The organism is Streptomyces sp. NPDC051207, assembly GCF_040682395.1.
Classification (GTDB): domain Bacteria; phylum Actinomycetota; class Actinomycetes; order Streptomycetales; family Streptomycetaceae; genus Streptomyces.
In genome coordinates this window covers 1-47,611 of sequence record NZ_JBFBAX010000037.1, presented here as the reverse complement: position 1 = coordinate 47,611, position 47,611 = coordinate 1, and the positions used below count along the sequence as shown (strand labels likewise).

At 69.5% G+C, this 47,611-nt stretch carries 50 protein-coding genes and 16 pseudogenes; 39 read left to right on the top strand and 27 right to left on the bottom strand.

What is annotated here, in order from left to right; translation table 11 throughout:
* Positions 1 to 101 precede the first annotated feature (101 nt).
* Both AB0M97_RS27310 and AB0M97_RS27305 read left to right on the top strand, forming a co-directional pair.
* A pseudogene (locus AB0M97_RS27310) lies at positions 102 to 272 on the top strand (HD domain-containing protein); the annotation flags it as partial.
* Between the two features lie 75 nt (positions 273 to 347).
* Positions 348 to 866 (top strand): adenylate kinase, encoded by a 519-nt coding sequence (locus AB0M97_RS27305; protein ID WP_365963624.1) that lies wholly within the window; start codon positions 348 to 350, stop codon positions 864 to 866.
* Between the two features lie 73 nt (positions 867 to 939).
* Here AB0M97_RS27305 and AB0M97_RS27300 read toward each other — a convergent pair.
* Both AB0M97_RS27300 and AB0M97_RS27295 read right to left on the bottom strand, forming a co-directional pair.
* A pseudogene (locus AB0M97_RS27300) lies at positions 940 to 1,136 on the bottom strand (IS5/IS1182 family transposase); the annotation flags it as partial.
* Between the two features lie 336 nt (positions 1,137 to 1,472).
* Entirely contained in the window at positions 1,473 to 2,279 is an 807-nt protein-coding gene (locus tag AB0M97_RS27295) for a transposase (RefSeq protein WP_365963623.1), read from the bottom strand.
* Positions 2,280 to 2,567: 288 nt separating this feature from the next.
* Here AB0M97_RS27295 and casA point away from each other — a divergent pair.
* From casA to AB0M97_RS27250, 9 genes and pseudogenes are all read left to right on the top strand, one after another.
* Positions 2,568 to 3,113: pseudogene (gene casA, locus AB0M97_RS27290) on the top strand (type I-E CRISPR-associated protein Cse1/CasA); the annotation flags it as partial.
* Positions 3,114 to 3,121: 8 nt separating this feature from the next.
* Positions 3,122 to 3,466 (top strand): hypothetical protein, encoded by a 345-nt coding sequence (locus tag AB0M97_RS27285; protein ID WP_365963622.1) that lies wholly within the window; start codon positions 3,122 to 3,124, stop codon positions 3,464 to 3,466.
* The gene (gene cas6e / locus AB0M97_RS27280; protein WP_365963621.1) at positions 3,466 to 4,242 is read left to right on the top strand and encodes a type I-E CRISPR-associated protein Cas6/Cse3/CasE; all 777 of its coding nucleotides are present in this window, start codon (positions 3,466 to 3,468) and stop codon (positions 4,240 to 4,242) included. The genes AB0M97_RS27285 and cas6e overlap by 1 nt, the downstream gene beginning before the upstream one ends.
* The gene (gene cas1e / locus AB0M97_RS27275; protein ID WP_365963620.1) at positions 4,239 to 5,207 is read left to right on the top strand and encodes a type I-E CRISPR-associated endonuclease Cas1e; all 969 of its coding nucleotides are present in this window, start codon (positions 4,239 to 4,241) and stop codon (positions 5,205 to 5,207) included. Before cas6e ends, cas1e begins: the two co-directional genes overlap by 4 nt.
* The gene (cas2e, locus tag AB0M97_RS27270) at positions 5,204 to 5,590 is read left to right on the top strand and encodes a type I-E CRISPR-associated endoribonuclease Cas2e (RefSeq protein WP_365963619.1); all 387 of its coding nucleotides are present in this window, start codon (positions 5,204 to 5,206) and stop codon (positions 5,588 to 5,590) included. Before cas1e ends, cas2e begins: the two co-directional genes overlap by 4 nt.
* Before the next feature lie 88 nt (positions 5,591 to 5,678).
* A complete protein-coding gene (locus AB0M97_RS27265; protein ID WP_365963618.1) occupies positions 5,679 to 6,683 on the top strand; it encodes a pectate lyase in 1,005 nt (334 codons plus the stop codon).
* 11 nt (positions 6,684 to 6,694) lie between these two features.
* Complete coding sequence (locus AB0M97_RS27260; RefSeq protein ID WP_365963617.1) at positions 6,695 to 7,693, top strand: right-handed parallel beta-helix repeat-containing protein; 999 nt, start codon at positions 6,695 to 6,697, stop codon at positions 7,691 to 7,693.
* Between the two features lie 13 nt (positions 7,694 to 7,706).
* On the top strand, positions 7,707 to 8,735 hold the full coding sequence (locus tag AB0M97_RS27255; protein WP_365963616.1) for a pectate lyase: 1,029 nt from the start codon (positions 7,707 to 7,709) through the stop codon (positions 8,733 to 8,735).
* Between the two features lie 25 nt (positions 8,736 to 8,760).
* Positions 8,761 to 9,777: a pectate lyase gene (locus tag AB0M97_RS27250; RefSeq protein ID WP_365963615.1), complete on the top strand. Its 1,017-nt coding sequence runs from the start codon at positions 8,761 to 8,763 to the stop codon at positions 9,775 to 9,777.
* Between the two features lie 213 nt (positions 9,778 to 9,990).
* Here AB0M97_RS27250 and AB0M97_RS27245 read toward each other — a convergent pair.
* Positions 9,991 to 10,125 (bottom strand): annotated as a pseudogene (locus tag AB0M97_RS27245) (IS5/IS1182 family transposase); the annotation flags it as partial.
* On the opposite strand from AB0M97_RS27245, the pseudogene AB0M97_RS27240 reads away from it, so the two are divergent.
* Positions 10,103 to 10,514: pseudogene (locus tag AB0M97_RS27240) on the top strand (ankyrin repeat domain-containing protein). The pseudogenes AB0M97_RS27245 and AB0M97_RS27240 sit on opposite strands and share 23 nt — an antisense overlap.
* Before the next feature lie 412 nt (positions 10,515 to 10,926).
* Here the strand turns inward: AB0M97_RS27240 and AB0M97_RS27235 are convergent.
* Positions 10,927 to 11,916: an anti-sigma factor antagonist gene (locus AB0M97_RS27235; RefSeq protein WP_365963614.1), complete on the bottom strand. Its 990-nt coding sequence runs from the start codon at positions 11,914 to 11,916 to the stop codon at positions 10,927 to 10,929.
* A gap of 206 nt (positions 11,917 to 12,122) precedes the next feature.
* Here AB0M97_RS27235 and AB0M97_RS27230 point away from each other — a divergent pair, with 206 nt between their 5' ends.
* On the top strand, positions 12,123 to 12,458 hold the full coding sequence (locus AB0M97_RS27230; RefSeq protein WP_365963613.1) for a winged helix-turn-helix domain-containing protein: 336 nt from the start codon (positions 12,123 to 12,125) through the stop codon (positions 12,456 to 12,458).
* Between the two features lie 58 nt (positions 12,459 to 12,516).
* Positions 12,517 to 12,813 (top strand): hypothetical protein, encoded by a 297-nt coding sequence (locus AB0M97_RS27225; RefSeq protein WP_365963612.1) that lies wholly within the window; start codon positions 12,517 to 12,519, stop codon positions 12,811 to 12,813.
* Positions 12,814 to 12,960: 147 nt separating this feature from the next.
* On the opposite strand, the gene AB0M97_RS27220 is transcribed toward AB0M97_RS27225, so the two are convergent.
* Positions 12,961 to 13,560, bottom strand: a complete 600-nt coding sequence (locus AB0M97_RS27220; protein ID WP_365963611.1) for a TetR family transcriptional regulator — start codon at positions 13,558 to 13,560, stop codon at positions 12,961 to 12,963.
* 169 nt (positions 13,561 to 13,729) lie between these two features.
* Here AB0M97_RS27220 and AB0M97_RS27215 point away from each other — a divergent pair, with 169 nt between their 5' ends.
* From AB0M97_RS27215 to AB0M97_RS27200, 4 genes and pseudogenes are all read left to right on the top strand, one after another.
* Positions 13,730 to 15,193: an FAD-dependent monooxygenase gene (locus AB0M97_RS27215; RefSeq protein WP_365963610.1), complete on the top strand. Its 1,464-nt coding sequence runs from the start codon at positions 13,730 to 13,732 to the stop codon at positions 15,191 to 15,193.
* Positions 15,194 to 15,265: 72 nt separating this feature from the next.
* A pseudogene (locus AB0M97_RS27210) lies at positions 15,266 to 15,604 on the top strand (transposase); the annotation flags it as partial.
* Between the two features lie 74 nt (positions 15,605 to 15,678).
* Positions 15,679 to 15,843 (top strand): annotated as a pseudogene (locus tag AB0M97_RS27205) (pentapeptide repeat-containing protein); the annotation flags it as partial.
* A 492-nt stretch (positions 15,844 to 16,335) separates the two neighbouring features.
* A pseudogene (locus AB0M97_RS27200) lies at positions 16,336 to 16,662 on the top strand (XRE family transcriptional regulator); the annotation flags it as partial.
* A 201-nt stretch (positions 16,663 to 16,863) separates the two neighbouring features.
* Here AB0M97_RS27200 and AB0M97_RS27195 read toward each other — a convergent pair.
* Positions 16,864 to 17,547, bottom strand: a complete 684-nt coding sequence (locus tag AB0M97_RS27195) for a TetR/AcrR family transcriptional regulator C-terminal domain-containing protein (protein WP_365963609.1) — start codon at positions 17,545 to 17,547, stop codon at positions 16,864 to 16,866.
* Between the two features lie 119 nt (positions 17,548 to 17,666).
* On the opposite strand from AB0M97_RS27195, the gene AB0M97_RS27190 reads away from it, so the two are divergent.
* On the top strand, positions 17,667 to 18,377 hold the full coding sequence (locus AB0M97_RS27190) for a DUF4386 domain-containing protein (RefSeq protein ID WP_365963608.1): 711 nt from the start codon (positions 17,667 to 17,669) through the stop codon (positions 18,375 to 18,377).
* Between the two features lie 181 nt (positions 18,378 to 18,558).
* Here AB0M97_RS27190 and AB0M97_RS27185 read toward each other — a convergent pair.
* The 3 genes and pseudogenes from AB0M97_RS27185 to AB0M97_RS27175 all read right to left on the bottom strand — a co-directional run.
* Positions 18,559 to 18,931: pseudogene (locus AB0M97_RS27185) on the bottom strand (helix-turn-helix domain-containing protein); the annotation flags it as partial.
* 36 nt (positions 18,932 to 18,967) lie between these two features.
* The gene (locus AB0M97_RS27180; protein ID WP_365963607.1) at positions 18,968 to 19,300 is read right to left on the bottom strand and encodes a glyoxalase superfamily protein; all 333 of its coding nucleotides are present in this window, start codon (positions 19,298 to 19,300) and stop codon (positions 18,968 to 18,970) included.
* A gap of 48 nt (positions 19,301 to 19,348) precedes the next feature.
* Positions 19,349 to 19,486 (bottom strand): annotated as a pseudogene (locus AB0M97_RS27175) (aminopeptidase); the annotation flags it as partial.
* 279 nt (positions 19,487 to 19,765) lie between these two features.
* Between AB0M97_RS27175 and AB0M97_RS27170 the strand changes: the two are divergent.
* A complete protein-coding gene (locus tag AB0M97_RS27170; protein WP_365963606.1) occupies positions 19,766 to 20,017 on the top strand; it encodes a hypothetical protein in 252 nt (83 codons plus the stop codon).
* An 11-nt stretch (positions 20,018 to 20,028) separates the two neighbouring features.
* Here AB0M97_RS27170 and AB0M97_RS27165 read toward each other — a convergent pair whose 3' ends face one another.
* The 4 genes from AB0M97_RS27165 to AB0M97_RS27150 all read right to left on the bottom strand — a co-directional run bounded on the left by AB0M97_RS27165 (position 20,029) and on the right by AB0M97_RS27150 (position 24,291).
* The gene (locus AB0M97_RS27165) at positions 20,029 to 20,352 is read right to left on the bottom strand and encodes a hypothetical protein (protein WP_365963628.1); all 324 of its coding nucleotides are present in this window, start codon (positions 20,350 to 20,352) and stop codon (positions 20,029 to 20,031) included.
* A complete protein-coding gene (locus tag AB0M97_RS27160; RefSeq protein WP_365963605.1) occupies positions 20,255 to 22,396 on the bottom strand; it encodes a CHAT domain-containing protein in 2,142 nt (713 codons plus the stop codon). Before AB0M97_RS27160 ends, AB0M97_RS27165 begins: the two co-directional genes overlap by 98 nt.
* Positions 22,397 to 22,472: 76 nt before the next feature.
* Entirely contained in the window at positions 22,473 to 23,963 is a 1,491-nt protein-coding gene (locus AB0M97_RS27155) for a CATRA conflict system CASPASE/TPR repeat-associated protein (protein WP_365963604.1), read from the bottom strand.
* Positions 23,956 to 24,291 (bottom strand): CATRA system-associated protein, encoded by a 336-nt coding sequence (locus AB0M97_RS27150; protein WP_365963603.1) that lies wholly within the window; start codon positions 24,289 to 24,291, stop codon positions 23,956 to 23,958. Before AB0M97_RS27150 ends, AB0M97_RS27155 begins: the two co-directional genes overlap by 8 nt.
* A 51-nt stretch (positions 24,292 to 24,342) precedes the next feature.
* Here AB0M97_RS27150 and AB0M97_RS27145 point away from each other — a divergent pair, with 51 nt between their 5' ends.
* The 4 genes from AB0M97_RS27145 (at position 24,343) to AB0M97_RS27130 (ending at position 26,860) form a co-directional block, all read left to right on the top strand.
* Positions 24,343 to 24,696, top strand: a complete 354-nt coding sequence (locus AB0M97_RS27145; protein WP_365963602.1) for an abortive infection family protein — start codon at positions 24,343 to 24,345, stop codon at positions 24,694 to 24,696.
* A gap of 561 nt (positions 24,697 to 25,257) precedes the next feature.
* Positions 25,258 to 26,067 carry a molybdopterin cofactor-binding domain-containing protein gene (locus AB0M97_RS27140; RefSeq protein WP_365963601.1) on the top strand — a complete coding sequence of 270 codons (810 nt, stop codon included), beginning with the start codon at positions 25,258 to 25,260 and terminating at the stop codon, positions 26,065 to 26,067.
* A complete protein-coding gene (locus AB0M97_RS27135) occupies positions 25,976 to 26,518 on the top strand; it encodes a molybdopterin cofactor-binding domain-containing protein (protein ID WP_365963600.1) in 543 nt (180 codons plus the stop codon). Before AB0M97_RS27140 ends, AB0M97_RS27135 begins: the two co-directional genes overlap by 92 nt.
* Positions 26,519 to 26,623: 105 nt before the next feature.
* Complete coding sequence (locus AB0M97_RS27130) at positions 26,624 to 26,860, top strand: hypothetical protein (RefSeq protein WP_365963599.1); 237 nt, start codon at positions 26,624 to 26,626, stop codon at positions 26,858 to 26,860.
* On the opposite strand, the gene AB0M97_RS27125 is transcribed toward AB0M97_RS27130, so the two are convergent.
* A complete protein-coding gene (locus AB0M97_RS27125; protein WP_365963598.1) occupies positions 26,782 to 27,255 on the bottom strand; it encodes a transposase in 474 nt (157 codons plus the stop codon). The genes AB0M97_RS27130 and AB0M97_RS27125 overlap by 79 nt on opposite strands.
* A gap of 377 nt (positions 27,256 to 27,632) precedes the next feature.
* Between AB0M97_RS27125 and AB0M97_RS27120 the strand changes: the two genes are divergently transcribed.
* The 3 genes and pseudogenes from AB0M97_RS27120 to AB0M97_RS27110 all read left to right on the top strand — a co-directional run.
* Positions 27,633 to 28,610 (top strand): cytochrome P450, encoded by a 978-nt coding sequence (locus tag AB0M97_RS27120; RefSeq protein WP_365963627.1) that lies wholly within the window; start codon positions 27,633 to 27,635, stop codon positions 28,608 to 28,610.
* 146 nt (positions 28,611 to 28,756) lie between these two features.
* Positions 28,757 to 29,251, top strand: a pseudogene (locus AB0M97_RS27115) (conjugal transfer protein TraA); the annotation flags it as partial.
* A 10-nt stretch (positions 29,252 to 29,261) separates the two neighbouring features.
* Positions 29,262 to 29,483: pseudogene (locus AB0M97_RS27110) on the top strand (hemolysin III family protein); the annotation flags it as partial.
* 150 nt (positions 29,484 to 29,633) lie between these two features.
* Here the strand turns inward: AB0M97_RS27110 and AB0M97_RS27105 are convergent.
* The 7 genes and pseudogenes from AB0M97_RS27105 to AB0M97_RS27075 all read right to left on the bottom strand — a co-directional run.
* Positions 29,634 to 29,798: pseudogene (locus AB0M97_RS27105) on the bottom strand (SCO5918 family protein); the annotation flags it as partial.
* A gap of 18 nt (positions 29,799 to 29,816) precedes the next feature.
* Entirely contained in the window at positions 29,817 to 30,152 is a 336-nt protein-coding gene (locus AB0M97_RS27100; protein WP_365963597.1) for a CBS domain-containing protein, read from the bottom strand.
* A 110-nt stretch (positions 30,153 to 30,262) separates the two neighbouring features.
* Entirely contained in the window at positions 30,263 to 31,759 is a 1,497-nt protein-coding gene (locus tag AB0M97_RS27095; protein WP_365963596.1) for a DEAD/DEAH box helicase, read from the bottom strand.
* A 346-nt stretch (positions 31,760 to 32,105) separates the two neighbouring features.
* On the bottom strand, positions 32,106 to 32,309 hold the full coding sequence (locus AB0M97_RS27090) for a cold-shock protein (protein WP_365963595.1): 204 nt from the start codon (positions 32,307 to 32,309) through the stop codon (positions 32,106 to 32,108).
* A 1,207-nt stretch (positions 32,310 to 33,516) separates the two neighbouring features.
* A pseudogene (locus tag AB0M97_RS27085) lies at positions 33,517 to 33,884 on the bottom strand (hypothetical protein).
* 8 nt (positions 33,885 to 33,892) lie between these two features.
* A pseudogene (locus tag AB0M97_RS27080) lies at positions 33,893 to 34,156 on the bottom strand (hypothetical protein).
* 438 nt (positions 34,157 to 34,594) lie between these two features.
* On the bottom strand, positions 34,595 to 34,972 hold the full coding sequence (locus tag AB0M97_RS27075; RefSeq protein ID WP_365963594.1) for an STAS domain-containing protein: 378 nt from the start codon (positions 34,970 to 34,972) through the stop codon (positions 34,595 to 34,597).
* A gap of 163 nt (positions 34,973 to 35,135) precedes the next feature.
* On the opposite strand from AB0M97_RS27075, the gene AB0M97_RS27070 reads away from it, so the two are divergent.
* From AB0M97_RS27070 to AB0M97_RS27045, 6 genes and pseudogenes are all read left to right on the top strand, one after another.
* On the top strand, positions 35,136 to 35,615 hold the full coding sequence (locus tag AB0M97_RS27070; RefSeq protein WP_365963593.1) for an ATP-binding protein: 480 nt from the start codon (positions 35,136 to 35,138) through the stop codon (positions 35,613 to 35,615).
* A gap of 321 nt (positions 35,616 to 35,936) precedes the next feature.
* Positions 35,937 to 36,140: a cold-shock protein gene (locus AB0M97_RS27065; RefSeq protein WP_365963592.1), complete on the top strand. Its 204-nt coding sequence runs from the start codon at positions 35,937 to 35,939 to the stop codon at positions 36,138 to 36,140.
* Positions 36,141 to 36,429: 289 nt separating this feature from the next.
* Positions 36,430 to 36,888, top strand: a complete 459-nt coding sequence (locus AB0M97_RS27060; RefSeq protein WP_365963591.1) for a MarR family winged helix-turn-helix transcriptional regulator — start codon at positions 36,430 to 36,432, stop codon at positions 36,886 to 36,888.
* 35 nt (positions 36,889 to 36,923) lie between these two features.
* Positions 36,924 to 37,187 (top strand): annotated as a pseudogene (locus AB0M97_RS27055) (IS701 family transposase); the annotation flags it as partial.
* A 604-nt stretch (positions 37,188 to 37,791) separates the two neighbouring features.
* Complete coding sequence (locus AB0M97_RS27050) at positions 37,792 to 38,286, top strand: hypothetical protein (protein ID WP_365963590.1); 495 nt, start codon at positions 37,792 to 37,794, stop codon at positions 38,284 to 38,286.
* Between the two features lie 354 nt (positions 38,287 to 38,640).
* Positions 38,641 to 38,967, top strand: a complete 327-nt coding sequence (locus AB0M97_RS27045; protein ID WP_365963626.1) for a WhiB family transcriptional regulator — start codon at positions 38,641 to 38,643, stop codon at positions 38,965 to 38,967.
* 385 nt (positions 38,968 to 39,352) lie between these two features.
* Here AB0M97_RS27045 and AB0M97_RS27040 read toward each other — a convergent pair whose 3' ends face one another.
* Positions 39,353 to 39,712 (bottom strand): transposase family protein, encoded by a 360-nt coding sequence (locus AB0M97_RS27040; protein ID WP_365963625.1) that lies wholly within the window; start codon positions 39,710 to 39,712, stop codon positions 39,353 to 39,355.
* Positions 39,713 to 39,933: 221 nt separating this feature from the next.
* Positions 39,934 to 40,359 carry a hypothetical protein gene (locus tag AB0M97_RS27035; protein WP_365963589.1) on the bottom strand — a complete coding sequence of 142 codons (426 nt, stop codon included), beginning with the start codon at positions 40,357 to 40,359 and terminating at the stop codon, positions 39,934 to 39,936.
* Between AB0M97_RS27035 and AB0M97_RS27030 the strand changes: the two genes are divergently transcribed.
* Positions 40,349 to 40,753, top strand: a complete 405-nt coding sequence (locus AB0M97_RS27030) for a hypothetical protein (protein ID WP_365963588.1) — start codon at positions 40,349 to 40,351, stop codon at positions 40,751 to 40,753. The genes AB0M97_RS27035 and AB0M97_RS27030 overlap by 11 nt on opposite strands.
* Positions 40,754 to 40,787: 34 nt before the next feature.
* Here AB0M97_RS27030 and AB0M97_RS27025 read toward each other — a convergent pair whose 3' ends face one another.
* Together AB0M97_RS27025 and AB0M97_RS27020 are read right to left on the bottom strand one after the other, a co-directional pair.
* Positions 40,788 to 41,273, bottom strand: a complete 486-nt coding sequence (locus tag AB0M97_RS27025; RefSeq protein ID WP_365963587.1) for a hypothetical protein — start codon at positions 41,271 to 41,273, stop codon at positions 40,788 to 40,790.
* Positions 41,274 to 41,465: 192 nt separating this feature from the next.
* Positions 41,466 to 41,654: a hypothetical protein gene (locus AB0M97_RS27020; protein ID WP_365963586.1), complete on the bottom strand. Its 189-nt coding sequence runs from the start codon at positions 41,652 to 41,654 to the stop codon at positions 41,466 to 41,468.
* Positions 41,655 to 42,017: 363 nt separating this feature from the next.
* Between AB0M97_RS27020 and AB0M97_RS27015 the strand changes: the two genes are divergently transcribed.
* From AB0M97_RS27015 to AB0M97_RS26995, 5 genes are all read left to right on the top strand, one after another.
* The gene (locus tag AB0M97_RS27015) at positions 42,018 to 42,188 is read left to right on the top strand and encodes a hypothetical protein (protein ID WP_365963585.1); all 171 of its coding nucleotides are present in this window, start codon (positions 42,018 to 42,020) and stop codon (positions 42,186 to 42,188) included.
* Between the two features lie 54 nt (positions 42,189 to 42,242).
* A complete protein-coding gene (locus AB0M97_RS27010; RefSeq protein ID WP_365963584.1) occupies positions 42,243 to 43,073 on the top strand; it encodes a hypothetical protein in 831 nt (276 codons plus the stop codon).
* A 59-nt stretch (positions 43,074 to 43,132) separates the two neighbouring features.
* Positions 43,133 to 43,822 carry a class F sortase gene (locus AB0M97_RS27005; protein ID WP_365963583.1) on the top strand — a complete coding sequence of 230 codons (690 nt, stop codon included), beginning with the start codon at positions 43,133 to 43,135 and terminating at the stop codon, positions 43,820 to 43,822.
* 396 nt (positions 43,823 to 44,218) lie between these two features.
* The gene (locus tag AB0M97_RS27000; RefSeq protein WP_365963582.1) at positions 44,219 to 44,395 is read left to right on the top strand and encodes a hypothetical protein; all 177 of its coding nucleotides are present in this window, start codon (positions 44,219 to 44,221) and stop codon (positions 44,393 to 44,395) included.
* A 143-nt stretch (positions 44,396 to 44,538) separates the two neighbouring features.
* Positions 44,539 to 44,793 (top strand): EF-hand domain-containing protein, encoded by a 255-nt coding sequence (locus tag AB0M97_RS26995; RefSeq protein WP_365963581.1) that lies wholly within the window; start codon positions 44,539 to 44,541, stop codon positions 44,791 to 44,793.
* A 1,104-nt stretch (positions 44,794 to 45,897) separates the two neighbouring features.
* Here AB0M97_RS26995 and AB0M97_RS26990 read toward each other — a convergent pair.
* Positions 45,898 to 46,392 carry a hypothetical protein gene (locus AB0M97_RS26990; RefSeq protein WP_365963580.1) on the bottom strand — a complete coding sequence of 165 codons (495 nt, stop codon included), beginning with the start codon at positions 46,390 to 46,392 and terminating at the stop codon, positions 45,898 to 45,900.
* A gap of 53 nt (positions 46,393 to 46,445) precedes the next feature.
* A complete protein-coding gene (locus tag AB0M97_RS26985) occupies positions 46,446 to 47,192 on the bottom strand; it encodes a PP2C family protein-serine/threonine phosphatase (protein ID WP_365963579.1) in 747 nt (248 codons plus the stop codon).
* Positions 47,193 to 47,611: the final 419 nt, after the last annotated feature.

Below are 47,611 nucleotides of genomic sequence, written 5' to 3'. Positions count from 1 at the left end.
CCCCACCGACTCCCAGGTGGGGCCAAAACAATCCGTTCCTCACCCTGGTCCAACCGCACCCGTTCCCCCGGGGCCAAACGAGGCCGTCCTAGACAGTCGCGGTGGCCGGCCTGTTGTGGGACCGGTGGCTTCCCGCAGAAGCACGGAAGCTGATGGCCGAGTCACTGCCGCAAAGGGAGTCCGACGCACGCGCTCTCGCTGTATGGCTTGCCGACGTACACGACATCGGCAAGGCCACCCCCGCGTTCGCCTGCCAGACCGACCAGCTCGCCCTGGGTACCCACCGGTGCCGCGCGGGTGAGGAGCGCGGGAGCGTCCCTGCCAGGGCGCCGGGATAGGGTGCCCCCGTGGAACGAATCTTGGTGGTGGGTGTCACCGGTGCAGGCAAAACCACGCTCGCCCGTACCTTGAGCCGTCGTCTGGGCCTGCCCTACCACGAGATGGACGCGCTGTATTTCACCGGCCCCAACTGGGCCATCAATAACAACTTGACCGAAGACGTATCAAGGCTCACCGCCAAGCCTTGCTGGGTCATAGACTCTCCCGGCTATCCGGAAGTCCGTGACCTGCTGTGGGACCGGGCCGACACCGTGATTTGGCTGGACTACCCCAAACGCGTCATCATACCTCGCGTCCTGCGCCGGTCCTTCCGGCGCACCGTCACACGCGAGATCCTCTTCGGCGGCAACAGGGAAACCTGGACGGGCTGGCTGAGCCGGGAACACCCGGCCTGGTGGGCCTGGTCCCAACACGGGACCCGCCGCCACGAAGTCGGGCGCCGTGTCCGCGACCCCCGTTTCGCCCATCTCGACACTCTCCGCTTCGACCACCCCAACGACACCGCGGCCTGGCTGACATCCCTCTGACCGGCGAGCTGCAGCTGGGATCTGCTTCCTCAACGCGCTGAGCATTCCGCCCGAATGGCTCCGATTTCGAGCGTCATCCAGCGAGTCGGCAGTAGCAAATGAAGGTTGCGGCGATGCCAGCGAAGACCAGGAAAAGCTCCGCCTTGCGCTCGTAGCGACGATTCAGACGGCGGCAGCCGGCCAGACCACCGTTCGCTCCACGGTCCATCGATGCCGGCCCAACCGCTGGGAGAACTCGACGCCCTTGCGGGCAATGCACGGGGTGATGCTTGCGGACGGAGCCATCGAGTGCGGATCGTCCTCTACGAGCGCGGCCAGGCGGCGGGGACGCTCGACGGTAGTGGGATTTCGTCCAGCCGCAGCCACCGCTCCCGGCCGGTCTGGTCGGCCAGGAAGAACTTCACGTCCCCGGCCTCGTCGGCCTCGTACGGGGCATCCCCGACAGCGCGCAGCAGAGCACGTAGACGCGCGGGTGGGGGGCCTGCATCGCGCGGCCGCGCACACCCTCGCCACGCAGGGCGACCAAGGTGAAGGAAGCGACGTTCACGCCGGTGCGGTGGTGATCGGCGGCGTGGGCCACCACCTCCGGGTGTTCCACGATGGAAGTCACCGCGTCGGGCCCGGCAATAATGTACACACGCACCAGGTCGCCCGCTGCAGCATCACCTGTGCTCCTGGTTCCACCAGCGAGCCGTTGTCATGGGTCGACAGGGCCACCTTGCCGATCATCGGCCCGGCACCGACCTCGCGGACCTCGTCGAACTGCTCCACGGTGGCATCCACGAACCGTTCGGAGCCGGGCAACACCAGCACGCAGTGCCCGCTCCATGATGTTCCGGTCCAACTCGGGGTGAGTGAGCCGTAGCGGGTGCCGCCACCGTTCTCGTGCTCAACGGCCAGATCGACCGCCAGCAGCTCAGCCTGGACACCGAGCTGGCCGTAGGCGTTGCGCAGCGTCATACACGCGTCCACGCACACGTTCGCCGGGACCCGACCGTCCGCGAGGGCCGCCCACAGCGCGCGAATCGCTTCCACGATCCCGTCCCGGCTCTTCGGAGTTCCGCTCGCGCGACCGGACAGGACCGCGGTGGCCGCCGCATAGGCATCGATCGGATCGGACTTGCCATGGGCCCACCTGGCCTTTCGGTCCGGCCGGTCGACCTCGACGACCGTGATGCCGTTCGCGGTAAGGAACCGGGCGAGTTCGGCGCCGTAGGCTCCAGTGCCCTCCATCCCGACCGCGATGACGTCACGCTGGGCACGCAGCCAGGCCAGCAGCTGTTCGTGGCCGGCCGAGTTCGTTTCGAACGGCTGCATGTCCAGGTGACGGCCGATCGAGTCGATCACTGCGGCTTGATGGATGTCCGTGTGCGTGTCGATTCCGCCGATCACCGCTATCTCGGGCGCCGTCATGCTCGGCTCCGCCGTCCTTCCGTCTGAGGCGTGTGAACACGCGTACTGCCCGGGCCGACGGACAAGACAGTGATGAGGCTGGTGGCCAAGCTCCTATGAGGTCACGGACACCCGCGAGCACACGCGGTGGCATCCCTCGAAGGCCGACGATTCAATCCACGGACAGCCAAAACGTCAGTCAGACCCAGAGTCAGGCCCTCGAGGGATGCCGAGTACATCCTCACTGCCAGACCCGGATGGCAGGATTCGCGCTCCGGTACAGCCCCGAAGACGGCCTTGAGGTGACCCATGACGCAGACAACTGAGTGCCCTGATGCCTGTGCGGGGGAGAGGCCTTCTTTCGATCTGACCAGCCGGCCGTGGATCTCAGTGCTGCGGTGCGACGGCTTGGAGGGTGAGCTGTCGCTCAACCAGGTCTTCGCTCAAGCGCACGGGTTACGGCGCGTCGTGGGTGATCTGGCCACGCAGGAGTTCGCCTTGGTACGTTTCCTGCTGGCCGTCGCGCACGACGCCCTGGAGGGTCCCGCCGGCATCGAGGAGTGGTCGGAGCTGTGGGAGGACCCCGACTGCTTCGCCCCCGTCCAGGGGTACCTGGAGGAGCACCGCGAGCGGTTCGACCTGCTGCATCCGCACACGCCGTTCTTCCAGACTGCCGGGCTCCGCACGGCGAAGGACGAGGTGTTCTCCCTCAATCGGATCGTGGCCGACGTGCCTGCGGGACAGCCGTTCTTCAGCGCACGTATGCCGGACGTGGAGCGGTTGTCGTTCGCCGAGGCTGCCCGATGGGTCGTCCATGTCCACGCCTATGACACCTCCGGCATCAAGACGGGCATGGCCGGCTCATGCCCGCCGTCCCAACCGTCGACCTCGGCCTGTACGAAGACGCCCGCCTGGAAGACGTCCTGCTGACCGTGCCGTGGCAGGCCTCCCCCTGGTACCGCAGGCGCCACCGGACCCCGCAGACCCTGGCCGTGCTGCGCGAGACGGCCGCCGGCGAATCCGCCGAAACGGCGGACGTCCTGCGCGACCAGCCGGTCAGCTTCGACGCCGCACACCGCAGGCACGCGCTGCGCACCGTCGTCACCCTGCCCGTGCCCACTCCGATCCCGGCGTCCGGCGGCGCCGACCCGCCCGACGTGCACGACCCGTTCGCCGCCCTCGATGTCCTTGAGCAGGAGAGCACCTGATGTTCCTGTCCCGCTTCCGGGTCAACACCGCCCGGCCCGGTGCCCGGCGCCTCCTGTCCTCCCCCCAGGCCATGCACGCGGCCGTCATGTCCTCGTTCCCCGACATCCGGCCCTCCGACAGCCCGGCACCGGGCACACCACGAGTGCTGTGGCGACTGGACCAGCACGCCCGCGCCGAGATATTGCTCCACATCGTCAGCCCCGGCCGCCCCGACCTGACACACCTGGTCGAGCAGGCCGGATGGCCCGCCCTCGCCGACCCAGAGAACCCCGGCTGGCTGACCCGGTCCTACACCCCGCTCCTCGACCGACTCACCGCAGGTGACCACTGGGCGTTCCGCCTGACCGCGAACCCCGTGCACACCATCCGCCGCAAGGACGGCGAACCCCGCAAACTCACCGCCCCTCTCACGCCCATTCACCAGATGGACTGGCTGCTCGACGACAAACGCCAAGAACGCCTCGGCTTCCGCATCTGCGAGAAACCGGCCGACCGCCGACTCCTGCCGCATGGCACCACCCACCAGAAACGCCCTCACCCGGGTGACCGCTACGAACTGGCCGTACGCGACACACGGTCCCTGTCCTTCACCAAGTCCCGCGCCGCCAACAGTTGGGACAAACCGGTCACCGTCGTCACCGTCACCTTCGAAGGACGACTGGAAGTCACCGACCCCGACGCCTTGCGCCGCGCCCTCACCCAGGGCATCGGCCGGGCCCGGGCGTACGGATGTGGCCTGCTCACCCTGGCACCCGTCGCGCAACGGACACCATGAGCACGGTCTCCCGGCGTCCGGCACTCACCCCCAGGCAGCTCACCCGCATCGACGAACGCCTCTCCTTCGTCTACCTGGAACGCTGCACGGTCCACCGTGACGCCAACGCCATCACGGCCCAGGACGCGGAAGGCACCACCCACATCCCGTCAGCGACCATCGGCACCCTCCTCCTCGGCCCGGGAACACGCGTCACTCACCAGGCCATGAGTGTGCTGGGCGAGACCGGTGCGGCGTTCTGCTGGGTCGGTGAGCACGGTGTGCGCTACTACGCGTCCGGCCGCGCTCTCAGCCGCTCCTCCGCCCTCATGGAGGCCCAGGCCCGGCAATGGGCCAACCCGCGCAGCCGCCTCGCCGTGGCCCGCACGATGTATCGCCTGCGCTTCTCGGACGAGGACCCCGACGGCTTCACCGGGCACGAACTCCTGGGCCGGGAGGGAAAACGGGTCAAAGACTGCTACCGCGCCCAAGCCGCCCGCACCGGCGTCCCCTGGAAAGGCCGCCGCTACCTTCCCGGCGACTTCACCAGCGGTGACGCCGTCAACCAGGCCATCACCGCCGCCGCGCAATGCATGTACGGCATCGCCCACGCCGTCGTCACCTCCCTGGGATGCAGCCCGGCCCTCGGCTTCGTCCACTCCGGCCACGAGCTGTCCTTCGTGCTGGACATCGCCGACCTCTACAAAAGAGAGATCGGCATTCCCCTCGCCTTCGACGTGGCCGCACAAGACGAGGTGGACGTGAGCCCCCGCACCCGACGCGCACTGCGGGACCGCATCAACGAAACCTCACTACTGAACCGTTGCGTCGACGACATCAAACGCCTCCTCCTCCCGGAGACGGCCGGCTCCACCGACCCCGGCAGCGACCGCGACGTGGTCACGCTCCAAAGCGACGGCAACCGCCAGGTCGCCTCCGGCATCAACTACGACGGGCCCGACGACTACGGGGACATGCTCTGGTGACCGTCATCGTCCTCACCAACTGCCCTGCCGGCCTGCGCGGCTTCCTCACACGCTGGCTGCTGGAGATCTCCGCAGGTGTGTTCGTGGGCAACCCCTCAGCCCGCATTCGCGACCTGCTCTGGGAAGAAGTCCAGCAGTACGCAGGCCAGGGCCGCGCCCTGCTGGCCCACACCACGAACAACGAACAGGGTTTCACCTTCCGCACGTACGACCACGCCTGGCATCCGATCGACCACGAGGGCGTCACACTGATCCGCCGCCCTCACCTCAACTCGTCCGCTTCCGTCACCGAGCTGCTCCCCGCACCGGCGGGGATGGTCCCGCCCCGAGCCGGGGAGTCCCACAGTTGGCGCTCTGCCTCGCGTCCCCTGGCCGCGTGGTAGGTGGCCAGCAGGACCTTCCCGATGACTTCTTAGCCGCGTTGGTTCGGTCCGGGGCCCCTCAGCCGGCGGGGCCCCGGCGGCAGGACTTTTGGCTCGCCACCAGCCTTGGGACGGTGAGCTGACGCTGGTGGGCCCCGCGCCCACCGCCGCCGCGGCCCCACAGAGCACTGCCGCCACCGCCGACGGCTTCGCCTCCGTCAACACGCTCGGGCAGAACGGCACCACCGGCGGCGCGGGCGGTCCCGTCGTCACCGCCACCACCACGGCCCAGTTCCTGGACTACATCTCCCGCCCCGGACCGCTGACCGTGCAGGTCAGCGGCACGATCACGCTGCCGACCGGCTCCACCGACGGCATGCACCCGGTGGCCTCCGACAAGACGATCGTCGGGCTCGGCGGCAGCGCCCGCATCACCGGCGGTGGACTGCACATCGGCCTCCCGGCGAGCGACTCCGTCACCTCACCGCCCGCGAACGCCGTGCACAACATCATCATCCGCAACCTGCGGTTCGACGGCGCCAGCGACGACCTGATCAACATCCAGATGTTCTCCCACCACATCTGGATCGACCACAACGACTTCTCCAACGGCGACGACGGCGCCGTCGACATCAAGCGCGGCTCCGATTACGTCACCGTCTCCTGGAACCGCTTCCACGACCACGACAAGACGCTGCTGCTCGGCCACGACGACGACAACGCCGCCCAGGACCGGGGCCGGCTGCGCGTCACGTACCACCACAACTACTTCGACGCCTCCGACCAGCGCAATCCGCGCATCCGCTTCGGCGATCCGGTGCACGTCTACAACAACTACTACCGCGACAACAGCTACGGCGTGGCCTCCACCATGGACGCTGGGGTGGTGCTGGAGGGCAACTACTTCTTCAGCGTCAACAACCCCGCGCGGGTGGACTTCAGCGGTGACCTCGGCCGTCTCGTCGCGCGCGACAACATCCTCGTCGACTGCAACCACGCGATCGAGACCAGGGGTTCGGTGACCGAGCCGCGCACGTACTACGCGTACACCCTCCACCGGGCCGCCGAGGTGCCGACCGTCGTCCCGGCCGGCGCCGGCGCCGGAAAGATCTGAGGGGGCCGGCCATGACCTCCCGTCCCCGGCCCACCCGCCGCGCCGTGCTCGCGTCGGCGGGTGCCTCCGCCGCCCTGCTGGCGGGCGGCGCCCCCGCGCGGGCCGCCGCCCGCCCCGGCGGGTACGCCCCGTCCGCCACGCAGCGCGCCGACGGCTTCGCCTCCATCGCCGCGCACGGTCTGTCCGGCACCACCGGCGGCGCGGGCGGCCCGGTGGTCACCGTCACCGACGCCGAGACGTTCCTCGACTACTGCGACCGCGAGGGGCCGTACGTCATCCAGGTCTCCGGCGCCATGGAGATCACCAGCAAGCAGGGACTGCGCTCGAACAAGACGGTCGTCGGCATCGGCGACGACGCGGAGATCACCGGCGGCGGACTCGACATGTACCGCCGCCACAACGTGATCATCCGCAACCTGCGCTTCACGCACGCCGACGACGACTCGCTGAGCATCCAGCAGTCCTCGCACCACATCTGGATCGACCACTGCGACTTCAGCTCCGGCGCCGACGGCCTCATCGACATCGTGCGCGGCGCGGACTGCGTCACCGTCTCCTGGAACCGCTTCCACGACCACAGCAAGACCATGCTGCTCGGCCACTCGGACGCCAACGGCTCCCAGGACCGGGGCCGGCTGCGGGTCAGCATCCACCACAACCTGTTCGACGGCACGGCCCAGCGCCACCCGCGCGTGCGCTTCGGCGAGCCCGTGCACGTCTACAACAACCACTTCCGGAACAACACCCTCTACGGGGTGGCGTCCACCGAGGGCGCGGGCGTGCTGGTGGAGGGCAACCACTTCGAGAACGTGCCCCACCCGATCTACTCGGGCTACGACGAGAGCGGCCCCGGCCGGGTGGTCGAGCGCGCCAACGTCTACGTGAACTGCGGCGCCCCCGAGCGATTCGGCACCGTCACCGAGCCGCGCACCTTCTACGCGTACACCCTCGACGCCCCCGCCACCGTCCCCGCCCTGGTCGCCGCCGGTGCCGGCGTCGGCCGGATCTGAAGGAGACCCGCCCATGCCGGACACACCCCCGCTGTCCCGTCGCGGCCTGCTCGCGACCACCGCCGCCTCCGCCGCCCTGCTGGCCTCGGGCACGGCCGCCACCAGAGCGTTCGCCGCCCCCGCTGCCGCGCCCACCCCGCAGCGGCTCGCCGCCCTGGCCGCGCAGAGCGCCGACGGCTTCGCGAGCGTTCCCGCGCTCGGCCTCACGACCACCACGGGCGGCGTCGCCGGGCCCACCGTCACCGTCACCACCAGCGCCCAGCTCGCCGACTACGTCAACCGCAACTCCCCGTACGTCCTCCTGGTCTCCGGCCGCATCGAGATCGACGGCATGCTCACCGTCGTCGCCCACAAGTCGATCCTGGGCGTCGGCTCCACGGCGGAGATCACCGGCGGCGGGCTCCAGCTCGGCTCCACCACCCGCCCCGGCAACAACGTCATCATCCGCAACATCCGCTTCACCCACGCCTCGGACGACTCCGTCAGCGTCACCAACCGCGCCCACCACGTGTGGATCGACCACTGCGACTTCTCGCAGGGCTACGACGGACTCCTCGACGTCAAGCGCGAGTCTGACTACGTCACGATCTCCTGGAACCGCTTCCACAACCACAGCAAGACCTGCCTGCTCGGCCACAACGACAGCTACACCGCCGACCGGGGCAAGCTGCGCGTCACCTACCACCACAACTTCTTCGACGGCACCGACCAGCGCCACCCCCGTGTCCGCTTCGCCGAGCCCGTGCACGTCTACAACAACCACTACCGCAACAACCGGCTCTACGGAGTGGCCTCCACCGAGAACGCGGGCGTGCTGGTGGAGGGCAACTACTTCGAGAACGTGCCCCACCCCATCTACTCGGGGTACGACGACAGCGGCCCCGGCCGGGTCGTCGAGCGGAACAACGTGTACGTCAACTCCGGCGCGCCCGAGACCCTCGGCACCGTCGTCGAGCCGCGCACCTACTACGCGTACACCCTCGACGCCGCGTCGAGCGTCCCCGGCATCGTCGCCGCCGACGTCGGCACCGGCCGGATCTGAGCCCTCCCACCCGAAGGAGTCGCAAATGCACCGCAAAGGCACCCTGGTCCTCGCGGCGCTGGCCACCCTGGCCGCCACCGCGGCGGCCCCGGCCGCCCCCGAGGCCCCCGCGGCCGCCCTCGCCGAGTCGGCCCCCACCGGCTTCGCGAGCGTCAACGCCTGGGGCCAGAACGGCACCACCGGCGGCGCGGGCGGGCCCACCGTGACCGTCTCCACCGCCGATGCCCTGATCGCCGCCATCAAGACGACCGGGCCCAGGATCGTCCGCGTCAACGGCATGATCACCCTGCCCGACGGGATGTACGACGTCACCTCCGACAAGACGATCGTCGGCGTCGGCGCGAACTCCGGGATCACCGGCGGCGGCCTCAACATCGGCCTCCCCGCGAGCAGCGTCACCTCGCCGCCCGCGAACGCCGTGCACAACGTGATCGTGCGCAACCTGACGTTCCGCGACGCCAGCGACGACTCGATCAACATCCAGATGTTCTCCCACCACGTCTGGATCGACCACAACGACCTGTCCGCCGGATACGACGGACTGCTCGACATCAAGCGCGGCTCCAGCTACATCACGGTCTCCTGGAACCACACCCACCACCACACCAAGAACATGCTGCTGGGCCACTCCGACAGCAACGGCGCCCAGGACACCGGCCGACTGAAGGTGACGTACCACCACAACTGGTACGACCGCACCCCGCAGCGCAACCCGCGCACCCGCTTCGGCGACCCGGTGCACATCTACAACAACTACTTCTTCGACAACAGCGACACCGGCCCGGCCTGCAACGCGGACTCCGGCTGCTTCATCGAGGGCAACTACTTCGAGGACGTCGAGGAGCCCATGACCAACAGCTACTCGGGCCCCGACGGCGCGATCGTCGAGCGCAACAACGTCTTCGTCGGCGACACCGGCGAACCCGTGACCGGCGGAAGCGTCGAGGACCCGGCCGACTACTACGACTACACGGTCGACAACCCGCAGTCGGTCAAGGACGCCGTCATGCGCGGCGCGGGCCCTGGCACCATCGGGCTGTAACCCGGGCCCCACGCCTACGGCCCGGCCTCCCCGGCCGTCACGCCTCGTCCGGCTCCCGCCGACGCTGTTGGCGAATTCGGGGGCGCGCGTGACGTCGGCCTTCAAGACCCGGTTGTGGCCTTGAAGGCCGACTTGTCGTATGGGGTGGGAGCGGGTGTCGATGCAGCCGAGCGGGCCGGGCGAGATCCCGGCGGAGACAGTGAGGCTTTTCCATCATCGGTCCGAGCTGGTCAGATGCAGGGTGAGGACGGCCTGGACGAGGCTGGTGATCCGGGTGGTCGAGCAGCGGAGCTTGCGAAGGAGCCGCCAGGACCTGAGGGTGGCCATGGCCTGCTCGACGAGTGCGCGGAAGGCGGCGACTTTCGGCGACAGCACCTGGATCAACGCTCTGCTGCGAGCCGGGGCCTGCCCGGAGGCCAGCAACACCGAGGGCACCACGCCTTTCTACGCGGCATCAGTCACCGGAGCCGCCGACAACGTCCTGTGTCTGCTGGCAACCGGGGCCTTGCCAGACACCGAGAGCGGAAGCGGTGCGGAACACGCCCCTGTGCGCGGCCGCATCCTGGGGCCATACCGAGACGGTGCGTGCACTCCTCGCCCACGGCGCCGACCCGAATCTCCGCGAAGACCACGGCATGGGCCGTTCACCACTTGAATGGGCGATGACCGGGCCCTGTCCCGAAACGATCGCCATGCTTATCGCCGCAGGCGCCCGACCACACAACCGAGCTACTTGACCCTGTCTGGGAGTACCAAGTCCCGTGATCCACTTTCGATACACGCCTTAGTCCCGGATGGGCGAGCTTGCGCACGTCGTACGGCGTCCCCGGGCGCGAGCACGGCGCCCTTCCGGTTGGGCTGGCGCCAGGCGGAGATGAAGGAGGAGGGCAAGCGCTACGGCAAGGGCGGCGGCCTGTTCGGCGGTACCGGAGGCGTGAGCCTTTTGACGTGACAGGCGCTGATGGCCACCGGGATCGCCGCGCTAGCGACGCCGCTGCCGGTATGGGCGGCGGTTCGTCACCGCGGTGCTGGGTGTGATCGCCGCGGGGATGGCTGGCCCCGGCGAGCCGGCCAAGCAGGGCGCCGCCCACCCCCGAGAAGCCGATTGACAGCGTGAAGCCCACGCGGCCGGGATCAAGGAGGAGGCGATCACCCCGGCCCTGCCGGAAGCTGAGTCTCGCTGCCGGACGATGATGATTGGGGAGCGCTCCGCTGTGCTTCTGCGTCGGTCCTCAGGGAGGCGGTCTCGGCTTGGGCGACGGTGTCGTGGACGTGCAGGACCTGGTCGGCGCCTGTCATCGTGAGGCGTTGGCTGAGGACGGCGGGGACGTGCGCCAGAGCCAGTGCTGTGCCGCGCTCGGCAGCGTCGCGGCTGGTTCGAAGAAGAATGCTGAGGCCCACTGAGTCACAGAACGACACGTCCGTCAGGTCCAGGATGACGGGTCGGTTGCTGTCGGTGATCAGCTGGGAGATGCAATGCACCAGCCAGGTTTGAGACTGGTGATCCATTGCGCCGGTGATGCGGGCCACCACACAGCGGCCCGATCCGTTGATTTGGATGGAGGCACCGCTCGCTGATCCGGCTGACCGGCCGCTGGGCATCAGTGGGCTGGTGAGGTCTGCGAGCCCGGGGGGCGCGGCCTGCCGGCTGTACGTGGGGGCGTGCCGTGCCGGCCTTGAGGTGTCTCCGAGTGTGACGGTGGCGGTGACGTACTTGCCTTTTGCGTTGCGGTGGACGCAGAAGTGCTGGCTGAGGGCCAGGACGAGTTCGAGGCCGTGCTGCCCGGTGCGGCCTGCGTTCGCGGTGTGGATCACCGGCGGCGCCGACTGCTCGTCCCGGACCGCGACCGTCACGTGGCTGTCGGTCGCCTTGAGAGTGAGCAGGCAGGGGCCGGGGGCGTACTTACGGGCGTTGGTGACCAGCTCACTGACGATGAGTTCGACTGTGTCGGAGGCGTCGGCGGTGATGGGCAGCCCGTGATGGGCGGCCAGCCGGTGAAGGAACGTTCGAGCGAGCGTGCGTGCCTGGGCGATCAGCATGGATGAATCGAATGCTGCGCAGATGGCGTGGTGGTTGCCGGTCAGTCCCCGCACGCACCTGTTCGCGTCCGCGGGGTCCGTGTGGTCCGCCTTGTTCACGATGGTGGCTCCTTCTCGGGCGGCGTTCAGCCCTTGGGCGGACAGCGAGATCCCAGAGCCTGTGTCTTGTACCGGCATGCCGACCTGGTCGCCTCGGTCGCCTACCGTCACATGACAGTAATTACCTGACTGACAATACACGACATGAGTTTCCGGTTATGTGAAGCGCGATTCTAGAAACCCGTAAGTCAGGTAGAGTGAGGGACATGCCCGACTGGACGTTCCTCACCAACCACGCGCACGTGCTGCTGTGCGTCGTACGCGATCCCGAGGCCCGGCTGCGGGACGTCGCCGAAAGTGTCGGCATCACCGAGCGGGCAGCGCAGCGCATCATGACCGACCTGGTGGAAGCCGGATATCTCGAGCGCACCCGGCAGGGCCGGCGCAACTCCTACCACTTGCACCCCGACCTGCCACTACGTCACCCCATGGAGCGTGAGACCGTAATCGGCCAGCTCATGGCCGTCCTCGCCAGCCCGACCACCGGACACGCTCCCCGTCCCAGCTCGCAACATGAGGACATGACCACCACCGCCCAGTAGCACCCCTGCCGTCAAACAAGCGGCGCTGCACCGGCCTGCTGCCTCTTTCTGCAGGCCGGTGCGGTCCGCCTCGCCGTACGAGCGGGCCCGCCTCACCGCCGACGCGCTGAGGGTCCGGGTCCACGCGGTGCGCCGTGCGGAGCGACTGGGCTCTCGCACCCGACCGCGCACCGTCTCCGTGCCCGCCGCCTCGAGGTCGCACCCGCGGCCGTTCCACTCCGGCCCGGAGGACGGCCGCCTCCTGGAGCCGGGGACCGGCGTCGACACGGTGGAGCGGACCCGCCGGACCTTCGAAGCCGCCGCCCGGCTGGCCGCCAAGCTCCAGGACGGCAAGCGGGAGCGCGCCGTCGCTTAGGCGTGTCAGGGGCTCGGTGGGTTCTCGGCGCTCGGCCGGCCTCCGGGGCTCCGGATTTCTCGGCGCCCGGCGGGTCTCATGTACTGGGCGGCCTTCCAGCGCCCCACCGGTCACGTGGCCCCGGCGGTTACGAGTGCTCGGCAAGCCTCAGGGAGTCGGCGCGGTCAGGTACCGCTGGATCGTCGGTGCCAGCCATGCCACGATCTCCGCCCGCGCCAGCCCCACCGCCGGCGGCATCCGCAGCACGTACCGCGTGAGCGCCAGCCCCAGCAGCTGCGACGCCATGAGTGCCGCCCGTGCCGGGACCTGCTCGGGGTCGGGGCACACCTGCCGGGCGACCGGCAGCAGCTGGTCCCGCAGGATGCCCTGCATGCGTTCCGCCCCGGCCTGGTTGGTCACGCCGACCCGCAGGAGGGCGGTGAGGACCTCGTTGTTCTCCCACATGTCGAGGAAGTGCTCGACGAGGATCCGCCCCGCGTCCTGCCGGCGGTCCGCCCCGCTCACGTCCGGCAGCCGCAGGTCGATGGCAACGGCCGCCGCGAAGAGGCCCTCCTTGTTGCGGTAGTACCGCATCACCATCGACGGATCGATGTTCGCGTCCTTGGCGATGGCGCGGATGGTGGCTCGCTCGTAGCCGTCGGTCGCGAAACGCTCGCGGGCCGCCGCGAGGATCGCGCCGCGAGTGGCGTCGGAGCGGCGTGGGGCGCCGGAGCCGGGAACCGTGGGGGTGCTGTCGTTGCCGTTCATGCCAACAAATGTAGGCCAACGGGCGTAGGTCAACAAGCGTTCGCCAACAGATGTATGCCAACGACTGTTGCCATCTTCCTCGGTACCTCACTATCTTCGTCAACGATCGTTGGCCAACACTCGTTGGCAACAGGCGATGGCAAGCAAGCGTCGGCAACAGGAGGCCACCATGAACGGCACCGCCACCCACCGCACCGTGATCGTCGTCGGTTCCGGCCCCACCGGCCTCCTCCTCGCCGGTGACCTCGCCACAGCCGGCGTCACCGTGACCCTCATCGAGAAGCGGCCGCGCAAGATCAGCAACCTCTCCCGCGCCTTCGGGGTGCACGCCCGTACCCTGGAGCAGCTCGACGCCCGCGGCCTCGCCGACGAACTCCTCACCACCGGCGACACCATCACCGGCCTGCGGCTCTTCCGCCGCCTCTCCCTCGATCTGAGCAGGCTGCCCTCGCGTTTCCCGTTCCTGCTCATCACCCCGCAGTACGAGGTCGAGCGGCTCCTGGAGCGGCGGGCCCGGGAGGCCGGGGTGGAGTTCGCGTACGAGAGCGAGGTCGTGGGGCTGCGGCAGGACGACGAGGGGGTCGACCTCGACGTGCGCGGCGCGGACGGGGCGGTCGTCACCCGCCGGGCGGCCTATGTCGTCGGCGCCGACGGTCACCGGAGCACCGTGCGGGAGGCGATCGGCCTGGACTTCCCCGGTGTCTCCGTCATCAAGTCGCTGATCCTGGCCGATGTCCGGCTGGCCGAGAAGCCCGAGGGCGTCCTCACCGTCAACGGCCGCGGTGACGCCTTCGCGATGATCGCCTCCTTCGGCGACGGCTGGTACCGGGTCATGGGCTGGAACCGCCGCAACGAGGTCTCCGACGACGCCCCGCTCGACCTCGACGAGGTCAAGGAGATCACCCGCCGTGCCCTGGGCACCGACTACGGCATGCACGACGGCCGCTGGCTCTCCCGTTTCCACAGTGACGAGCGCCAGGCACCGCACTACCGGGTCGGGCGGGTCTTCCTCGCCGGGGACGCCGCGCACATCCACTCCCCGGCCGGCGGGCAGGGCATGAACACCGGCCTCCAGGACGCCGCCAACCTGAGCTGGAAGCTCGCCGCGGCCGTCCAGGGCCGGGCGCCCGAAGGGCTCCTCGACAGCTACGAGGCCGAGCGCCACCCCGTCGGCAGGGCGGTGCTGCGCAGCAGTGGCGGACTGGTCCGGCTAGCCCGCGCGCGGAATCCGCTGCTGCGTGCCGCCCGCGCCCTCGTCTCCGCGTTCGTCGACATGGCCCTGCCCGTCCAGCGCAAGGTCCTGGGTCAGATCACTGGGATCGGTTACGCCTACCCCGCCCCCCGCGGCGCCCACCGCCTCACTGGCACCCGCGTCCCCGACGTCGCCCTGAAGAACGGCCGGCTCTACGAGGCGCTGCGCGGCGGCCGGTTCGTGCTGATCACGCCCGGGACGTACGAGGGCCCCGGTGTCCGTGAGGGGTGGCTGACCGTGGAGCGCTGGGCGGGCGACCGCCGGACCACCCTCCTGGTACGGCCCGACGGATACGTGGCCTGGGCGGCGGAGGGTGCGGACGCGGCGGGGACCGAGGAGGCGGTGGCTCGGTATCTGGGCTGGGCCGTGTCTGATAATTGATCTTGTGGTGGGTCGTGGTGAGGCGCTTCGCCCGATGGGAGGCGGACGGGACCTGGGCCCGCCTGCTTGAGGGATCCGGCACGCGCGGCGGATCGTCAGGCGCTCGGCCGGTCCCGCGGCGGGCTGACCACCAAGGTCCACCTCGCCTGTGACGGCCGGGGCCTGCCCCTGGCTGTCCTCGTCACGCCGGGCAACGCCAACGACTCCACCGCCTTCGACGCGGTCCTGGACGCGGTGAGAGTGCCCCGGACCGGCGTCGGTCGGCCGCGGCGCAGGCCCGGTGCGGTCATCGCCGGCAAGGCGTATTCGCCACGGGCGATCCGCCAGACGCTGCGGCGCCGGGGCATCCGGGCGGTGATCCCGGAGAGAGCGGGCCAGAAAGCCAACCGGATGCGGCGCGGCCGGGCCGGCGCAGGGCGCTCCGGCCACATCAGCGGCTGGCGCGGCGGTTCGGGCGGTGTGTCTGCGCCGTGGCGGATGGCGCACGCTTCGAGAAGGCCCTGAACGTCACGCTCAACTCGGTGGTGTTCCGCTCCTCCGGACAGGACCTGACCACCGCCGGCACCTACATCGAGATGACCTCACGCCTCGTGGAACCCGTCCTCCTCGCCCTCGCCGTCCTCGCCGTCCGCGGACGCATCAAACGCTGACTGCACTACCCCGCCCCGGCGGAGTCCTGTGAACGGTTCAACCGAACCGTTCAGCTACGTGCCCTACTTGCCCCGAAGCGGCGCACCAGGGCGCAGCACCCGAGGCAGGGAGCCGAAAGCCCGGCCGGGCGCGACGGCCCGGCGCACCGGCAGGGAAACCCGCCCCGACATGGAGTGGCGGGCCCGGGCCCGGCCGCCGCGCCGCCAGGACTTGTCTGGGGTGCTGCGCGCCCCAGACCGCGCGCAGCGCGCGCCGCCCTGCCGCCGCCCCGCCGGGCCTACCGAGCTGCTGGCCGCGAACCCCTGGATGGCGGACTGCGCGCAGACACCGGCCGCCGCGTCTCAGAGGCCCTCACTGTTCTGAAGGACCGTTTCCCTGACCGCCCCGAAAACCGCTGTGCGGTGCGTTCCGGCCGGTGCCGGGCAACTTTCCCGGCCCCATCGTGATCGCCGCTCAGCGGCCCGTACAGCCGATCATGAACGGAGAGCCTTGTGGGTATCGTCGGAGACGGCCTGGAACGCGCCGTGCACAGGCGTTCACCCGGCCCATCCTCAAGTCGGCCGGTGCGCAGATGCGTTACCTGGTCAAGCGGTTGAAGACCACTCGTGCCGTGGCCGACGCCTTCGGCATCTCGCAGCGCACGGTGGAGCGGTACGTGCGTGACCAGATCCGCCGGCCGCGCGCCCATTTTGCCGAGCGCCTGGAGGCCGCCGTACGCGAGCGCTGGCAGCCCCGTATCCGGCGAGCGCGCCCGGCGTCAGGCCGCCACCAGCACCGGCCTGGGCATCGACACCCGCGCCCGGTTCGGTTTCGCCGCGCTCACGGCCTGGACGTGGAGTTCATCGACGTGGGGCACCTGGAGTTCGAGCTGTAGCAGCCGCGCCGCACAGTTGCGAGCCCTCTCGTTGTGCGGCTGCCAGCGTGGGCCTGCTCCGCTTCATCCGAGGGATCGCCGTCGAGTTCTGAGCTCGGCTGGGCGCCCTTTACCCCTTCGACGCTAGATCAGCCCTCCGCACCCGCTACGCCTTCCGTGCGGACGTCCAGCCTTGGCGGCGGAGGCTTTCGAAGCCGTCCAGGAGGAGGTCGAGGGCGAATTCGAACTCGAACTGGTCGTCGCAGCCGCCACCGACCGGGGAGCCCCCGTCGTGTGCGGCCGTCGCGGCCAGTTCCGCGATGTGCGGGTAGCGCGCCGCCAGCTCGGGGCTCGGCGGGCCGGAGGGGCGCGAGGTGTCGAACAGTTCCTGGCTGAAGCCGAGCAGGCGGCTGCCCATCGCGTGCATGACGTGGTGCGTAAGGTCGGCGGAGAGGCCGCCGTCCCGGAAGCTCCCGGCCATGGAGTCCAGATACGCCATCACGGCCGGGGTGGGGCCGGTCCGCGACTCGATGACCCGGGCCGCCCAGGGGTGGCGCAGCAGGACCCGCCGGGCCGAGAGGATCCGCCCGCGGACCGCGCTCTGCCAGTCGGGGCCCGCAGCCGGCGGGTCGATCTCGCCGACCACTGTGTCGACCATGCCGTCGAGCAGCTCCTCCTTGTTGGCCACGTGCTTGTAGAGGGCCATCGGTACGACGTCCAGCTCCTGCGCGAGCCTGCGCATGCTGAGCGCGTCGATGCCGATGGCGTCGGCGAGCGCGACGGCGGCACGCAGGACGCGGTCCTTGTTCAGGGGGATCCGATGCGTGTGTGTGGCTTTCTGCCGGGTCATTCCGGTTCGGCCCCTTCCCTCCTCGACAGCGCCCTCTCCTTGACGAGTGTACGACGTACACCTATGCTCACCGCCAGGTGTACGGCATACACCACCACCGAGCGAGAGGTACCGAGAAGATGAGTCCGGACCGAAGAACCGCGGTGGCCACCGGGTCGCTGTTCCTGCTGACCGAGGCCGCCGCGATAGCCGGGGCCGTTCTGTACCGCCCCCTGCTCGGAACGGTGGACGGCCGGCTCGCGCAGGGCGCCGACACGCGGGCGCTGCTCGGGGTGCTCTGCGAGGTGGTGCTGGTGATGGCGGTGGCCGGTACCGGGGCGGCGCTGTTCCCCGTCCTGCGGCGCCACGGCGAGGGGCTCGCGCTCGGGTACGCCTTCGGGCGGCTGCTGGAGGCGGCCGTCATCGCCCTCGGGATCGTCGCCGTCCTGGCGCTCGTCACCCTGCGGCGGGACACGGAGGCGGCGGCAGGCGCCGACGTCGCGCTGGTGGCCGTGCACGACTGGACGTTCCTGCTCGGACCCAACATTGCCCTCGGCCTGAACAGCGTCCTGCTCGCCTACCTTGCGTACCGCACACGGCTCGTGCCGCGCTTCATCGCCGTGCTCGGCCTGGTTGGCGGGCCGCTGATCTGCGCCTCGGCCGTCGCCGTGATGTTCGGGACCTACGCGCAGCTCTCCGCGGCGGGGGCGGCCGCCGCACTCCCGGTGTTCGCGTGGGAGCTGGGGCTGGCCGGGTGGCTGATCGTCAAGGGGTTCGGGCCCGGCTCAGGCGCCGCGTCCCGGGCAGACAGAAAGGTGGCTGATCCGGCAGGTGTCTCGGCCCGAGCTTGACGACAGAGCCGTCCGGTGGACGCGCCGGCGCTGCCCGGCGGGGACCGTCATGATCTGCGGGAAGCAACGACCGACGCGCGCTCGAACGGCATCAGCGGCCGCTGACGGTGGTCAGCGCCGGAGGCATGACGGACAAGAACGATCTGCCCGGGTTGCGCCTCGGACTCGTCCGCCGGGACGGTGCGACCAGGGAGTCGGCCAGCCTGGCCAGGTTCCAGGTCGAGAATGGGAGACCGTGCTCGGCCGGCCCGGACTTGGCGATCTTCTTGATCTCGTGCCGCTCGGGCAGGGTGGACGTCCTGGGCCGGCCGTCCTTGTACTTCGGGTAGAGGGAGTCGAAGCCGTCGGCGTTGAAGTTGTGGATCACATCCCGGACCCGGTCCGCGCTGGTGAACGTCACCTCGGCGATCTTCGCCACGGGCATGCCCTGCGCGGACAGCAGCACCGTCTGCGCCCGCCGCCAGGTGACCACGACCCGCTGTCCCGGCGGATGTCCGCAGCAGGCGCTGCCCCTCGTCGTCATCGATCCCGCAGACGCGTACTCGCTCAGCCACCGGCACAGCTTCCCTGCCGCCTGCTGCCGGCGATGGTCATTCCGTCGGCGTGCCGATCCGCAGCCGGTTGCCGTCAGGGTCGCGCAGCTCAATCTCACGCGCCCACGGAGCGTCCTTCGCCTGCACACCGAACTCGGAGGCGATCGCCTCGACATCACGAACGCGAAGGTAGACCAACGTGTCGGGACGGGCATCGCCCTTGTGCTCCGACAAGAACAACCGCACCCCGCCCCGGGCGACCTCGACGAACGCGGGAAGTCCCGGTTCGAAGCGGTGTTCCCACTGCTTGGCGAAGCCCAGCCGCTCGTACCAAGCGACCGCCGCCGCAGCGTCCTCGACGCGAAGAATGGGAATGGCTCCTTCGTCCATGGAGTCATCGTCGGAGACCGCCCAGGGCGAACGTTGCCTGATGCGGCACTAGCCAGGTTTGATGGTGGCGAGCTGCGCAAGTAGCAGGACCAGCCGATAGGCGTCGGCAAAGTCGGCGGCGGTGAAGGTGACTGTCCGGCCACCTGCACCGCGTGAGACCCTTGGCGCGAGGGTCGCCAGGTCAACCATGAACTGCCGAAGCCCTCAGCGACGCGATCACGGCCTGCCTGTCCAAGCCGGCCTACCGCCGCCGCGCGGCCGAACTCGCCCGGGGAATCGCCGCAGAGGACGGCACCCCTTCGCTGCTCGCCCACCTCGGCTCACAAAGCGCTGAGTGAAACCGCATCACCGTGCTGCTGCGCCAGGCCGCCCCCGAGGCGCTCCGCCGCATCCGGTGCTGCCGAAACGCACGGACAAATCGCACGCCACCGTGCCCTGGCTTCCTCCCGAAGCCGTGAGTAACACATGGCCCCCTCGCTGATGGATGCGGTGAGCGAGGATCTCAGGCTGGAGGAGCAGCACGACGAGTACACCCGGGCCCTGCAGCAGGTCGCCGAAATCGTGAACTGGATGCCGCTGGCCGTCTCGACCAGTTTCCGCGGTTCAGCGACGATCTCCGCAGAGCGGTTCGCGCTGACGCTGCCGACCTTGTCGGCGGTCTCCAGTCGAAGAGCCGGACGAGTGGCCATGTTCGGCGGTGTGGGCCGCGAACGTTGAGCCGCGGCATCTCAGACGCCGTAGTGCACGAACGACACCCAGGCGCTCGGGTGGTCGGGGAGGCGATCCCGTTCGCGCAGCAGGGCCCGGTGCAGGGCGTGTGCGCTGTCGAAGGCGTTGAGGTCGACGGTCCTGGACGACCAGGGAGGTTTCGGCGCCGCCGACCGGCGTGCAGTGAACGGAAGGAGGCGGTGCAGGAACCGCCTGCACTTCGACGACGTGGCGTCGCTGTGCTCGCTACTCTGTGGCTCTTCGGCGGGCGGGATCAGTGCGGCGTAGACGTCTCGTGCGATACGAGCGGTGGGTCCGTCGGGCACCGGCCACAGCGTTCCGATGACGGCCTGGTACTCGGCATACATCAGGGCGGCGGCCAGGCTGACCCACTCGTCGCGGACGAGGCTGCCCCCCCGCCGCCGTGGTGCAGGCCGCGAGCAATGCGAACTCCGTTGCACCATCCGGCAGTTCGGTGAGATCCGCGACGGTCAGATCACGGTCGTGCAGCGAGAGACGGCTCGTGAGGGGCTCATCGAAGTTCTGTACGGCGTGACAGTCGAAGTGCGCCCAGGCGTGCCGGGGCAGCTCCTCGTGGACCTTTGCCCAGGTCGCCTCGGAGCCCACCAGGCTGGTGCGTTGCCTGCGGGGCAGCAGCGTGGCGAGCCCGGCCAACGTCCGTTTGGTCGCCGGGAGCTCGCCGGCGGCGGGCGCGACGAGCAGATGACGCCGGGTGGGGCGCCGGTCGAGGTCCGACGCGCGCCGCACCGTGCGGGCCCGCGTCAGCGCACTCACCGTAGGAGTGTAGGAGGACGTCACCCGGTCGAGGACCGAGCGACCGTCGGCGGACAGAGCCGCGTGCAGGGGGAGGGTCGTCAGCGGCCCGGTGGGGATCCACCACACATGCGGCTGCGCCGTGGCCCACGCGAGTTCGGGAAGCCGTGCCACAGCGGCCAGCACGGGCGAGGCCACCGTGTGCCACAGCCAGTGCAGCACGTCCCGGACGACGTCCTCCCGCCCGTCACCGTCGCTCATCATGGCGGCCAAATACCGCTGCGCCTGCTGCTCGGCGTCGGCAGCGGTCAGATCCGGCAGAGGGACGAGGGTGGGGCGCTCGCCGCTCCGGGTGACGATCATGGCGTCGCAGCGCCACGGACTCACGTTGAGGTAGACGACAGGTCCGTCGGACGCCGCCGGCCGGATGTCGCGCTGATAGTCCGGGAGCTGGAAGCTGACGTACGGCAGCCCACGCCGCGCCGTACGGCTCAGCGACTCCCATTCCCGCACGGCGTCGGACAGTTCGGCCAGGCCCGACACCCCGGTCCGCCACGGGAATCCCCATCGGTCGAAGTCCAACCGCGGATCGCCCTTGTCCGGTGACGCGTCCGCCCCGGGCGCGAGGCGGGTGAGTGCGGCGTAGGCGCGGTCCATCCGTTCCACGAGATCCGACGGCAGCGACGGCGCCTGGCGATCGGCTGCCCCGCCCGAACGGCTCCTTCCCGCCTTCGTGTGCGTCTTTGAGCGGGAGGCCTTGTCGGTCTGCTCGTGCGGCCGGGGCCCCTGCGCGACGAGTTGCCTCAGCAGTTCCTCGCGAGGCGTGCGGTTCGCGAGATCCTGCTGCCACACCACGGCACGGCCCTGCTCCAGCACGCGCACCGCGAGGGCGACATCACCCGCCGCTACGGCACTCGACGCCGCTTCGGACGCCAACCCCCGGTAGTCCGCGAGGAATTCGCGTACGTCGTCGCGGCCGCCCCAGACGACCAGCGGGAGGAGCCTCACGGCATAGGTCAGATCCGGGCAGCCCTGCGCCAGACCCTGCTCGGCCACCGCCGTGTGGCCGCTCTCGCGCGCGGCGCCCAGCCGTTCGATCGCGGTGAGCCCCGGTGTACGGCTCTTCTCCCGGCGCAGCGACTCCAGGGAGGGAAGCCGGGCGCGCCGGTCGTCAGTCAGCGGGGCGTCGGCCAGCGACAGCCGCAGCTCCAGGGCGTCGAACAGGTTGCGCAGCACTCGGGCGCGGCCCATCGTCTGCGGGGCGGAGGCGTCGAAGGCGGCGACCAGGTGGTCGAGGGCCTCGTCGTGATCACCGACGTCTCCGGTGAGCCGATGGCGGTCGAGCAGGGCGACACCGAGACCGTTGGCGTACTTGCCCCGGTGCGGGTCGTCACCGGCCGCCGCGACGACGGCGCGCCGGAAGTGGGTGATCGCCATGTCGAGCCGGCCCCGGTCCCGGCCGGCCAGCGCGGCGACCTGCGCCGCGAGGCCCAGTTTGAATGCCTCCGCGATCTGGGAGTACCCGACGACGATCTTGTGGGCGCCCACCTTGCGCGACTGCTGGGGCCGTTCGTTTCCCCACCCCGAACCACGCCACGAACTGCTGTAGGCCATGGCAGCAACACCGCCTCTCCCGAGGATGATCTCGACCAGGCGGACCGTGCCGCCGACGTCCCCCGGTCCGGTCCGGTCAGTGCCCCCTGTCGCGTCCGAAGGATCCGAAGGAGACGAGCACTCCCCAGGCCGCGCCCACCGCGGCCCCGGCCCAGGTCGTCCCCGCCCCGGCACCCCGGCCCCAGAACGCCGCCACACCGATCCATGCCAGGGCCGCGCCGACCGTTCCCGCCCCCAGCCGAACGAGGACCAGTGACCAGCGCCGCTCCGGCGCTACGACCCGCAGCACGACGAGCGACGCGAGGAGGGCGAGTGTGCCCAGAGCCGTGACGACGGCCGGCTTCACCGGGCCGGGCAGCGGCACGGTGTACTGCAGTGCCTGGATGGCGCCGAGACTCATCACGATGGCTCCGATCGCGCCGGTCAGGCCGAGGTTGACCGTCTCCTGGCGACGCTGTCGGCTCCGCTGCACCAACTGGTCGGCAAGCGAGCCGACTTGTTCGCATCGGCGCACCGCGGCCTCCATATACGTGGCTTCGTCGTCGAGGCGCTGGACCAGCCAGTCCGCCAGCGCCCGATCGTCGGCGAACGGCCCGCCGAGTGACTCGTCACCGGCGAAGAGGGCGAGGTTGGCAGCGGCGATGTCGACGGTCCGGGCCATTTCGCGGCTGAGTGTCGAACGGTCGACGAGGCCACGCTCACGGGCCTGCAGAGCCACCAGGGCATGGCTGGCTCTGATGATTTCCGTTTGCCGGCTCGGCCCTGCCGGTACAGCGGTCCGTTCCAACAAGGCCTTGATCGCGGCGTCCGTGGCGGCACGGAGCGTGGCGATGTCCTCGGCGGCTCGCCACACGCGCAGTTCGTAACGGAGCTTGGCGGCGTTCAGCAGATATTTCGCCAGCGGCGGCAGATTCAGGTTCCGGTCGGTCCATGCCCAGGCCGTCAGCTCGGGGTCCTGCTCGTGCCCGGCCACGACGACCAAGCGACGTACGATCCGCGTATCGGCGGTTGGCGAGAGTTCCCAGACGGCGAATTCCTGGGGGGTCACCACTCCGTCCGGTACCCGATCCGGTGCGCCAGGCGCGCGTGACCGTACCGTCGCCGTCAATGCGCCGGTCGGCTCGGCAGCGGGCTGGGCGCCAGGGTCGACCAGCCTGGCCAGATACAGCCGGGCTTCCCCCAACGTTCCGGAGTTGGGCGCCGCTGCCCCCGGTCCAGCGGCTCGGACGACACCGGACCACTGCGCGTCCAGCTCCGCCCACCCCAAGTTCTCGGCGGCATCTGGGGCGAGCATGACCGAGAGGCAGAGGACGTCGTGGTCCCGTCGCAGCACGGCCTGCCGCACACCGGAACCGGTATTGCTCCTGACCGCAAGCAGCCCTTTCGTGTGCGCGGCCCAGCCGCCTCGCGGCTCCATACCCACACCCACCCCTGGCACCGGCTCCGTCATGCCGAGTCTCGCGCCGCACTGGACCCACAGGGCCCGGACGAAGGAGAGCGCGGCCGCGCGGTGCTCGCCGCCCGTGACGACGAACACGTGCACCCCAAGGGCCTCGCCCTCAATCACGCGGACCCGGCCCGCTCGCGTTCGCGGCCTCAGACGACGGCCACTCGTCCCGGGTCGCGTGCAAACAGTGGATCAGTTCATTGACCCGCTCCCGGTACACCTCGGGGAACGGCAGGGAAGACGCCTCCTCCACTCCCGAGATGCGATGGGGCCCCGCCATTTCGACATCTGCGACGGCCCGCCGGAATCCCGTGACGTCCGAGGCCCGCAGAGTCCGCTCCATGTCCGCGAGCCCTCGGCCGACCCGCTCCCAGCCCGACGATCTGAGCGACCAGTGCGCAATGTCCTCGAGAACCTCCAACGCCATCTGCCGCAGCTCCTCGTCCATACGCGAAGAGCCTAGCGAAACGCCGGTCAAAACGCCTTCAAAGTAAGGGAGTTGATCCCTTCGGTAAAGGGGTGTGGTACATCGTCGGTCACTCCGGGCCCCGACGGCACAGATGGCGTCAAGAAGATCCTCGAAGGCGTCGCCTCGATCGGTGTGGCAGAGCTACGCAACCGCGGATACGGCACTGGGCATGGCCAGGCCGGCGCACCCAGCAACCTCATAGCGGGCACCAGGTCAGTGCTGCGTTGGCGGCGAGGTGCGCGTGCCGTACAACTGGACACGCTTGCCGACCCCGCCGCTCTCTTGCGAAAGCAGCAGCACTCAACGGCCTCGGCCGCAGCAGGATCGCCGCAGAAGGGGCCGAAGCCGACCCGCAACACACCGACACGGAACGTTTTGTCATGACATCCCGCGCCCGCCGCTGCACCGAGGCCCTGCGCGACATCGCCGAGGACTGCACCGTCAGCTCCGAGTACCTGCTCCACAGCGCCTACAGCGTCGCCGCGCCCAACACGGAACTCCTCGAGCGCTTCGTCGCCCTCCGGGATCTGGTGGACGAGGCGATCAGGGTCGTTGTCCGCCAGCGCGCCCAGGGCGAGCCGCTCGCCGACCTGGCCCCGATCGCCAAGCGCACCGAGGACCGGCTGCGCAAGAAGTACGACCCGCTCTCCGTCGACCACGCCCTGGCCACCTGCCGCCGCTCCACCCCCGTCACCTCCTCTCACAACACCGCGGCCACCGCGGACACGCCGACCCTGCGCCACGCCGGGCAGCGCATCGCCGCCGTCGTCGCGGACACTCCTGCCCTCGTCGAGCGGGCCTGTCGGCTGATCCGCGTCAGGTACGAGGTGCTGCCAGCCGTTACCGACCCCGAAGAGGCGCTGCACCCGCACGCGCCCCGCGTACATCCCGAAGGCAACCTGGTCGACGAGATCCATCTGCGCGCCCGGCGACTTCGATGGCGGCTTGAGGGAGGCGGACACCGTCTACGAGGGCACCTTCCGTACCCAGCGGGAACAGCACACCGCCCTGGAGTGCCACGCGTCGCGCGCCTGGACGACTGCGGACGGACGCCTCCATGTGCACACCACCACACAAGCCCTCCACCTGGTACGCCGGCGCCTGTGCAAGATCTTCGAGCTGCCGCCCGAACGCGTCCGGGTGACCGCCGCCCGCCTGGGCGGCGCCTTCGGCGGCAGGCAGGACCTGCTGGCCGAGGACCTCGCCGCCCTCGCCGCGCTGCGCACCGGCTGCCCGGTGCAACTAGAGCACTCTCGGGCCGAAGAACTCACCGCCACCACCACCCGCCACCCCTTTCACGTACACGTCACCCTGGGCGCCCGCCGCGACGGAACCCTCACCGCCGTACGGCTCCGCGTCGTCGCGGACACCGGCGCCTACGGCAACCACGGCCCCGGCGTCCTGAGAGAAGGCTGCACAGCGGGCATCAGCCTCTATCGCTGCCCGAACATCGCCGTCGACGGATACAGCGTCCGTACGCACAACGTGCCCTCCGGAGCCTTCCGCGGCTACGGCGCCGGCCGGATCGCGTTCACCATGGCATCCGCCCTCGACGAACTCGCCCGCATCCTCGGCAACGACCCGCTGACCGTCCGTCGCACAGCCTGTCTGCGCCCCGGCGACCCCACGGCTGTTCCCCGGCGTGGGCGGACGGCACCCGGTCATGGACACCGGCCTGGACCAGTGCCTGGACGTGCTGCGCACGGCCCGTGCCCGCCGTCTGTCCAACAGCCCCCCACAGGTACGCCCCGGTGAGCTGACCGGAGAGGGCATGGCCGTGACCGCGCTGCACACCGAGCCCATGGACGGGCACGTCGCCCGCGCCCGCATCGCGTTGCGCGCGGACGGGCACTACGACCTCGTCATCGGCGCCCCCGAGTTCGGCAGCCAGACCCCCGCCGTCCTGCGCCGCATCGCCGCGACCACGCTGCACACCGAACCGGACCGCATCCACCTGCGGCCGGCCGACACCGACCTCCTCGACCACGACAGCGGCGGCTTCGCCTCGACCGGCATCCGCATCACCGGACGCGCCGTCATCCGCGCCTGCCGCAGCCTGCTCAAGCAGATGAGGGACGCGGCAGCCGCCCATGCGAAGACGGAGCCGTCCTCCTTCCGGCCGGACACCGACGCGATGCACGCTCCCGGCGCCCGAACCGTCGTCCCGCTCACCACCTTCCACGAACACACCCGGGCCAACCGGTAACGACCTCACGGCCACCGGCCGGGCTGCCCTCCCGAAGAGGGCAGCCCGGCCGGTGGCCATCAGCGCTCGGTGGTTCCGTGTCCTGTCGACCCCACGACAGGACACGTGCGAATCCTGGACGGACGCCTGGGCGACCTGCCCGCAACCGAGATCCATTTCGCCCGCCCGCACAGCAACCCGAACCCGAAACCGATGAGTGAACTCCCCTTCAACCCCGTCGCCGCCGCACTCACCAACGCCCTGCGCGACGCCACCGGCATCCGCTACACCACGCTGCCCCTGCGCCCCGACACCGTCTGGGTCGCACTGGCCCGTCCTGAGCCGGCCCCGTCCCACCGCTGACCAGCCGGTGCGGGTACCGGCACCCCAGCACAGCCGGCGAACCGGCCGCGGCCGCACAGTGATATCGCGGTGTTCGTTGCCTGCCACTCGCCGGGACCGTCGTCATGGAACGGGACAGCAGACCGATCCATGAACGGTCGAGTCGCCGGCCGCCTCGGCATGGGCCTGGATCTGCTGCAGGGCTGGGGTGAACACCCCGTCAAGGGCGTAGCGGCGGAAGCAGGTGTACACGGTCTTCCACGGCCGTAGCGTTCCGGGAAATCACGCCAGGAGATCCCGGTGCTGATCTTGTAGACCATCCCGTTGATGACCTGCCGGTCCTCCACGCGAGGCAGCCCCGTCACGGCCCGGGATATCAGCGGAGCGAGTAACTCATTCCCGGTCAGTGAGTTCATGACGACGTACCACGCCACCATGATCTACAACCGGATGATCTTTGAGGACGGACCCTGGCAAGCCTGATGATGGCGGGGCCGGGGGAGTGACATGTCGCCGGCCCACAGGCGCCATGGGGAAGGAGGGGGGTATGACCTTCGATTCGACTACTGGGGCTCAAGCTCCGCAGGTGAGGTTCTGGCCGGTTGATGACCTGCCCGCTCTCACACCGGATCCCTTCCTGGACGAGGTTCTCAGCGGCGAACCGGTCACGCGGATCAAGCTGCCGCACGGGTCGGGGCATGCCTGGCTGGTGACTCGCTACGAGGATGTCCGTTTCGTCACTTCCGATTCGCGCTTCGTCCGTGAACACGTCGTGGGCCGCTGCGTGACCAGCATGTTTCCCGAGCCCGTCGCCTCGCAGACCGCAGGACTTCAGTACATCGACCCGCCCCGCCACACCCACCTGCGCAGGGTCGTCGCCAGGGCCTTCACCACCAAGGCCATGAAACGGCTGCGCCCGGTCGCTGAGTACACGGCGGCCGAGCTGCTCGAGAGCATGCACCAGGCCGGAGCACCGGCCGATCTGATGGAGCACCTGCTGGGCCCCTTCCCCATCGCGGTCATCTGCTCCCTGCTGGGGACTGAGGAGGGCGACTGGCGCCACTGGGCCGCGACAGCGGAAGAGGCCCTGTCCGTCACCGGGGACACAGCGCGCAGCAAGGCGGCCCGCGAGGTGACCCGCCGGCGCATCACCGATCTCCTGGACACCCGCCGCGACGCACCGGGCGACGACCTGGCCGGAGAATTGGCGTGCGCCGTGGCTGCGGGGGAGATCACCGACGCTGAAGCCGTCTCCCTGGCCACGGCGGTCTACGTCAGCGGCGGCCATGCCGTACGGAACAACAGCGGCTCGATGATGTACGCCCTGCTGACCCACCCCGAACACCTCAGCCAGCTGCGTCGCGAGCCGGAACTGCTGCCCCGGGCCGTGGAAGAGCTCTTCCGCTACGTTCCCCACCGCAACGGCGTCGGCATCCCCCGCATCGCGACCGAGGACGTCGAAGTCGGCGGCCACCTGATCCGGGCAGGCGACGTGGTCTACAACTCCTACCTCTCCGCCAACCGCGACCCCACCGTCTTCCCCGACCCTGACACCCTCGACTTCGATCGGGAAAACGTGGCCCATCTCAGCTTCGGACACGGCCCCCACTACTGCCTGGCCGCCGCGATGGCCCGCATGCAAGCCGAGATCGCCATCAGGTCCGTACTCGACCGCTTCCCCCGCCTCCAACTCGCCATCCCCACCACTGAAGTGGAGTTCCTACGCAAGGGACCCATCCGCGGCCCGAGAACTCTGCCCGTCACCTGGTAGGAGAAACGCACCAAACGGCGAATGCGCCCCCGCACGCCGGCCGCGTCGGCCCAGACCTCCAGCCGGCCTGGATGCAACAACGCCACCGCCGCACCCTCCCTTCACCAGGAGTAGGCACCCACCGCCCCCGGCAACCTCGAAGGGCTTCGACCGAACTGCGCAAACGGTGGCGGGCCTCGACGATCCAGGCCTACGGCGCCGACGTCGTCGACCGGCTCGCGGAGCGGGCGCGGGCGGCGGCCGCGGCGGTGTGGGCGCGGGTGCGGCCGGTGATCGACACAGCGCTGGCCGCCGTCGACGTCGACGCCGTGGTCTACGTGATGCGCGGCGCGTTCGAACGACACCACCTGCTCGCCGAAACCCGCCGCCGCCTCTCCCGCAGCCTGCGCGGCCGGCCCCACCAGACGGGCCTGGACGAACAGATCGTGCAGGCGGTCATCGACGGCTACACCCGTCCGGCCAGCCGCCGCATGATGACCGCCGACCTGCACGCCCTGTACCCCCACGACACCGAGAACCAGGCCGTGCTGCGCTGACCCGCAAGCGGACCGCCTCGCCGTACGAGCGAGCCCGCCCTCGCCGCCGACGCGCTGAGGGTCCGGGTCCAGGCCGTGCGTCGCGCGGACCGGCTGGGCTCCCGCACCCGGGCGCGCACCGGTGCGTTACCTGCCAGACTTCCTGCACACCGGCGGAGCGGCCGTAGTCACCCTGGTTGTGGCCGACGGTCTCCTCTACAGCGCGGGAGCGGTGGCGTACGCCGTCCAACGCCCCAACCCCTCGCCCCGCTGGTTCGGCTTCCACAAGGTGTTCCACGCTCTGACCGTGGCAGCCTTCACCGCGCACTACATCGCCATCTCCCTCGCCGTCTACTGACCGAATAGCAGGATCCACTCCGGCGTTACGGTGCTGTCACCCCGCTCGCACACCGATCGGGGAAGGCAGCATGCGGTGAGGGCCCGACCGGCGGTGTGCCGGTCGGGCCCTCACCGCTGTTCTGGTGTCGGCGGACTTCTGTCGCGTCGGTCAGACGGACAGGGGAGTGCCGAGCATCGCGGGAGCCCGCTGCAAAGGGCTTTCGGTGCGGGTGGGTGCGGCTTCGGTAAGGGTGCGGCAGGTGAAGCCGAGGCGGGCCATGGCCCTCAGGACTTCGCTGACGCTGAAATCGCGGCGGTCCTGGCGGGTGATGACCGACCGCCGTGCAGCGGTTCAGCGGGAGAGAGCGAGGACGCCCACGGCGCTGCCGTGTTCGTCGACCACGGGCACGGGCGCGAGCCGCTCACAGGACATCGCGTCCTCGGCTTCGGCCCTCGTTGCCAACGGTGAGACGAACGGCCCGCTGGTGTCGGTGATGGCACCCAGGCGGATCCGGTCGGTGTATCCGGAGCTGTCCCGGACGGCGGTGAGCTGGACCTGGGTGACCAGGCCCACGCATCCGGCGTCCTCGTCGCGGACGACCAGATACTGCGCACGGGCGGCAGCGATGACGGACAACGCCATCTCGACGGTCATGTCGTACCAGACCTGCGGCCCGACCGCGTCCATGGCGTCGGCCACCGTCCGTGCACGGGGTGAGCGCTCACGGAGCGGGTCTGCAACTGGACCAGTGTCAAAGGGTGTCTCCTGCGCAGATAGGCGGGGTTCCTGACCACGCCCTATGCGGCCGCACCGGCAGTCAATTCGCGTGCGAGGGCGCGCCGGGTCGCCGGGGCGGGACGGCGTCGGCCGCGTGAGGTGGCGCCGCGCTTCTTGGCGCGTTCGGCCACCGGTGCGGTGATGACGACCGGAATGCCGGTCGGGGCCTGGGCGCCGGTGATGCGGTGCAGGGCCTCTTCGCCGGTGCGGACCTGAGTGGTCTGCGGCACGATGCCGGCCGCTGCCATGAGGCGGGTCATACCGCGCCGCTGATGCGGGGTGACCAGGGTGACGACGCTGCCGGACTCGCCGGCACGGGCCGTGCGGCCGCCGCGGTGGAGATAGTCCTTGTGGTCGGTCGGCGGGTCGACGTTGACGACCAGGTCGAGGTTGTCGACGTGGATGCCGCGCGCCGCGACGTTGGTGGCGACCAGCACGTTGACGTGCCCGGTTTTGAACTGCGCCAGGGTGCGGGTGCGCTGTGGCTGCGACTTCCCGCCGTGCAAGGCGGCGGCCCGTACCCCACTGTTGAGGAGGTGCTCGGTGAGGCGGTCGACGGCGTGCTTGGTGTCGAGGAACATGATCACGCGGCCGTCGCGTGCGGCGATCTCGGTGGTGGCCGTGTGCTTGTCGGCGCCGTGGACGTGCAGCACGTGGTGCTCCATCGTCGTGACCGCGCCGGCCGAGGGGTCGACGGAGTGCACCACGGGATCGGTCAGGTAGCGGCGCACGAGCAGGTCGACATTGCGGTCGAGGGTGGCGGAGAACAGCATGCGCTGCCCTTCGGGGCGCACCTGGTCGAGCAGGGCAGTGACCTGCGGCATGAAACCCATGTCGGCCATCTGATCCGCCTCGTCGAGGACAGTGATGGAAACCTGGTTCAGCCGGCACTCGCCACGGTCGATGAGGTCCTTGAGGCGTCCCGGCGTGGCGACGACGACCTCGGCGCCACCGCGCAGCGCGCTCACCTGCCTGCCGATCGACATTCCGCCCACGACCGTGGCGAGGCGCAGCCTCACGGAGCGGGCGTACGGGGCGAGGGCGTCGGTGACCTGCTGCGCCAGCTCACGCGTTGGTACGAGAATCAGCCCGAGCGGCTGCCGGGGCTCGGCGCGCTGCCCGGCCGTACGAGCCAGCAGCGCCAGCCCGAAGGCGAGGGTCTTGCCGGAACCGGTACGCCCACGGCCGAGCACGTCGCGGCCGACGAGGGAGTTCGGCAGCGTCGCGGCCTGGATCGGGAACGGTGCGGTCACACCCTGTTTGCCGAGTTCGGCCAGGAGCTGCCCGGGCATGCCGAGATCGGCGAACGCCTCGGCGGCGGGAAGCGCGGGGGTGATCGTCTCGGGGAGGGCGAACTCCCCCTGGATCGCGGCGGGCCGACGGCCGTGACCACCGGAGCGACTCGGTCCGCCGGACCGGCGCGGGGCCGGCGAACCGGATCGGCTGCCACCCCTGCCGGAGTCCGAGCTGCCGTTACGGATACGGGTGAAGCGGTCGTTCGTGCGTGTGCGGTTCATGCGGAACCTTCCTCGATGGCGGCACATATCAAGGAATTCCCGCAGCAGCGAGCGCACGGAGAATTGCAAGAATGGGCCGGTGGAACGCGGCAGCGAATCCGACGGACAGAAAATCCGTGCAGGCGCTGAAATGAAGCGGGCGCGGTGTGGACTCACTATTTGGAGCGTCCACTGCGATGTATCTATGAAGGGGCGCGTCTGCACCCCTGAAGGACGATCCGTGTGTGGTGAGCCCACGACGTCCTGGTTGTCGTCCACAGGCGAAAACCGCTGCGGGAAACGCATGCAGCTGGGGCCCGCACCCCGAGGGATGCGGGCCCCAGCTGCAAGTAAGCGACAGTCAGCGTCAGGCGGGAACGATGTTCTCGGCCGTCGGGCCCTTCTGGCCCTGCGCGATGTCGAAGGTCACCTTCTGGCCCTCCAGCAGCTCGCGGAAGCCCTGGGCGACGATGTTCGAGTAGTGGGCGAACACATCAGCGCCGCCACCGTCCTGCTCGATGAAGCCGAAACCCTTTTCCGCGTTGAACCACTTCACGGTACCAGCAGCCATGTCATATCTCCTTTGGGGGCAGTGCATACGGGATCCGCACCGTGCGACCTCGTGTCGCCGCGATGATCACCCCGCCCGGAAAAGACCGGAAATACAAAAGCGCTCCCAGCGGCACAGGGCCGACCGGAGAGCACTTGAAGTTTCGGGAACCACAACTGCAACTGAGATCGACAGTAGCACGCCGCAGCAGCCAGTGTGCGGTGAAGAACGCCACCCTGCTCAGTGCTGCAGAGAATCTACCCGCATGTTCCGATGAAATCTCCGCCCGCGGGCACAGATATTCACCCACCCGCGCGACGTCATATTTTGCGTGCCACGCTTCCGCGATCCGGTCGCGCCATGTCCCCGAAGACCGGCTCCGGCAGCGTCGTCACCCCGGACCGGTCCCTTCCACCAGATGCTGCCCTGTCTCCTACGACCGGCCCTCAGCCAGCTGGCTGGCGGTGTTCTCGATCCACAGCAGAGTCCACTCGACTTCAGCCCGCCATCCGGGCGCCGCGCTGTCGTACCGTCACAATGGGATACTTGTTGCTCACCGACCCACCTTTGACGATCACCCCCGACGATGGCCATACCGCGAGGCCGTTCCGGCGGGACATCGCTCGAGTGGTGGCGCTCCGGCCGGTGGTGTCAGGTCTGGTCGGGATCGAGGCCCAGGGTGGTTTCGGTGTCCTGCGCGGCGCGCCACAGGCCGTAGACGCTGAAGACGTCGTGGACGGGGGGCGGCCGACCAGTCCTCGGCGGGCGGCTGGGAGAGCATCAGGTAGAGGCCGTTGGCGGCAGTCGACACGGCCTCCTCGCGGGAGGACGCGGGGGGCGTTCATCAGGCGGTCATCCCCGGCCGCGCCACGAACATCGGCGAGCGGCTCCGGCCCCCCGGCCCGCGGCGGGCCATCCGGTTTTTCGTCGAAGTTCGCGTCCACACGACGAAGACGCGCAGCGCGAGGGATCGCGGGGCGCGCGGCCCGCCAGTCGCCCGTGACGTCGAGCAGCTGACCTTATCCGTCGTCGTGATCAGGCCCTCCTGGCCCGCTGCACCTGCCCGCGGGACCGGACCTCATAGGCCATCGACCCGATGCCGGAGCGGATGGAGCGACTTCGCCCGCGCGCGGTTTGCCACCGGCCTTCCGGACGGCTGACTCGCGCTCTGCGCACCCGGCGTCCGCACTCTGGGGAGAGCCGGCCGCCGGCCCGCAGCCCCGTGGTGTCAGGGGTTGAGGTCCAGCACCCGTACCGGCCGGCTGTGCCAGCGTTCCGGCTCGGTGGTGGCGACGATGGCACCTTCGGGCCGGTCCGCCGTGGGCTGCGCGGCGTACTCGACGTGGGCCTGTGCCCACGTCTCCTGGCGGGCCACCGCCAGGGCGGCGGGGAGGTCCAGTTCGAGGACGGTGGCGCCGGGCAGCGCCGCGATGTGCTTGGCCGTTCAGGCCGGGCGCGGTCCGCCTCCACCAGCGCGCACGCCGGGACGTACAGGAACCAGTCCGACTCGGTGTGAGCGCGGTGGGACAGCCGGGACGCGAGCAGGTTGCCCTTCCCGGCCGCCGCCATCGCCGTCTCGTCCAGGACGATACGCATGGCGTCGCTCACCGGTCGGCCGCCCGCGTCGCCTGTGCCAGACGCCGGTCCAGCTCCGCGTCCAGGTCGTGCTGCTCCGCGGGCGTGGGGGCGTAACCGCTCCACTCCTGCAGCGCCGCGCACCCGCTCGGCCCGCTCCGCCCGCTCACGCGGGGTGAGCAGCGTCTCGGCCAGACGCGCCAGGTAAGCGCGCAGGGACAGGCCCCCCTCCGCCGCTATGGCGGCCAGCCGGTCCTTGCCTCTTCGGGAATTCGTACGTTGGCATCCGGCATGCTGCCGCCCCTCCCGTCACCTCGCCGACCAGGATACGGGTACGTACCCGTATTCCTGCCGGTCCCCTCGTGTTCCATGACGTGGCCGACGTCCACGGGCAAGCCGGCCCGGAAGCCGTCCCCCTTCGCTTCGGCCGCCCGCCCGGGGTGCAGCACATTGAGATCCGCTGTAGGCCGGGCTGCCTCTTCCACGGCCTCCGAAAAATGCAGGGCCCGTCTCCGTGCCGCATGTGGAGGGCAGCATCACCCGGCCCGCGTCGGCCAGGACGGGCCGCCCGGAACCGGCCCCACGTGGGCTCGCCCGCCCCTCCCGGCGTCGGGCCGGGGGCGTTCACGGCGGAGGGTGCGTGCTGGCTCGGGCAGCGTCCAGGACATGACCGGCTGTCTTCCCCGCAGCCCGTGAGCCACCTGGGCGCTGGTGAGGAGGTGGTGATCGGGTCAGGGGGCGAGGGCTTCGCGGAGGGTGGGGTGGCAGTCGATGATGTCGTCGACGCCGACGAGCTGCAGGACGCGCAGGACGGAGTCGGTGGGTGCGGCCAGTCGTAGCCAGCCGCAGGCTGCGGTGACGTCCTGGTAGGCGTTGATGAGGATGTTGATGCCGCTGGAGTCCATGAAGGTGACCTGGCGCATGTCGATCACGATGCGGGGCCGGGAGACGCCGGTGACGTCCAGTGCCTGACGCAGTTGGTCGCCGGTGTGGTGGTCGATCTCTCCGGCCAGGGTCAGCACGCGGATGCCGTCCGTGGTGGTGGCCACGACCGACAGCCCGCCGACCTGTTCGGTTCGCCCGGTGTCCGTCATTCGTCCCTCAGCCATTCGGTGATACTTACACATCAAGACCTTCGGCCTGAAGTGCTGCCCTGCACGTCCGGGCGATGCTGCTGTGCCGGTGGGGAGCCTGCGCAGCAGTGTGGAGCGTATATCCGCGTGGACGCGGTTACTCGCGGGGGTGTGAATGGGACAGTGAAAGCGGGCCGCGATGGAACCGGTTCCTGTGAATGAGGACGGCACCGCACCAGGCGAGCAGACCATACAGACCACCGTGGCACTGGAAGGCGACGGCACGGACATCGCCCAGGCCCGCCACCTGGCAGCACGGTTCCTCACCCGGGTGCAGGCGGAACACGGTCTGCCCGTCTCACAGCGCGCCGTGGACCTGACGCAGCTGGTGGTCAGCGAGCTGGTCACCAACGCCCGCAAGTACGCACCCGGCCCGGTGCTGATGGACCTGCGGATCGCCGGTGACATGGTCGAAGTGGTGGTGTGGGACTGCGATCCGGTGCTGCCGGTGGCCCGGGCCGCGGATGCCGGACGGGTGGGGCAGCACGGGCTGGAGATCGTCATGGCCGTCGCTCAGGGCTTCGAGGTCCAGCGGGAGCCGGTCGGCAAACGCATCACCGCCCGCATCGCCCTGCTGGACGACCCCGGCGGCGCCATCGCAGGACGAGGCCCCCTGTAACACGGTCACGGCCCACAGGTTCTCCGAGATTGGTGTCAGCGCCTGTGGAAGCGCGCCTCCAGCCTGGCCCCTCGCGGCGGTTGCGCTGTCCACGTGGCCGGCGTCGGTGTCACGCCACGTCGCCGACTGCCATCAGGCCGCATCGCGGTCCCCCGGTTCGAGAACCGTGGCTTGCGGTGGCTGTCCCGCCTCGGGCGAAGGTGTGCCTGCCGTCGGATAATCGGGACAGCACGGGGTACAACGATTGCGGCTCCTGCTGCAGGAGCTGGAGCACGCCCGGAGAGCTGGGCTGCTCCCAGGCATGAACGAAGGATCGAGAGCATGGCCAGCGGCACCGTGAAGTGGTTCAACTCCGAAAAGGGCTTCGGCTTCATCGAACAGGACGGTGGAGGCCCGGACGTCTTCGCGCACTACTCCGAGATCCAGGGCGGCGGCTACCGGGAGCTGACGGAGGGCGAGCACGTCACCTTCGACATCGGGCAGGGCCAGAAAGGGCCGCAGGCGCAGAACATCGTCCGGGGCTGACCGGGCGAAACGATGATCGTCAAGGCGGCTGCCGGCCCGGGCAGCCGCCTCCCCTTTTCCTGCCGCGCCGATACGCCGCGCCCTCCGGCAGACGCTGTGCGGGACCCAGGACCGCACCCGGCACCTGGCCGTCGTCCTTGCCGCTGTCTACGCCGCCCGCTTCTTCCAGGCCAGGAGGTCGCGGCCGGAGCGGAGATGGCATGGGTCAGCGTATTTGACCTCAAGTGAGGTTGAGCTTTTACGGTCGATCTCCTTGAACCAGCTCATGCGAAGGCGGAGGGGTCGACCCATGGAGTACTCACACAGCGACGCCGAACTGATCGAGCAGCCGATCGGCTACTGGAGTTGGGCGGCCTACAAGGCTGTCGTCACCCGTACCCGGGAAGCCCTCGCCGGGATCGGCACTACCCAGCCGCAGTGGTGGGTTCTCGCGCAGATTGCCCGTGCCGACACCGTCAAAACCCGTGACGAGGTGTCCCGCCTGCTCCGGAACTACCTCGACGCAGGTCCGGAGGCCATGGAGGCGGAGATCGACCAGGCCATTGCCCACGGCTGGATCACCGAGGATGCCGAGGGACGCCTCCGTATCACGAGGGAGGGCAGGGCGTTTTACGACAAGGCCGCGGCTCTCCAGGACGAGCTGCGGGCGGAGCGGCACGCGGGCATCTCCGACACGGAGTACCTCACCACCCTCAAGGTGCTGCAGCGATTCATCCACAACACCGGCGGGCGTGCTTGGCACCACTGAGACAGACCGGCGAACGAGGGTGGCGCTGCCTGGCGCCCTCCTGGACCCGCTGGGTCACCCTCGCCATGCTCGCCCACGCCTTCCTCGCTGTCGTCCGCGCCGACGAACACGCCCGTCGTCCCGGACCGGCCGACCTGGTCCCGGTTTCCTGCAACGAAATCCAGCGCCTGTTCGTCACGCTCGTCGTCCAACCGGTTCACGACGCAGCCCACAGGTTGGGCTGGTCCGACTGGCGACGCCGCCATCAAGCACGGTCCCGCAGCAGCCATTACCGGCGACAAGCCGCAATGCAGACGTGAAGATCACGATCTACAGCTGGAGTATTAACCCGCCCGCGTATCCGGCCGACACCACAACCGAAGGCAGCACAAAGGTCACACGGTGCGGCGTGCCGCCATGCCCTCGCCTCGCCGCTACAGTGTCGCCGCGGCATCGGTCTGCTGCTCCTGCGCGAACCTCGGCCCATTGGTTCGAGGCGGAGGTGAAGAAGCTCGGCTTCGACCCGACCCGTCTCACCGACCGCAACACCGCACGCCAGTGCCTGTTACTCATGCTTCGCGGGCCAGCGGAGCGGAGTGAAAGGTGCCTGAAGCCATGCCGGCCAACCAGATCAGCAGCCGCGCTCGGACCTATGCCCTCTACACCGGTGCCCCCACCGGGCCGCCGCGTGTGCAGCCGTCACTGCCGTGCAGCCCGGCGCACCGCTCATCCCGTCACCGGCCCAGTACGACCAACTCCTCCTCGCATCGGAGGCGTTCTCCTGGGTCCTCAGTGTGCAAAGGCACTTCTTCGAGTACCCCTTCGGCATCCGGTACGTACAGCCCACCTCGCATCCAGCTCCATCTGGAGAGCAACGCCAGCCTTGACAGCCTGCTGAGCGGGCTGATGCCGTGCCGCTCACCGATGCGCACCGGACGAGAGAAGATCTACGGGCTCAACGGCGTCCGGATCCGTGCACGTACTGATCGCGGCATCGAACTCCGCCGACTCGGACAGCCGACCAGCATCCGGCTCACCGGTCCCTCGCGCCGCGCCTTCCAGAAGGCCGAGACGAACCTCGCGCAGCGGATCCACAGCAACGGCGGAGAAGCCTGCTGGCTGGCCGGCGACGCCTGGACCCCTTACGAAAAGCAGTGGGACACCGAACGTCAGCCCATCGCCCACGAGTTCACCTGGCGCGACGCCGCCTGGCTTCCCAGCGGACTGCTCCGCCGCCTCGGCCCCCTCCACACCGTCGCCGTCCCCCAGGTCGTCGGACACGAAGCGCGCCTGGGGGAGTGGTGGATCCTCCAGCTCGAGCACGACTCCGACACCGGCCTGCGCCGCGCCGAACTGGTGCAGGCCCTGACCGACCCGCACCACGGTCTCCGCTGGAACTCTGCGGCCACCGCGACCTGACGCCCGGAGAAAGCCTCGGCCTTGTTCTGCTGAAGTCACCGGATCGCACCGCCGCCCTCCAACTGCGCTAGGACCGGATCGACTACCCGATCAAGGAAGACCGCGCCGAAATGTTCGCGGCGATCAGGCGGCGCACCAGTGCCCTGACCGGCGAGGCATCGCTGCCAGCGACGCCCGGTTGCTCGGCCACCGGCTGAGTCGGACGTGGTGCCGGCCCGTCGTCAACCCCCCCGTCACCCGAAAGGATGCCGTCACGCGACGATGTCTCATGCCCCGCGCGCCTGCCGTACGGTTTTGGCACTGCGCCTGTCGGGGGAGGGCGGCGGGCCGGACCGGGGAGAGGACGGCATCGGGGTGGTCGGGGACGAACCGGAGACCTGGGGCGAGAGAGCGGCCTGCCGGACCGCAGATCCGGACGAGCTGTTCGTCGAGGGCGCGGCTCAGAACAGGGCCAAGGCCATGTGCACCGGCTGCCCGGTGCGCACCGAATGCCTGGCACACGCCCTCGACCACCGGATCGAGCACGGAATCTGGGGCGGGATGACCGAGCGCGAACGGCGGGCCCTCCTGCGACGACGTCCGCTGGTCACGTCCTGGCGCCGCCTGCTCGAGGCCGCCCGATCAGAGCACGAACAGACCGCCGGTGCCGAGGACGGACAGGCACGGGGCGCCACCGGATGACGAGTGGCTGCCGCGGCCGAACGGACCTCCCAAGGGCTGGCGGTCACGTCAGTGCCGTCCCCCCGGCTGGCCGTGAGACCTCAACGGGTCTGCCCGGGTCAGGACCAGGACGATGAGCATGCGCCGGAATGCGCCGTCAGAACGTCCCGAAAGAACCCAGACCGATCTCCGTCTTGCCAACAAGCACACCACGACCTCGAAGCCCAAGTCATCGATCACCAGCGGGCCACCACTGTCGGTGCCAACACCTGGGGGACGAAGCCTGGATGATGACAGCTTCACTGAGCCTCCGCCAACCTGAATTCGCAGGTCAAAGGGCTGGTGTGGTCGGTCCTCGGGGTGCTCGTGCTGGTCGTGGGCGGGAGCCCACGGAGAAGATCACCCGTCAGCGGTTGATTTCGAGGTTCGTCAGAACGAGCAGAGCCCGCAGAAGTCGGGTGGCGCGGGCGGGGTTGGTGCGACGTTTGGTGAGAATCCGCCAGTTCTTGAGGTGGGCGAAGCCGTGCTCGACAGGTGCGCGTCCGACGGCCAGGACTCGGTTGGCTTCCGCCTGACCCGGGGTGAGCTTGTGGGTGCGGCTGGCGGTGTAGCCGGTGACGATCACGGGGTCGAGGATGTCGTTGTCCAGGCCGCGGAAGCCAAGGTCGGCCAGCGCCCCGAGGCCGGCGGCTTGCAGGTGTGCCAGGATGTGGTCGTAGCGGGCAGCGGTGTTGTCGTGGGTGCGGCCGGGCCGGGCAGAGGATATCCAGATCAGCGCCCGTTCTCATCGGTCAGGGCAAAGAGGTGCAGGCCGTGGCTGCGGTGCTTGCCGGAGTAATTTCGCCGGTCGGCCTTGCCGGTGCGGCGCCTGGTGCGGATGAGGGTACCGCCGATCAGGGCTACCTCCCCGCCCTGCTTGGCGACCTTCTTCAGAGCACGGTCCAGGCGGGGCGCCTGGGCGGAGAGCAGTCCGATCAGTTCGTCGCGTCAGCGGCGGACGGTGGACTCGGACGCGTCGTTGCCGCCGGCCATGTCGGCCAGGCGCTGGTCGTGGCGCAGTACGGCCAGGACGATCACTGTGATCTTCCCCGGCGGGGGGATTCGCCATCGGGACCGGATTGCCTTCAGACGGCGTCGCAGCAGGTCAGCGAGGTGGTTGACGGTGCGCGTGGACAGCGGCAGACGGCACTGGTAGACAAGCGGACAGGTGTCCTCGGTGCGTTCTTTGGTATTCGTCACATAATTCCAATGGCCGCCGGGGGCACCCCGGTTACGCCCGTGCCGGTCCGCTCCGAGTAGTGGCTTTCCTGGTGACAGGCGGGTGGTGAACCGGCCGTCGGGCAGTTTGCGGAGCCAGCCGCGATCGACGAGTCTGACGAGCTTGCTGCGTAGCGGTTCCAGCTTGGCCTTCACGCTGACGTCCACCCCGACCACCTCGCCGACCTCGCGGGCCAATGACCGGTCCGGCGGCCTGCCGCACGGCGGCGATGATGCGCTGATAGTCCCACGGCAGCGAGTCCTCCTCCACGCCCGATTGGCGGTGCGGGATCAGCATCACCGCCCGGCCGCCCACCTGCCCGGGCACCGGACCGGCGGAGGCGCGTTCCTCGGCGAGCTGCCCGGTCATCCGTTCAAGGACGCGCTCGGCGACTGCGAGTTCGTCCCGCTCGGCTCGCACTTCCGCCAGCTGTTTGGCCAGCTGCTCTTCGAGTCCGTCCAGTTCCGCGCGCCGCGCGGTGATCCGTTCCAGCAGTTCGGGATCCAGCATGCACCGGATCGTGGAGGGGCACCCGACCCCAGCAGGTAGGAATCGGTTGTCCGGGGAGTGCCGGGTGGCTGGATCAGCGGGGCGGGAGGGAAACCAGAGAGAGGTCCCACTCGTCAGCCGCGTGCAGCAGCGCTGCGGCGTCCAACCTGACCTCCACGACGTACTGGTAGATGTCAGCCCCATCATCGCCCTGTTGCCACGGAGGTGCCGCCTCCAGAGACAGATGAACGCGGATCACCGCGGTCCCGCCCTCGATTCGATGGGCGAGGCTGAAAGCCACGACCGGCTCGATGAACCACGTGTCCGGCGACAGCTCGCCTTCGGCATCAGGTTCGGTGACGTCCACCGTCCCTGCGGCCACCGCGCGCAGCCACGCGGACACCTGGCGGGCCTCATCGGTGAGCAAACACGGATCGGCGAAGGACCACTTCCCCTCAGGAGTCGCCACCGTGCCCTCAATGACCAGCCAGTTGTCGTCGTACGAGTCGCCCCGCACGGTGGCGAACTGATAGCGCACTGGGCGGAGGTCGACACTGCTGGCGGGATCGTTCAGGAGCACTGGGCCAGGATGTCATGCGCTGGCCAGCAGCGGACTGCGCCCCCAGCCCAGGTGCACGGGCCAGAGCGCCGCCCCTGACGCCGTTTCGGAGACAATCCCGACCCCTGCCAGACGATCTTCTCGATGGGCTCCCGCCCACGACCAGCACGAGCACCCCAAGGATCGAGCACACCAGCCCTTTGACCTGCGAATTCAGGTTGGCGGCAGCTCACTCCTCGTGTCCGGCCCGGCTTGCGCCCAGATCCGCAGCGAGGTCACGAAGACGTGCCCGAGGGCCTCCAGGGCGAAGGTGTCCTCGCACGGCTCGCCGGCTTCCGGGCCGGGCAGTGCGGTGACCGGGACGACGATCCGCGTCGCGACGTCGACAAGAAGCTCGGGCATCCGCGGTTCGGCGTCGGCGAATTTTCGCGGGCGACGTCGGCGTCGTCGGCCTGGACGGCCCGGAGGTAGTTGAAGGCGCTGATGGCCGTGTGCGGGGTCGTCGGGGCGAGCGGCGTGGTGTCGGGCATGTCGGCTCCTTAACGACGGGCCGCCCCGCTGATCGCGGCGGCCTCGAACCCAATGCTCGAACCGCGGCCCTGTGGACAGAGTCCGGCCGCTGACGGGAGAGAACTCTCCCCCTCCGGTTGATCACGATGCGGTCACGACCGGCAGGCTTCTCAAGATCGGTGTCACGGGAGCCGAAAACCCCACCTGTACAAGGTGAACGGCGGGATCAGCCCGCCCCACCTCCAGGAGCACCCTGTGGCGAGCACCGCAGACCAGCCCGAGCAGCCCCCGGATACGGCCCGTCCGGACAACCAGCACGACAAGCTCACGCGGGACACCCTCCTGGATCTGGAGGACCACCACCTGGTGAATTCGGACGGGCACCAATCCGCGTCCGCCTTCGCTCCGAATCACAGGTACGAGTGACCAAACTAGGCTCACTGGCATGCCAGTTGGGCCACCAAAAGGGGATGCCTGATCGTGATAGCCCAGCGTACGGCCCGAATGACCGTCATACTGGCCCTTCCTGCGGCGTTGTCGCTGGCCGCGGTGACACCTGCGCACGCCCATGACGGACACGGTTCCGATGCCGCCGCGTCGGCCGAGGCGGATCAGACGTACCAGATCAACCTTGAGGCACTGAACAAGTCCGGCTCGCAGGGCACGGTGCTGCTCGACATGGACGGCCGGGAGCTGACGGTGAAGATCGAGGCCGAGGGCCTGGTCCCGGGGCAGCCGCACGCCCAGCACATCCATGGCTCGACCGACGGGCACGACTTCCACTGCCCGGACGCGAGCGCGGACAAGGACGGTGACGGCATCGTCACCACCGCCGAGGGCCTGCCGGCGTATGGGGACATCAACATCTCCCTGACCACCAGGGGCGACACGTCCAAGAAGAGCGGCCTGGCCGTGGAGCGGATGCCGACCGCCAAGGCAGACGGCACCCTGTCTTACTCACGCACGATCACCGTGTCGAAGGAGGTCGCCGACCACATCAAGGACCTCCACGTGGTGCAGCACGGCATCGACCCGAACAACAACAAGGAGTACGACTTCGGCAAGGGCAAGAGCGAACTGGATCCCAAACTGCCCCAGGAAGCCACGGCCCCCGCCAACTGCGGCATGGTCAAGGGAGCAGCGGTCGGCTCCATGCCGGTCGGCGGCGTCGAGACGGGCAGCGGCAGTACCCAGAGCATGGCGGCTCCCACCCTCATAGCAGGCGGTGCGGCAGCACTCCTGGCTGCCGGTGGTCTGTTCGCCGTACGGCGCAACACGCATCTCCGCGGGCAGGTACGCGGACGCGACTGACACGGAGTGCGAAAGCGGGGCAGGGGACGCAGCACAGAGCGATCGAAGGAGCGCGGGCCATGGATGAGTCGGGACGGTTCGGGCACGGCAGCGCGCGGCGCCCGGAACGACGGCGCATAGCCTTGAGCGTGGGGGCCCTCACCCTGGTCCTTGTCGGGGGGCTACTACTGGCGATGGGTATGAGTCGGCAAGCAGGTGCCCCGTCTGTTCGCGCGGATATACCTGGCAGTCTGAGCACCTCACCCCCGCCGAAGAGCGAGTCGGGCGAACGCCCGGCCCTTCGACCTCTGCCCTACTCCGCTCCCGTACAGGTCTCGATCTCCTCCATCGGCGTGTCCTCCTCGCTGGAGGAGCTCGGCCGGGACGAGAACAAGGCGATGGAGACGCCTCGCGATCCTGCCAAAGCGGGCTGGTATCGGCCCGGCCCTGCTCCCGGCACCCTGGGCCCGGCGATCATCGCGGGCCACGTGACCTTCAACGGCACGCCCTCGGTCTTCTTCAAACTGGCCCAGTTGAAGACCGGGGCAACGATTAAGGTGAAACGCAAGGACGGCGTCACGGCCCAGTTCACCGTCAACCACGTCGCCCAGTACCCCAAAGACCGCTTCCCGACGGTCGATGTCTACCGCAACCTCGACCATGCCGGCCTGCGGCTGATCACGTGCGGGGGTGCCTTCTCCAAGGAGAGCAGGCGCTACGCCGACAACGTCGTGGTCTACGCCTCGCTCACGGGGGCCCGCCGGTCCTGACGTCTCGCCAGGACCGGCCCCTCCCCCTGGCAGGCTCGCCGTGACGCCCTTGGGATGGTGGCGGCCGGCCACGGAGGAACTGCCCCTTGGCCACCGGCAGCATCAGCAGACCGGTCCCGGCCGCGGCCGCCAGGGCGAAACCCGCCACAACCACCTGCGCCGGATGCCGCAGACGCGGCCACCGACGCGTCACCACCCCAGGCCCTCCGCCCTGCGGACAGGCACCACGATTGTTCGCACTGGAAGACGATAGACAACCCCGCCGCCATTCCCGGCGCCGCCCCTGCCGTATGCCCTGCCCCGTGTCTGGGCTTGCGCCATGCAACCCCGAACAGTACCCGACAGCACCCAACCACCCCTGGCCCACTGGCCCGTACGGAGCTGCCGGGTGACCGGGTGAAAGCCTCCGACCCCGCCTGCGACCGGGGCATGCGGCACGCCGAATACGCGTTGCTTCTGACCGCTGCGCTGCTGGTCACCGCCGGTGCTCTCACCGACTCGCTGTGGCTGGTGATCATCGGAGCATGGACTCTGATCGCCGCCGGCCTGATCGAAATGATCTACCGGCCATAGAAGTCAGCCAGGTGGATCCTGGTGCTCAGCTCACCTCGGCCTCTTCCGGGCTTCGCCGGGCGGGAACCCGGACCGTTCGGTGTGCGTCCCTCCGCCTGAGCGGGATGACTTGCCCGCCGACCACACACCAACAGGGACCAGTGATGAGCGACAAGGCCCGCAGACTCTTCGAGGCCCGCGACCTGAACGGCGACGGACTCCTGACCCGCGAGGAGGTGATCGTCGCCCTGCGGACAAAAGGACCCTCGCTGGCCGCCACAGGTGTCCTCCCGTCTTGGGGGGTGCAGGACGCCGACGCGTCCTCCGCTCTGTTCGACGCCGCCGACCAGAACGGCGACGCTGCCCTCACCTTCGAGGAGTTCACCGCGGTGGTCGACCGCCGGTTCGGCTGGAGCTGATCCCAGGTGCATGCGCACGTAGCGCATGGCTCACCGCAGGGCGCGAGGGCGAGGGCGGTGAGCGGGGTGTAGAGGGCGACCAGGAGACAGCCCGCGGTGGTGCCGTCCGTGGTCGGCCAGGTCCCGGCCACCGCCGTCGTCGTCCAACCTCCCCAGTCGTGGGCCGCTGGCATGAGCGGCCACGCCGCACATAGGCGCTTGAAGCGCCCTCGTTCGCATTGACTCGAACGCCCGCGTGCGAATTCGCACGCCGCGCTAGGCGGATCAGGGCCCGATGAGGATGTCGTGTCTGCCGATCCGCCGCCACACGATGTGCTGCTCGCCGGGGATTATCTGCGGCCCGTAGGACCAGGTTGCGCGGCCGTTCCCGTCCCAGATGATTTCGAAGACGCCGGGCGCGCGCCGGACACCCTGACGCGGAGGCCGACGCGGAAGGCCCCGGTACGCAGATCCTCGACAAAGGCCGCCACGGGCTGGCGGAAGCGGCGGCGCTGTTCTGGGGTGAGGCGGTCCAGGTCGGTGGTGAAGCGGGGTAGGGCCTCGTAGGTCGGCACGTCGGTCCTCCAGGCAGCAAGAAGCCCCCGGCGTTGCCGGGGGCGAAGAGCCGGTGACGTGGTGCGCGGTCGGGCGTCGCCGTTGGGTGGGGGAGCGGTAGTAGATGTACGCGTGTTGACGGTGGAGTCGTCTGCTGGCGGGTTTCGGGGTGGGTGAGGCACGTGTGACTGATTGCCACGTGTGAGGCCGCCGCGCAGTAATCGCACGACAGCGTCAGGGGTTGCCGCAGTGGTCCCGCATCACCTTCGTCCACTGCTAAGGACGGACGGTCGGCAGCCGGGGCATCGACGCCCAGTGACACGCTCGGCGGTGGTGAAGCCGGACTGCGCGGAGCGCACCTGGAGCACGCCCAGGAGCAGCGGCGTGCGGCAGAAGGGGCAAAGCTGGTGGTGATGGTGGTCATGGGCGGGAGAACGCGTCGGCCACCGGCGTCATTTGCACGGTATGCGTGACGTTCTCGGGCCACCGGTGCAATCACAGGAGCGGCTGATCGCGGATCACTCCAGTTGTACACGCCGTCACCGGCGACGAATGGGAAGACTCCCTCTCCTACGTCGACCGGCTCGTCCTGCCCCTGCTGCGCGAACGCCGCGTCCGGCTGGTCCAGGTGTGCCGCGCCGGCAAGAGCGACGCCGAAGGCGTCCTCGTCCTGGACGACTCCCGCACCTCGCAGCGGATCCACCAGGCCGGCCCCTGTAGCGCCACCGTGATCTCAAGGCCGAAGCCGAGGCAGTACGGGCTCATCTCGCCAGCGATCGGTCGCGAATCGCTGCCGCAGCCACAGCGCGTAAAGAGGCCGCGCTGAAGGTCGAGAACCGCATGCTCCTCGAACAGAACGCTGACCTTGGGCGAAGCCTTGAGGAGGCGCGGGCCCAGTTGCGTGCACTGCGCATCCAGGAGCTCGGTGCCCGTGCCCGCGACGGTATGGGCCTGCCAGCCGCACGGGACACCGAGATGGAGGAACTGCGCAAGCAGCGGGACGCTGCGCTGGCTGCCAGCCAGCCAGCGCGCAGAGGCCGATCTGACGGCCCTGCGCAACGTCAACCGGCGCCTGATGGTGGAGAACGGTCAACTGCTCAAGGCCGCGACCCGGCACGTCACCGCTGAGTAGTGTGCGAAGGCGCCGTCAGACGCGGAGGACCGGGTGCCGGGCGGGGCTGCAGGGTGCCATTCGAACAGGACGATGGTGGTGTCATCCCTGAGCTGGCCTCGCTATTTGTGGGCGAGGAGGGTGTGCATGAGGCGGCGCAGGGCCTCGGGGGCGGCTTCGTCGGCGGCCATGGCGCGGATGAGAAAGTGGCGAAGCCTCCTTCACCGAAGCGTTCGCCGATGCGGGAGCGGGCGTCGGTGACGCCGTCGGTGTAAAGCAGGACGCGGTCCCCGGGCTCGAGCTGGCTGTGGTGGATGGTGCACGCGTTGTCCGGCTGAAGGGCGCCTAGTAGGCCCAGGGGCAGTTCGCTGGGGCGTTCCATGGCTCCGTGCACGACCTCTGTGCCGCGGATGAGCAAAGGGGTGGGGTGGCCGCAGTTGACCCAGGTCAGGTGTCCGGTGATCAGGTCGAGGTGGCTGAGGACGGCGGTGACGTACCGGTCGGGGAACGCGTCGGCCAGGGCCTGGTCGAAGTTGTGCACGGTTTCGGTGAGGTCGGCGCCGCGGCGGCGGGTGTTGCCGCTGGCGTCCAGGGCGACCGAGGAGGTCAGGCCCGCCTGCAGGTCGGGGCCCAAGGCGTCGAGGACGGCCGCGTGCAGAAGTGGCCGATGAGGCCGTGCTCGAAGGCGGGCTCGAGGACCGTGCTGGAGGTGACTGGCCGGTGTCGATGGTCCGGGAGGGCAGGAACGCCCCACACCGCTTCGCCTCGCTCCCCGCTGCTCACCGAACACGCCGCAGCCGCCACGCTCCGCGTCTGCTGTCGGCCGACCGCCCCAACCAGGGGCGACCGGCGATGCGTGAGAGGGCTGGTCCTGCCCCTGGGAGCCTCGGGGGCGGGACCGGCGGATGGCAGCATGGTCCACCTTCGCGGGAGATGCTCACGGCCCTCGTCAACGGCTCGTGGATCAGTGCCGTATTCACTCAGCCGGCCGAGCCGGGGCATCCGCCGCCTCTTCGTGAACAGTGTCCGTGATCCTCGGCTGACTCGCGCAGCCGGTCGGGTCGCTGGGACTCACTTACTGATCATTTCAGAATGAGTTCGGCTCAGGGACTTGGCAGTTGGGCTGGTGGGCGGCAGGGTTCTGTGAGTGTCGGATGATCTTGTGCCTGATGA

Coding starts and splice junctions, on each gene's coding strand:
- AB0M97_RS27230 (WP_365963613.1), top strand. CDS start 12,123: ATGCCCGACTGGACGTTCCTCACCAACCACGCGCACGTGCTGCTGTGC.
- AB0M97_RS27075 (WP_365963594.1), bottom strand. CDS start 34,972: ATGGCTGAGGGACGAATGACGGACACCGGGCGAACCGAACAGGTCGGC.
- AB0M97_RS27170 (WP_365963606.1), top strand. CDS start 19,766: ATGGCCCCCTCGCTGATGGATGCGGTGAGCGAGGATCTCAGGCTGGAG.
- AB0M97_RS27100 (WP_365963597.1), bottom strand. CDS start 30,152: ATGGACGCGGTCGGGCCGCAGGTCTGGTACGACATGACCGTCGAGATG.
- AB0M97_RS27215 (WP_365963610.1), top strand. CDS start 13,730: ATGAACGGCACCGCCACCCACCGCACCGTGATCGTCGTCGGTTCCGGC.
- AB0M97_RS27220 (WP_365963611.1), bottom strand. CDS start 13,560: ATGAACGGCAACGACAGCACCCCCACGGTTCCCGGCTCCGGCGCCCCA.
- AB0M97_RS27125 (WP_365963598.1), bottom strand. CDS start 27,255: ATGAACTCACTGACCGGGAATGAGTTACTCGCTCCGCTGATATCCCGG.
- AB0M97_RS27065 (WP_365963592.1), top strand. CDS start 35,937: ATGGCCAGCGGCACCGTGAAGTGGTTCAACTCCGAAAAGGGCTTCGGC.
- AB0M97_RS27020 (WP_365963586.1), bottom strand. CDS start 41,654: ATGCCCGAGCTTCTTGTCGACGTCGCGACGCGGATCGTCGTCCCGGTC.
- AB0M97_RS27190 (WP_365963608.1), top strand. CDS start 17,667: ATGAGTCCGGACCGAAGAACCGCGGTGGCCACCGGGTCGCTGTTCCTG.
- AB0M97_RS27255 (WP_365963616.1), top strand. CDS start 7,707: ATGCCGGACACACCCCCGCTGTCCCGTCGCGGCCTGCTCGCGACCACC.
- AB0M97_RS27295 (WP_365963623.1), bottom strand. CDS start 2,279: ATGACGGCGCCCGAGATAGCGGTGATCGGCGGAATCGACACGCACACG.
- AB0M97_RS27260 (WP_365963617.1), top strand. CDS start 6,695: ATGACCTCCCGTCCCCGGCCCACCCGCCGCGCCGTGCTCGCGTCGGCG.
- AB0M97_RS27150 (WP_365963603.1), bottom strand. CDS start 24,291: ATGGACGAGGAGCTGCGGCAGATGGCGTTGGAGGTTCTCGAGGACATT.
- AB0M97_RS26995 (WP_365963581.1), top strand. CDS start 44,539: ATGAGCGACAAGGCCCGCAGACTCTTCGAGGCCCGCGACCTGAACGGC.
- AB0M97_RS27160 (WP_365963605.1), bottom strand. CDS start 22,396: ATGGCCTACAGCAGTTCGTGGCGTGGTTCGGGGTGGGGAAACGAACGG.
- AB0M97_RS27250 (WP_365963615.1), top strand. CDS start 8,761: ATGCACCGCAAAGGCACCCTGGTCCTCGCGGCGCTGGCCACCCTGGCC.
- AB0M97_RS27090 (WP_365963595.1), bottom strand. CDS start 32,309: ATGGCTGCTGGTACCGTGAAGTGGTTCAACGCGGAAAAGGGTTTCGGC.
- AB0M97_RS27285 (WP_365963622.1), top strand. CDS start 3,122: ATGCCCGCCGTCCCAACCGTCGACCTCGGCCTGTACGAAGACGCCCGC.
- AB0M97_RS27135 (WP_365963600.1), top strand. CDS start 25,976: ATGGACACCGGCCTGGACCAGTGCCTGGACGTGCTGCGCACGGCCCGT.
- AB0M97_RS27180 (WP_365963607.1), bottom strand. CDS start 19,300: ATGGACGAAGGAGCCATTCCCATTCTTCGCGTCGAGGACGCTGCGGCG.
- AB0M97_RS27195 (WP_365963609.1), bottom strand. CDS start 17,547: ATGACCCGGCAGAAAGCCACACACACGCATCGGATCCCCCTGAACAAG.
- AB0M97_RS27120 (WP_365963627.1), top strand. CDS start 27,633: ATGTTTCCCGAGCCCGTCGCCTCGCAGACCGCAGGACTTCAGTACATC.
- AB0M97_RS27060 (WP_365963591.1), top strand. CDS start 36,430: ATGGAGTACTCACACAGCGACGCCGAACTGATCGAGCAGCCGATCGGC.
- AB0M97_RS27095 (WP_365963596.1), bottom strand. CDS start 31,759: ATGAACCGCACACGCACGAACGACCGCTTCACCCGTATCCGTAACGGC.
- AB0M97_RS27050 (WP_365963590.1), top strand. CDS start 37,792: ATGCGCACCGGACGAGAGAAGATCTACGGGCTCAACGGCGTCCGGATC.
- AB0M97_RS27005 (WP_365963583.1), top strand. CDS start 43,133: ATGGATGAGTCGGGACGGTTCGGGCACGGCAGCGCGCGGCGCCCGGAA.
- cas1e (WP_365963620.1), top strand. CDS start 4,239: ATGAGCACGGTCTCCCGGCGTCCGGCACTCACCCCCAGGCAGCTCACC.
- cas6e (WP_365963621.1), top strand. CDS start 3,466: ATGTTCCTGTCCCGCTTCCGGGTCAACACCGCCCGGCCCGGTGCCCGG.
- AB0M97_RS27070 (WP_365963593.1), top strand. CDS start 35,136: ATGGAACCGGTTCCTGTGAATGAGGACGGCACCGCACCAGGCGAGCAG.